Source organism: Pseudomonas frederiksbergensis (assembly GCF_017114915.1).
Lineage (GTDB): Bacteria > Pseudomonadota > Gammaproteobacteria > Pseudomonadales > Pseudomonadaceae > Aquipseudomonas > Aquipseudomonas frederiksbergensis_I.
Map to the genome: position 1 here is coordinate 55,891 of NZ_JAAUOE010000023.1, position 42,089 is coordinate 97,979.

47 protein-coding genes, 1 tRNA gene and 1 pseudogene (1 of these 49 running past the window's edge) are annotated in these 42,089 nt (G+C 59.2%); 31 read left to right on the forward strand and 18 right to left on the reverse strand.

Annotation, left to right across the window (positions count from 1 at the left end):
* From HCU66_RS17175 to HCU66_RS17185, 3 genes are all read right to left on the reverse strand, one after another.
* Positions 1-234, reverse strand: partial view of a LysE family translocator gene (locus HCU66_RS17175; RefSeq protein WP_205889600.1) — the beginning only. The gene continues 396 nt to the left of window position 1, outside the view; the window shows 234 of its 630 coding nt (coding positions 1-234); it begins with the start codon at positions 232-234; the stop codon falls past the left edge of the window.
* Positions 235-306: 72 nt separating this feature from the next.
* Positions 307-1,656, reverse strand: coding sequence for an NCS2 family permease (locus HCU66_RS17180; RefSeq protein ID WP_205889601.1), 1,350 nt, complete (start codon positions 1,654-1,656; stop codon positions 307-309).
* 249 nt (positions 1,657-1,905) lie between these two features.
* Positions 1,906-2,352, reverse strand: a complete 447-nt coding sequence (locus HCU66_RS17185; RefSeq protein WP_205889602.1) for a MarR family winged helix-turn-helix transcriptional regulator — start codon at positions 2,350-2,352, stop codon at positions 1,906-1,908.
* Positions 2,353-2,434: 82 nt separating this feature from the next.
* On the opposite strand from HCU66_RS17185, the gene HCU66_RS17190 reads away from it, so the two are divergent.
* Positions 2,435-3,601, forward strand: a complete 1,167-nt coding sequence (locus HCU66_RS17190; RefSeq protein WP_205889603.1) for an aminotransferase-like domain-containing protein — start codon at positions 2,435-2,437, stop codon at positions 3,599-3,601.
* A 207-nt stretch (positions 3,602-3,808) separates the two neighbouring features.
* Here HCU66_RS17190 and HCU66_RS17195 read toward each other — a convergent pair whose 3' ends face one another.
* The 5 genes from HCU66_RS17195 to HCU66_RS17215 all read right to left on the reverse strand — a co-directional run bounded on the left by HCU66_RS17195 (position 3,809) and on the right by HCU66_RS17215 (position 6,590).
* The gene (locus tag HCU66_RS17195; RefSeq protein WP_205889604.1) at positions 3,809-4,180 is read right to left on the reverse strand and encodes a glutathione S-transferase N-terminal domain-containing protein; all 372 of its coding nucleotides are present in this window, start codon (positions 4,178-4,180) and stop codon (positions 3,809-3,811) included.
* Between the two features lie 100 nt (positions 4,181-4,280).
* Positions 4,281-4,826, reverse strand: a complete 546-nt coding sequence (gene folE / locus HCU66_RS17200; RefSeq protein ID WP_205889605.1) for a GTP cyclohydrolase I FolE — start codon at positions 4,824-4,826, stop codon at positions 4,281-4,283.
* Positions 4,827-4,903: 77 nt separating this feature from the next.
* On the reverse strand, positions 4,904-5,461 hold the full coding sequence (locus tag HCU66_RS17205) for a Smr/MutS family protein (RefSeq protein ID WP_183683957.1): 558 nt from the start codon (positions 5,459-5,461) through the stop codon (positions 4,904-4,906).
* 86 nt (positions 5,462-5,547) lie between these two features.
* Positions 5,548-5,868, reverse strand: a complete 321-nt coding sequence (locus HCU66_RS17210) for a hypothetical protein (protein ID WP_205889606.1) — start codon at positions 5,866-5,868, stop codon at positions 5,548-5,550.
* 131 nt (positions 5,869-5,999) lie between these two features.
* Positions 6,000-6,590 carry a cysteine hydrolase family protein gene (locus HCU66_RS17215; RefSeq protein ID WP_205889607.1) on the reverse strand — a complete coding sequence of 197 codons (591 nt, stop codon included), beginning with the start codon at positions 6,588-6,590 and terminating at the stop codon, positions 6,000-6,002.
* 239 nt (positions 6,591-6,829) lie between these two features.
* Between HCU66_RS17215 and prmB the strand changes: the two genes are divergently transcribed.
* Positions 6,830-7,738 carry a 50S ribosomal protein L3 N(5)-glutamine methyltransferase gene (gene prmB / locus HCU66_RS17220; protein ID WP_205889608.1) on the forward strand — a complete coding sequence of 303 codons (909 nt, stop codon included), beginning with the start codon at positions 6,830-6,832 and terminating at the stop codon, positions 7,736-7,738.
* Between the two features lie 45 nt (positions 7,739-7,783).
* On the opposite strand, the gene HCU66_RS17225 is transcribed toward prmB, so the two are convergent.
* A complete protein-coding gene (locus tag HCU66_RS17225) occupies positions 7,784-8,575 on the reverse strand; it encodes a hypothetical protein (RefSeq protein WP_205889609.1) in 792 nt (263 codons plus the stop codon).
* 88 nt (positions 8,576-8,663) lie between these two features.
* Positions 8,664-9,662: an alpha/beta hydrolase gene (locus HCU66_RS17230; protein ID WP_205889610.1), complete on the reverse strand. Its 999-nt coding sequence runs from the start codon at positions 9,660-9,662 to the stop codon at positions 8,664-8,666.
* Between the two features lie 85 nt (positions 9,663-9,747).
* Here HCU66_RS17230 and aroC point away from each other — a divergent pair, with 85 nt between their 5' ends.
* The 5 genes from aroC to mtnC are packed head-to-tail and all read left to right on the forward strand — an operon-like array spanning position 9,748 to position 13,894.
* Positions 9,748-10,839, forward strand: coding sequence for a chorismate synthase (gene aroC / locus HCU66_RS17235; protein ID WP_205889611.1), 1,092 nt, complete (start codon positions 9,748-9,750; stop codon positions 10,837-10,839).
* 28 nt (positions 10,840-10,867) lie between these two features.
* Entirely contained in the window at positions 10,868-12,019 is a 1,152-nt protein-coding gene (locus tag HCU66_RS17240; RefSeq protein WP_205889612.1) for an MFS transporter, read from the forward strand.
* The gene (locus HCU66_RS17245) at positions 12,016-12,642 is read left to right on the forward strand and encodes a methylthioribulose 1-phosphate dehydratase (RefSeq protein WP_205889613.1); all 627 of its coding nucleotides are present in this window, start codon (positions 12,016-12,018) and stop codon (positions 12,640-12,642) included. Before HCU66_RS17240 ends, HCU66_RS17245 begins: the two co-directional genes overlap by 4 nt.
* 18 nt (positions 12,643-12,660) lie before the next feature.
* The gene (locus tag HCU66_RS17250) at positions 12,661-13,206 is read left to right on the forward strand and encodes a 1,2-dihydroxy-3-keto-5-methylthiopentene dioxygenase (RefSeq protein ID WP_205889614.1); all 546 of its coding nucleotides are present in this window, start codon (positions 12,661-12,663) and stop codon (positions 13,204-13,206) included.
* Positions 13,207-13,210: 4 nt separating this feature from the next.
* Positions 13,211-13,894 (forward strand): acireductone synthase, encoded by a 684-nt coding sequence (gene mtnC / locus HCU66_RS17255; protein WP_205889615.1) that lies wholly within the window; start codon positions 13,211-13,213, stop codon positions 13,892-13,894.
* Positions 13,895-14,014: 120 nt separating this feature from the next.
* On the opposite strand, the gene HCU66_RS17260 is transcribed toward mtnC, so the two are convergent.
* Positions 14,015-14,293, reverse strand: a complete 279-nt coding sequence (locus tag HCU66_RS17260; RefSeq protein ID WP_205889616.1) for a DUF3509 domain-containing protein — start codon at positions 14,291-14,293, stop codon at positions 14,015-14,017.
* 141 nt (positions 14,294-14,434) lie between these two features.
* On the opposite strand from HCU66_RS17260, the gene HCU66_RS17265 reads away from it, so the two are divergent.
* The 11 genes from HCU66_RS17265 to HCU66_RS17315 all read left to right on the forward strand — a co-directional run bounded on the left by HCU66_RS17265 (position 14,435) and on the right by HCU66_RS17315 (position 23,671).
* Entirely contained in the window at positions 14,435-14,590 is a 156-nt protein-coding gene (locus tag HCU66_RS17265) for a hypothetical protein (protein ID WP_205889617.1), read from the forward strand.
* A 58-nt stretch (positions 14,591-14,648) separates the two neighbouring features.
* The gene (locus HCU66_RS17270) at positions 14,649-16,487 is read left to right on the forward strand and encodes a long-chain-acyl-CoA synthetase (RefSeq protein ID WP_205889618.1); all 1,839 of its coding nucleotides are present in this window, start codon (positions 14,649-14,651) and stop codon (positions 16,485-16,487) included.
* A 111-nt stretch (positions 16,488-16,598) separates the two neighbouring features.
* Positions 16,599-17,117 carry an ankyrin repeat domain-containing protein gene (locus HCU66_RS17275; protein WP_205889619.1) on the forward strand — a complete coding sequence of 173 codons (519 nt, stop codon included), beginning with the start codon at positions 16,599-16,601 and terminating at the stop codon, positions 17,115-17,117.
* Between the two features lie 153 nt (positions 17,118-17,270).
* On the forward strand, positions 17,271-17,801 hold the full coding sequence (locus tag HCU66_RS17280) for a hypothetical protein (protein ID WP_205889620.1): 531 nt from the start codon (positions 17,271-17,273) through the stop codon (positions 17,799-17,801).
* An 83-nt stretch (positions 17,802-17,884) separates the two neighbouring features.
* Complete coding sequence (locus tag HCU66_RS17285; protein WP_205889621.1) at positions 17,885-18,076, forward strand: PLDc N-terminal domain-containing protein; 192 nt, start codon at positions 17,885-17,887, stop codon at positions 18,074-18,076.
* 184 nt (positions 18,077-18,260) lie between these two features.
* Positions 18,261-19,136: a polyamine aminopropyltransferase gene (gene speE, locus HCU66_RS17290; RefSeq protein ID WP_205889622.1), complete on the forward strand. Its 876-nt coding sequence runs from the start codon at positions 18,261-18,263 to the stop codon at positions 19,134-19,136.
* Positions 19,137-19,292: 156 nt separating this feature from the next.
* On the forward strand, positions 19,293-19,526 hold the full coding sequence (locus HCU66_RS17295; RefSeq protein ID WP_205889623.1) for a hypothetical protein: 234 nt from the start codon (positions 19,293-19,295) through the stop codon (positions 19,524-19,526).
* 215 nt (positions 19,527-19,741) lie between these two features.
* Positions 19,742-20,083 (forward strand): ribonuclease E inhibitor RraB, encoded by a 342-nt coding sequence (locus HCU66_RS17300; RefSeq protein WP_105339691.1) that lies wholly within the window; start codon positions 19,742-19,744, stop codon positions 20,081-20,083.
* A gap of 409 nt (positions 20,084-20,492) precedes the next feature.
* Entirely contained in the window at positions 20,493-21,902 is a 1,410-nt protein-coding gene (locus HCU66_RS17305) for a circularly permuted type 2 ATP-grasp protein (protein WP_205889624.1), read from the forward strand.
* A 12-nt stretch (positions 21,903-21,914) separates the two neighbouring features.
* Positions 21,915-22,865 carry an alpha-E domain-containing protein gene (locus tag HCU66_RS17310; RefSeq protein ID WP_205889625.1) on the forward strand — a complete coding sequence of 317 codons (951 nt, stop codon included), beginning with the start codon at positions 21,915-21,917 and terminating at the stop codon, positions 22,863-22,865.
* Positions 22,862-23,671: a transglutaminase family protein gene (locus HCU66_RS17315; RefSeq protein WP_205889626.1), complete on the forward strand. Its 810-nt coding sequence runs from the start codon at positions 22,862-22,864 to the stop codon at positions 23,669-23,671. Before HCU66_RS17310 ends, HCU66_RS17315 begins: the two co-directional genes overlap by 4 nt.
* Positions 23,672-23,807: 136 nt before the next feature.
* On the opposite strand, the gene HCU66_RS17320 is transcribed toward HCU66_RS17315, so the two are convergent.
* Entirely contained in the window at positions 23,808-24,635 is an 828-nt protein-coding gene (locus HCU66_RS17320) for a c-type cytochrome (RefSeq protein WP_205889627.1), read from the reverse strand.
* Positions 24,636-25,213: 578 nt separating this feature from the next.
* Here HCU66_RS17320 and HCU66_RS17325 point away from each other — a divergent pair.
* From HCU66_RS17325 to HCU66_RS17335, 3 genes are all read left to right on the forward strand, one after another.
* Positions 25,214-26,419 (forward strand): acetyl-CoA C-acetyltransferase, encoded by a 1,206-nt coding sequence (locus tag HCU66_RS17325; RefSeq protein ID WP_205889628.1) that lies wholly within the window; start codon positions 25,214-25,216, stop codon positions 26,417-26,419.
* A gap of 38 nt (positions 26,420-26,457) precedes the next feature.
* Positions 26,458-28,602 carry a 3-hydroxyacyl-CoA dehydrogenase NAD-binding domain-containing protein gene (locus HCU66_RS17330; RefSeq protein WP_205889629.1) on the forward strand — a complete coding sequence of 715 codons (2,145 nt, stop codon included), beginning with the start codon at positions 26,458-26,460 and terminating at the stop codon, positions 28,600-28,602.
* A gap of 108 nt (positions 28,603-28,710) precedes the next feature.
* The gene (locus HCU66_RS17335) at positions 28,711-29,424 is read left to right on the forward strand and encodes an amidotransferase (protein WP_205889630.1); all 714 of its coding nucleotides are present in this window, start codon (positions 28,711-28,713) and stop codon (positions 29,422-29,424) included.
* 103 nt (positions 29,425-29,527) lie between these two features.
* On the opposite strand, the gene HCU66_RS17340 is transcribed toward HCU66_RS17335, so the two are convergent.
* The 3 genes from HCU66_RS17340 to HCU66_RS17350 all read right to left on the reverse strand — a co-directional run bounded on the left by HCU66_RS17340 (position 29,528) and on the right by HCU66_RS17350 (position 32,273).
* On the reverse strand, positions 29,528-30,499 hold the full coding sequence (locus HCU66_RS17340; protein ID WP_205889631.1) for a magnesium and cobalt transport protein CorA: 972 nt from the start codon (positions 30,497-30,499) through the stop codon (positions 29,528-29,530).
* 149 nt (positions 30,500-30,648) lie between these two features.
* Positions 30,649-31,371, reverse strand: a complete 723-nt coding sequence (locus HCU66_RS17345) for a lysophospholipid acyltransferase family protein (protein ID WP_205889632.1) — start codon at positions 31,369-31,371, stop codon at positions 30,649-30,651.
* 212 nt (positions 31,372-31,583) lie between these two features.
* Positions 31,584-32,273, reverse strand: coding sequence for a crotonase/enoyl-CoA hydratase family protein (locus HCU66_RS17350; protein WP_205889633.1), 690 nt, complete (start codon positions 32,271-32,273; stop codon positions 31,584-31,586).
* Between the two features lie 308 nt (positions 32,274-32,581).
* Between HCU66_RS17350 and HCU66_RS17355 the strand changes: the two genes are divergently transcribed.
* Positions 32,582-32,671, forward strand: a tRNA-Ser gene (locus HCU66_RS17355).
* A gap of 115 nt (positions 32,672-32,786) precedes the next feature.
* On the opposite strand, the gene HCU66_RS17360 is transcribed toward HCU66_RS17355, so the two are convergent.
* Positions 32,787-33,743: a cupin domain-containing protein gene (locus HCU66_RS17360; protein ID WP_205889634.1), complete on the reverse strand. Its 957-nt coding sequence runs from the start codon at positions 33,741-33,743 to the stop codon at positions 32,787-32,789.
* A gap of 199 nt (positions 33,744-33,942) precedes the next feature.
* Here HCU66_RS17360 and HCU66_RS17365 point away from each other — a divergent pair, with 199 nt between their 5' ends.
* From HCU66_RS17365 to HCU66_RS17400, 9 genes are all read left to right on the forward strand, one after another.
* Entirely contained in the window at positions 33,943-34,896 is a 954-nt protein-coding gene (locus HCU66_RS17365; RefSeq protein ID WP_205889635.1) for a diiron oxygenase, read from the forward strand.
* 222 nt (positions 34,897-35,118) lie between these two features.
* On the forward strand, positions 35,119-35,742 hold the full coding sequence (locus tag HCU66_RS17370) for an eCIS core domain-containing protein (RefSeq protein ID WP_241015539.1): 624 nt from the start codon (positions 35,119-35,121) through the stop codon (positions 35,740-35,742).
* A gap of 56 nt (positions 35,743-35,798) precedes the next feature.
* Positions 35,799-36,119, forward strand: coding sequence for a YbjQ family protein (locus HCU66_RS17375; RefSeq protein WP_007902143.1), 321 nt, complete (start codon positions 35,799-35,801; stop codon positions 36,117-36,119).
* 167 nt (positions 36,120-36,286) lie between these two features.
* On the forward strand, positions 36,287-36,481 hold the full coding sequence (locus tag HCU66_RS27105) for a hypothetical protein (protein WP_241015540.1): 195 nt from the start codon (positions 36,287-36,289) through the stop codon (positions 36,479-36,481).
* A gap of 348 nt (positions 36,482-36,829) precedes the next feature.
* Positions 36,830-37,195, forward strand: a complete 366-nt coding sequence (locus HCU66_RS17380) for a glycine zipper domain-containing protein (protein WP_007940778.1) — start codon at positions 36,830-36,832, stop codon at positions 37,193-37,195.
* A 184-nt stretch (positions 37,196-37,379) separates the two neighbouring features.
* The gene (locus tag HCU66_RS17385; RefSeq protein ID WP_205889636.1) at positions 37,380-37,805 is read left to right on the forward strand and encodes a glycine zipper domain-containing protein; all 426 of its coding nucleotides are present in this window, start codon (positions 37,380-37,382) and stop codon (positions 37,803-37,805) included.
* Between the two features lie 129 nt (positions 37,806-37,934).
* Complete coding sequence (locus HCU66_RS17390; protein ID WP_205889637.1) at positions 37,935-38,105, forward strand: hypothetical protein; 171 nt, start codon at positions 37,935-37,937, stop codon at positions 38,103-38,105.
* 102 nt (positions 38,106-38,207) lie between these two features.
* On the forward strand, positions 38,208-38,423 hold the full coding sequence (locus tag HCU66_RS17395; protein ID WP_205889638.1) for a hypothetical protein: 216 nt from the start codon (positions 38,208-38,210) through the stop codon (positions 38,421-38,423).
* A gap of 101 nt (positions 38,424-38,524) precedes the next feature.
* Positions 38,525-38,875, forward strand: coding sequence for a hypothetical protein (locus HCU66_RS17400; RefSeq protein WP_205889639.1), 351 nt, complete (start codon positions 38,525-38,527; stop codon positions 38,873-38,875).
* Between the two features lie 93 nt (positions 38,876-38,968).
* Here the strand turns inward: HCU66_RS17400 and HCU66_RS17405 are convergent, their stop codons facing one another.
* Both HCU66_RS17405 and HCU66_RS27385 read right to left on the reverse strand, forming a co-directional pair.
* Positions 38,969-39,367, reverse strand: a complete 399-nt coding sequence (locus tag HCU66_RS17405) for a hypothetical protein (RefSeq protein ID WP_205889640.1) — start codon at positions 39,365-39,367, stop codon at positions 38,969-38,971.
* 3 nt (positions 39,368-39,370) lie between these two features.
* A pseudogene (locus HCU66_RS27385) lies at positions 39,371-42,089 on the reverse strand (RHS repeat-associated core domain-containing protein); the annotation flags it as partial.

Here is a 42,089-nt window from a genome sequence, read left to right on the forward strand (position 1 = left end):
AACGATTTTCAGCGCGCTGAACAGCTGTTCCGACGCCAGCAGCAATGCACCCAAGCCAAGCGCCGAAGCACTGAGCAGGCAGATCGAGGCAAACACGCCCCCCAGAAACGCCGGGTAAGAACGGCGCAAACCGTAATTCAGGCTGTTGCTGATCATCAGCAACGACAGTGGCCCCGGTATCAGGATCACCACCAGCGCAGCGCCGCTGAACAGCAGCCAGGTTTCCAGACTCATCACTTTCCTCCCTATGCACAAAAGCCTCACCCGACGGGGTGAGGCTGGTTTGAAACGCGTACCGCGTGACGCTTACAAGAAGATGAACTTGGCGATGAAGATCGCGCAGAGCACCCACAGGCTGACGGAAATTTCCTTGTACTTGCCAGTGCCGGCCTTCAGCGCCACGTAGGTGATGAAGCCCAGCGCGATGCCGTCGGCGACCGAGAAGGTCAGCGGCATCATGATCGCGGTAACGATCGCCGGAATGCTGTCGGTCGCTTCGTCCCATTCGATGTGCGCCATGCCGCCCATCATCAGCATCGCTACATAAATCAGCGCACCAGCGGTTGCATAAGCGGGGATCATGCCAGCCAGCGGTGCGAAAAACATCGCGGCAATAAATAGCACACCTACGGTCACGGCGGTAAGACCAGTCCGACCACCCGCCGCTACGCCAGCGGCACTTTCCACATAGCTTGTTACTGGAGGGACACCGACCACCGCACCAAATACGCTGGAAGCACTGTCGGCTTTCATGGCGCGGGACAGGTTTTCGATCCGGCCGTCAGCGTTCACCAGGTTGGCGCGCTGGGCGACGCCCATCAAGGTGCCGGCGGTGTCGAACATGTGCACGAAGAGGAAGGCCAGTACCACGCTGATCATGCTGACGTTGAACACGCCGGCGACGTTCATGGCCATCCAGGTCGGCGCCAGGCTCGGCGGGGCAGACATGATGCCCTCATAGTGCACCAGGCCCAGACCCCAACCGGCCAGGGTCACGGTGATGATGCTGATGAGGATCGCGCCAAAGACTTTGTGGTAGCTGAGCACGGCGATCATCAGGAAGCAGATGGCCGCCAGCAGCGGGCCGGGCTCGCGCAGGGAGCCGAGCTTGATCAGGGTGGCCGGGCTATCGACGACGATGCCCGCGGTTTTCAGGCCGATCAGCCCCAAAAACAGGCCCACACCAGCGCCCATGGCAAAGCGAAGGCTCACCGGAATGCTATTGAGCAGCCATTCGCGAATCCGGGAGAAGGTCAGGATCATGAACAACACACCGGAAACGAATACCGCACCGAGGGCGGTTTCCCAGTTGTAGCCCATGGTGCCGACCACGGTGTAGGTGAAGAACGCGTTCAGACCCATGCCCGGCGCCAGGCCCACCGGCCAGTTGGCGTACAGGCCCATCAACAGGCAGCCCAGTGCGGCGGCGATGCAGGTGGCCACGAACGCGGCACCGTGATCGATCCCGGCGTCAGCCATGATGTTGGGGTTGACGAAGATGATGTAGGCCATGGTGATGAAGGTTGTCAGACCGGCGATCAGCTCGGTCTTCACCGTGGTGCCATGCAAGCTGAGTTTGAAGATGCGCTCCAGCCAGCCATTGCGTAATGGCGGCGAGAGTTCCAGCGTCGAGGCTTCGGATTTGCGGCTTTCCACAGCGAGTACTCCTCAAGAGTTTTATTGTTATTTCCAGGGCCGGACCCATGAGGGTGGCAGCGACCCTTTGAGGTACTTGCGAATTTGTTGACCTGATGGTCAGGAACTCGCACGAAGCGAATTATGCTTTTGTATACAAATAAAGCAAATAATGTTTTTGATTTTGTAGACGAAAAGTTTGGCAATAGGGATATATCGCCAGGAAGGGCGGTAGATGATCGTTCCCACGCTCTACGTGGGAATGCTCGGTTACTCGGTCGCTGTTTGGGTTTTTCCTAACGCCAGATTCACCGCCAACCACCCATTCACCGCCGTCTCCCCAGCCTCGGCAAACACCCGCTCCAGCAATTTCACCTGCTCGCGCCGCAGCGATTGCTCGAACCGCGCGCCTTCGACGGTCAGTTCCAGCAGCCGCTTACGCTTGTCGGTCTCGGACGCGACGCTGTTCACCAGGTGCATTTCCACCAACTGACGCAGCGGAATGTTCAGCGCCTGCTTGCTCACGCCAAGCAACGCCAGCAATTCCTTGACGCTGAGGGCAGGGTAGCGGGCGATGAAAAACACGATGCGCTGATGCACCCGGCTCAAGCCGCGACGCTCGAGCATTTCATCAGCCTTGGCGGTGAAGGCCTGGTAGCCGAAGAAAAACGCTTCCATGGCTTGTTGCTGAGTGCTGGGGTTTTTAAGGTCAAGCATGTTGACGTATTCGCTCGGTCTGTCGTAATTTCGGTCAACCAGTTTGACTCATTTTCCTCAGGCCTCGCTACCGGTGACCCCCATGGCTTTTTCCGAACGTGTCTCGCGCCTTAAAAGTTCTTTGATCCGTGAAATCCTCGCCGCCGCCCAGCGCCCGGAAGTGATGTCGTTCGCCGGCGGCTTGCCGGCCGAAGCCATGCTGCCGAAGGTCGAGTGGGCGGACATGCCGCTGTCCATGGGCCAATACGGCATGAGCGAAGGCGAACCTGCGCTGCGTGAAGCGTTGGCGGCCGAGGCCCGGGCGTTGGGCGTGCCGTGCGAGGCGGGTCAGGTGCTGGTGGTCAGCGGTTCGCAACAAACCCTCGATCTGGCGGCCAAGCTCCACATCGACAAAGGCACCGAGATCCTGCTCGAAGCGCCGACCTACCTGGCGGCGTTGCAGATTTTTCAGCTGTTTGGCGCTGATTGCATCACCGTCCCGCTGGAAGCCGATGGCCCGAACCTTGAGCAACTGCGCAGCCGTCTGGAACAGCACAAGCCAGCATTTATCTACCTGATTCCGACGTTTCAGAATCCTTCGGCGGTGCGCTACAGCGAAGCCAAGCGCGATGCGGTGGCGGCGTTGCTCGACGAGTTCGGCGTGACCTTGATCGAAGACGAACCCTACCGCGAACTGACCTTCGACGGCGGCAGTGCCACGCCGATCGTCAGCCGCTTGACCACGGCCAGTTGGATCTACACCGGTACCGTGTCGAAAACCCTGTTGCCGGGCCTGCGGGTCGGTTACCTGATCGCCAGTCCGGACCTGTTTCCGCATTTGCTGCGGCTCAAGCAATCGGCCGATCTGCACACCAACCGCATCGGGCAGTGGCAAGCGCTGCAATGGATCGGCACCGAGAAATACCGGCAGCACCTGGGCGAGTTGCGGGACTTCTACCGGGTTCGTCGGGATGCGTTCCAGTCGGCACTTGAAAGGCATTTTTGCGATCTGGCGGATTGGAATGTGCCGCAGGGTGGGCTGTTTTTCTGGCTGACATTGAAGCAGCCGCTGGATACTCGAACGCTGCTCAAGGCTGCACTGGCGGCGGATGTGGCGTTCATGCCGGGCGAACCGTTTTTCCCCGAGCCGGACAACAACCCCGGCCATTTGCGGCTGAATTTCAGCCACATCGACCCGGCGCGGCTGGACGAAGGGCTCAAGCGGTTGGCGGTGGTGGTGCGTCAGGCCCAGGCGGCGCAAGCGGCCTGAGGCTGTTGGTGGGAGAGGGTGTAGAAACGAATAAACCGGCCAGTCGCCGGTTTATTTTTGTTCGGGTTTTGCGGTGACTGTGCCGACGCCTTCGCGGGCAAGCCTCGCTCCTACAGGTTTGGTGTCGTTCGCCGACAATGCGAACGACTTAAATCCGTAGGAGCGAGGCTTGCCCGCGAAGAGGCCACCCATCACACCACAAAAGCGTCAGACCGCAGCAAACCGCTTATCCAGATATTCAATGATCACCTTGGACTCATACATCCAGGTGGTCTGGCCATTCTCTTCGATGCGCAGGCACGGCACCTTGATCTTGCCGCCTTGCTCCAGCAGGGCCTGGCGATCCTGTTCGTTGTTCTTGGCATCGCGCAAGGCCACCGGAACGTTCAGGCGACGCAGGGTGCGACGGGTTTTCACGCAGAACGGGCAGGCGTGGAACTGATACAGGGTCAGGTCCTTGGCGGCTGCTTCGACCTGGGCCTGAGCGGCGGCGGGGCGCTGCTTCTTGCCTGGACGGGTGATGAAGTCGATGAAGATGATCAGTTGGCCGAGGCCGACACGAAGCGCTTTGACGAACACGGTATAAGTCTCTCAGGGCAAACAGAAGGCGCGCAGCTTACCTGATTTTTCGCAGGCGAAAAAAAACCGGCGATCAGTGCCGGTTTTTTCGTGCTGCGCGTTACTTGATCAGGCTGAGAAACTCGCTGCGGGTGGCCGCGTTTTCGCGGAACTCGCCGAGCATCACCGAGGTGATCATGGTCGAATTCTGTTTCTCCACACCGCGCATCATCATGCACATGTGCTTGGCCTCGATCACCACCGCCACGCCCAGGGCGCCGGTGACTTCCTGGACCGCATCGGCGATCTGACGGCTGAGGTTTTCCTGGATCTGCAGGCGGCGGGCGTACATATCGACGATCCGCGCGACTTTCGACAACCCCAAAACCTTGCCGCTCGGGATGTAGGCAACGTGGGCCTTGCCGATGAACGGCAGCATGTGGTGCTCGCACAACGAGTAGAGCTCGATGTCCTTGACCAGCACCATCTCGCTGTTGTCGGAGCTGAACAAGGCACCGTTGGTGACCTCCTCCAGCGTCTGTTCATAACCGCGGCAGAGGTACTGCATGGCTTTGGCGGCACGTTTTGGCGTGTCGAGCAGGCCCTCGCGGGAGGCATCCTCGCCCAATTGGCCGAGAATCTCGGTGTAATTCTGTTCCAGGGACATGAAACTACCTGTGGGATTTTACGCAAAGGGCAAGGGTACGGTGGCGGACACGGCGCTGCAAGCGTGAAGCGACAGCATTACTCGTCGCGACCTTCCATCATGGTGCGTTTGAGCATTACATAAACCGCCCCGGCGCCGCCATGTTTCGGTTGGCACGAGGTGAAGCCGAGCACCTGTGGATGCTGACGCAGCCAGGTGTTGACGTGGCTTTTGATCATCGGCCGCTTGCCGTCCAGACGCACGGCTTTGCCGTGGGTGACGCGCACGCAGCGGATTTCGAATCGGGTTGCTTCGGCCAGAAACGCCCAAAGGGTTTCACGGGCCTTTTCCACGTTCATGCCATGCAGGTCGAGGCTGCCTTCGAACGGTATCTGTCCGATCTTGAGCTTGCGCATCTGGCTTTCCTGCACACCATCGCGCGCCCACATCAACTCGTCTTCCGGGCCGACATCAATGACAAACTGATCGGACAGCCCGTCTACGGTGGTGGCATCGGTGCGCACGGTGGCAGCCTGGCGCAGCTTGGCGATTTGCGCGCGGTCGGCCTTGGGTTTGCCGGTTTCGGCGCGATCGTGCTTGATTGGCTTGACGCCTTGGATCGCGCTTTTGAACAGGGAAAAATCGTCGTCTTGCATGTCAGCCTCCGCGAAGGGGGGCAGTTTACCCAAGTCGGAGCGCTATCCATAACAATTGAGGCCCGTCAAAACGCCGGGCCTTTGATTCAGTCGTGTTTTTTCATCAGGTGCGGGGCTATGTTCAGCTCTCGCGACTGGCGCGAACGGCGACGGCAGCGGCGCCACAGCAACACGCCGAGGTACAGCACGAACAGGCCCACCGCCAGAATGATCGACGAGCCTAGCGGGCTGGCATTCAACTCGCCCAGCGCCGGCGGCCGCCCCAGCAGGCTGGCCGCGCCGGCCATCGCCAACAACACACCGCAGGTCGCCAGCAGGGCCGCGAACGCTGCGCCGAAGCGAAACCGCCAGTTTCTTTGGCCCTTGGGCCGCAAGCGGCGTGCATCAAAACCATCGGATAACTTCATTCCGACCTTCCTCAATGGGTATCGGCCCTTCGACCGGGAGTTGACCGGGATGTTCCTGAGGCTAGGGCAATTACGGCAAATGAGAGGCTTTTGCGGATGAGCGGCGGTATGGGCCGCTCTTCGACGGTCGATCAGATCAGATCGTGGGTCAGGGCGAGGGTGGCGAAGTTGTCCGCCATGATCGCCATTTCGGTCTGCTGAACGTGTTCGGCGCTGAGGATCCCGCCCTTGCAAGGCAAATCCCGCGTTGCGCAGGCGTCTTCGACCAGAGTGCAGCGAAAGCCCAGGTTCTTCGCTGCGCGCACGGTGGTGCTGACGCTGGAGTGACTCATGAAGCCGCAGACGATCAGGTCAAGCGAGCCCAGTTGCTGCAGGCGGTCGTACAGCTCGGTGCCGTGAAACGCGCTCGGCAGCAACTTGCCGATGACGGTTTCGTCGCCCTGTGGCTCCAGGCCCGGGATGAACTCACCGCGCTCGCCTTGTGGGTCGAACAGCCCACCGACGGTGCCGAGGTGGCGCACATGCACGATCGGCCGACCGGCTGCACGGGCAGCGGCCAGCAGCTGTTTGATGTTCGCGACGGCAGCATCCATGCCGCTCAGGGCCAGCGGACCACTGAGGTATTCTTTCTGGGCATCGATGATGACAAGGGTCGCATGACCCAGATTGGCCGCTGCGTAACCACGGCCGCTGAGTTGAAACATCGTTTTTGGAACGGACATTCTGGGGCTCCTTCGGGTGGGGCTTTTGCGACATTGTCCTCTGGCTGAGCGCTTCTGTGAATCGCTACCATCGTAGGCGCCGCCGTTACTGGCTCGCAGCCTTGTCAAGATACTCGTTCTGTTCAATAGCTCGCTGAAAAAATAGAAGAGTCCTACATCTGATCCAGTGTTTTTCCTGCGTCGTCGTGGCGCCTTTTGGCTGTTAGAATCGTCAGTCGTTTTTTCTGGAGTTTGCCCCCGTGACCACTTCCCGACTTCGTACCCTGCGTGACCATATCCGTTGGGCCGTCAGCCGCTTCCATGGGGAGGATCTGTTTTTCGGCCATGGGACCGACAACGCCTGGGACGAAGCCCGTCAACTGGTGTTGGGTGCGCTGCACCTGCCGTGGGAAATCGCCGACAGCTATCTGGACTGCCGTCTGGAAGACGACGAGCTGCTCCATCTGCAAAGCTTGCTCAAACGCCGTATCGAAGAGCGCATTCCGACCGCTTACCTGCTGGGTGAAGCCTGGTTCTGTGGCTTGTCGTTCATCGTCGACGAACGCGTGCTGATCCCGCGTTCGCCGATTGGTGAGCTGATCGAAAAGCGTTTCGAGCCGTGGCTGGGCGCCGAACCTGCGCGCATCCTCGACTTGTGCACCGGTTCCGGTTGCATCGGCATCGCCTGTGCCTACGAGTTCCAGAACGCAGAAGTGGTACTGGCCGACCTGTCGTTCGAAGCGCTGGAAGTGGCCAATCAGAACATCGAGCGCCACGGTGTCGACGAGCGGGTGTTCACCGTTCAGGGCGATGGTTTCGATGGCTTGCCGGGGCAACGTTTCGATCTGATCGTGTCGAACCCGCCTTACGTCGATGCGGAAGATTTCGCCGACATGCCGGACGAATATCAACACGAGCCTGAGCTGGGCCTGGCCTGTGGCGACGACGGCTTGAACCTGGTGCGCCGCATGCTCGCCGAGGCGGCGGATCATCTGACCGAGAAGGGCTTGCTGATCGTCGAGGTGGGCAACAGTCAGGTTCACGTCGAGGCGCTGTACCCGGAAGTCGACTTCGCCTGGCTGGAGTTCGAGCGCGGTGGGCATGGGGTGTTCATGCTGACAGCGCAGCAGTGCCGCGATCATCAGGCGCTGTTCGCGTCCCGCGTCTGACCAGTCGATCGTTCCCACGCAGAGCGTGGGAACGATCGATTCCGCTTACCGGTGCGTGGCAATCCAGATCAACAACCCCGCCTGAAACACCGCAAACGCCACCAGGCAAGTAATGGTAAAACGCAGCCCGGCGTCTTCGCGTTTGTACTTACTGACCTTTTCTTCGTGCTTCTTCAGTTTGACTTCCTGTTCCGCCAGGTTCTGCTCGGCTTGCTGGAGCATTTGCGCGGCTTCGAGGATTTCCACCTGCTGCAGCTTTTCGCTGTTCCAGTCGCCCAGCAAATCACCGACCTGCACCTCTTTGACGCTGCCCTTCAGATGCTGGGCGTCGGCGTAGGCCACGTCAAAACCGTGCACCCGCAGAAAGTGATCGCGGCGCAGGCGAGTGTCTTCGTTCAGCGCATCCTTGTTGTTCAGGTCGGTGCCGTCGACGGTGTAGGCGGGCCATCGCTTCTTCGCCCAGGTGATGCCTTGAGCCGCCATGTAGCGCCCGATACCGCGGTTCAGCGGTTCGATCTGCAAGCCGCTGTCCGGCGCGAAATGCACGCGTTTGGCGGCGTGATCGACCCACACGTCCAGATGATTCTGTTCTTTGCGCACCCGCTGGCCTGGCAGCTTGATGGCCATGCGCAGCAGGCTGTGTTCCTTGCTGTTGCGTTCGGCGTAACCGAACTCGACAAAGCGCAACGGCCGGCCGCCGGTGTTGCGGTCGGTCTGCAGCGGCGCCAGGCGGAGCATTTTGTGGTGCTCGACGTGGACGTCCGCCCACGGCAGCTCGACCGCTGGCGGTGCGTCTTTTTCAGCGGTGGTGTCGGGTGAAGTCTGGGTATCAGTCATAACGGCGAGATCCTGTCCAAGCGCTGCTTGCCGCCAGTCATAGCGCTGGCGACAAAGGCTTATCGGCCGTTTTTTTCAGGACTGGAGCTTAACGGGTGCGAAGTCCGTCAATAAACCCGAGGATTCGCGCGCCGAGTTCCGCTGCCAGGGGCAATTGCGGATCCTTATAGGAGGCCAATTGCCGCTTCACGTCGTTGGGCACGATGCGCATCACGTGGTTCATGCCTTCGATCAGCGCCAGTTCGGCGTCCGGTTTGGCGGCTTTGAGCGCCCTGGCGTCGCCCACGCCGACCTGGATGTCATTGCTGCCCTGAATGATCAGCGCCGGCATCTTCAGTTTGGCGAAAGCGGCTGCCGGGTCCTGGCGAAACAGCGAAATCAGATACGGCTGCACGCTGGGGCGGAAAATCACCTGCAACTGTGGCGGCACGTTGTCGTCGGTGTGGCCGGCCTTGAGGCTGTCGAGCAGTTCATTGCTGCGCAGCATCAACGGCGGTGGCAGGCGATTGCCCAACTGCTGGCGCAGCACCTGATCGATCGGTCGGGCGCTGCCGGACAGGGAAATCACTGCCGCGGCGTCGATATTCGGCGCCGCCAGGCTGGCGATCAATGCACCTTCGCTGTGCCCCAGCAAAATCAATTGGCCCAGGCGCGGATCGGCCTTTAGCTTTTGCCCCCAGGCCACGGCATCGGCCACATAGGCTTCCACCGACAAATTGCGCTCATCCGGCGTGGCCGCAAGGCTGGCTGCCACGCCGCGCTTGTCGTAACGCACGCTGGCGATGTTGTGTTTGGCCAGCACCCAGGCCAGCCGTTTGAGGCTGTCGTTGCGTCCGCCGTCGGGGTTGTTGCCGTCACGATCCGTAGGACCGGAGCCGGAAATGATCAGGACAACCGGTACCGGCGTGTCGGACTTGGGCAGCAACAGCGAACCGAAAAGCTCGCCACTGCCGGTGTCCAAGGTGATCGGGCGTTGCAGGACGGAGGCCTGTACAAAACCGGTAAACAGGGTAAGGCTCAAGGCTAGAACTCGCAGCATCATCACGCCATCATCCACAAGGTGCCGGTTGGACTCGCAGGCACCCATAAGGTTCGAGGATGAACTACTTGGGTAGCCTGCGTATACTGGCGCGCATTACGTATTTTAGGTTCGATTTCACGGAGCGTCCTGCATGTCCGGCAATACCTACGGCAAGCTGTTCACTGTCACCACCGCGGGCGAAAGCCATGGTCCGGCGTTGGTCGCCATTGTCGATGGCTGCCCGCCGGGCCTGGAGATCTCCCTTGAGGACCTGCAGCGCGACCTGGACCGGCGCAAGCCCGGCACCAGCCGCCACACCACCCAGCGCCAGGAAGCCGACGAAGTCGAAATCCTTTCCGGCGTGTTCGAAGGCCGCACCACCGGTTGCGCCATTGGCCTGTTGATCCGCAACACCGACCAGAAGTCCAAGGACTACTCGGCAATCAAGGATCTGTTCCGCCCGGCGCACGCCGACTACACCTACCACCACAAATATGGTGAGCGCGATTACCGTGGCGGCGGTCGCAGCTCGGCGCGGGAAACCGCCATGCGCGTGGCGGCCGGCGCGATTGCGAAGAAATACCTGGCCACCCAGGGCATCGTCATTCGTGGCTACATGAGCCAGCTCGGCCCGATCGAAATCCCGTTCAAGACCTGGGATTCGGTGGAAGAGAACGCCTTCTTCAGCCCCGACCCGGACAAAGTGCCGGAGCTGGAAGCCTATATGGACCAGTTGCGTCGCGACCAGGATTCGGTCGGCGCGAAGATCACCGTGGTTGCCGAGGGCGTGATGCCGGGCCTCGGCGAACCGATTTTCGACCGCCTCGACGCCGAACTGGCCCACGCGCTGATGAGCATCAACGCGGTCAAAGGCGTGGAAATCGGTGCAGGTTTTGCCAGCATCGCCCAGCGCGGCACCGAACACCGCGATGAAATGACCCCGCAAGGGTTCCTCAGCAATAACGCCGGCGGCATTCTTGGCGGCATCTCGTCCGGTCAGCCGATCGTTGCGCACCTGGCACTCAAGCCAACGTCGAGTATTACCACGCCGGGCCGTTCCATCGACATCCATGGCAACCCGGTGGAAGTCGTCACCAAGGGCCGTCACGATCCGTGCGTCGGCATCCGCGCCACGCCGATTGCCGAAGCGATGATGGCCATCGTGCTGATGGACCACTTGCTGCGTCACCGCGGGCAGAACGCCGATGTGCGCGTGAGCACTCCGGTGTTGGGGCAGCTTTAATGGCTGATCTGATAGCCGCTGCAGTCTGATGGCAGCGGCGGCGCTCCCGTACTGGCGGCTCTCCAGTTTCTATCTGTTCTATTTCGCCTTGCTCGGTTCGACAGCGCCGTTTCTGGCGCTGTACTTCGATCATCTGGGCTTCAGCGCCGCGCGCATTGGCGAACTGGTGGCGATTCCGATGCTGATACGCTGCGTGGCACCGAACATCTGGGGCTGGCTCGGTGACTACACCGGGCGACGGCTGGCCATCGTGCGTTTCGGCGCGGTCTGTACCTTGCTGACCTTCTCGCTGATTTTCGTCAGCAAAAGTTACGCGTGGTTGGCGATGGTCATGGCCTTGCACGCGTTCTTCTGGCACGCGGTGTTGCCGCAGTTCGAAGTCATCACCCTGGCGCACTTGCAGGGGCAGACCTCGCGCTACAGTCAGATCCGCCTGTGGGGTTCCATCGGTTTCATCATCACCGTGGTTGCGCTGGGCCGATTGTTCGAATGGCTCAGCCTGGACATTTACCCGGTGGCGCTGGTGCTGATCCTGGCCGGGATCGTGGTCAGCAGCTTGTGGGTGCCCAACGCGCAACCGGTTCAGAGTGAACGGTTGGCGGGGGAGGGATTTCTCCAGCAACTGCGCAGCCCCGGGGTGTTGGCGTTCTACGGTTGCGTAGCGCTGATGCAAATGAGTCACGGGCCGTATTACACCTTTCTGACCTTGCACCTTGAGCGACTCGGTTACAGTCGCGGGCTGATCGGCATGCTCTGGGCGGTCGGCGTGGTGGCCGAAGTCTTGATGTTTCTGGTCATGAGCAAGATCCTTACGCGCTTCTCGGTGCGCCGGGTGCTGCTGGCGAGTTTCCTGCTGGCGGCCCTGCGTTGGTTGTTGCTCGGCTCGTTTGCCGAATTCCTCTGGGTATTACTGTTCGCCCAGGTGCTGCACGCCGCCACCTTCGGCAGCTTTCACGCGGCTGCCATTCAGTTCGTGCAACGTAGCTTCGGCGCGCGTCAGCAAGGTCAGGGCCAGGCGTTGTATGCCGCGCTGGCCGGCACCGGCGGCGCATTGGGCGCGTTGTATTCCGGCTATAGCTGGAATGCCCTCGGTGCCACATTGACCTTTAGTATTGCCAGTCTCGCAGCCTTCGCCGCTGCCGTTATCATTGCCACACGTATGCAAGAGGACAGGCCATGAGCCTTACCCGTGAACACCTCGCCCAGGAAATCATCGACGCCGGGCGCTTTCTGTATGGTCGCGGCTGGTCGCCGGCCACCAGCAGCAATTACTCGACCCGCCTGTCGCCGACCGAAGCCTTGCTGACGGTGTCTGGCAAGCACAAAGGTCAGCTGGGCCTTGATGATGTGCTGGCCACTGACCTGTCGGGCAACAGCCTGGAACCGGGCAAGAAGCCGTCCGCCGAAACCCTGCTGCACACTCAGCTCTATAGCTGGCGCGCTGAGATCGGTGCGGTGCTGCACACCCATTCGGTGAACGCGACGGTGCTGTCGCGCCTGACGCTGGAAGATTTCATCGAGTTTGAAGATTACGAGCTGCAAAAGGCCTTCAGCGGTGTGTCGACCCACGAATCCCGGGTGCGCGTGCCGATATTCGACAACGACCAGGACATTGCGCGGCTGGCCGCCAAGGTGCAGCCTTGGCTCGACGCCCATCCCGATTGCGTCGGCTACCTGATCCGCGGTCATGGCCTGTACACCTGGGGCGCGCGCATGAGCGACGCGCTGCGGCAGATCGAGGCATTTGAATTTTTGTTCGAGTGCGAGTTGAAGACGCGCTCGCTCTTTAACCGTAATGCATGAACCGTTAAGGAGTTGCCCATGAGCAGCCTGTCCGTCTATCACGTCTCAAGTCCTGACATTCCGAACAAGGTGCTGACTCACTTCGAAGACATCGCCTCGACCCTGGCTGAACAGGGCGTGCGCTTCGACCGTTGGCAAGCCGCGGCGAAAATCCAGCCCGGCGCCAGCCAGGAAGAAGTGATCGCCGCGTATCAGGAGCAAATCGACAAGCTGATGACCGAGCGCGGTTACATCACCGTCGATGTGGTCAGCCTGAACAGCGATCACCCGCAAAAAGCCGAGTTGCGTGCCAAGTTCCTCGATGAGCACCGTCATGGCGAAGACGAAGTGCGATTTTTCGTCGCCGGCCGTGGCTTGTTCACCCTGCATATCGGTGATTACGTTTACGCCGTGCTTTGCGAGAAGAACGACCTGATCTCGGTACCTGCCGGCACGCCGCACTGGTTCGACATGGGTGAAAACCCGCATTTCGTCGCGATCCGCCTGTTCAACAACCCCGAAGGCTGGGTGGCCAATTTCACCGGCGATGACATCGCCAGCCACTTCCCGCGTCTTGAGGACTGAGCCGATGCCGATCAAAGCGATTCTCACCGACATCGAAGGCACCACCAGCGCGGTGAGTTTTGTGTTCGACGTGTTGTTTCCGTACGCGGCTAAACACCTGCCGGACTTCGTTCGCCAGAACGCCGAACGCGCCGATGTTGCCGAGCAGCTTGCTGCTGTTCGTCGTGACAGTGGTGAGCCGCAGGCCGACGTCGAACGGGTCATCGACATCCTCTTGGGCTGGATCGCCGAAGACCGCAAGGCCACGCCGCTCAAGGCGTTGCAAGGCATGGTCTGGGAGCAGGGCTATCAGGCCGGGCAGTTGAAAGGCCACGTTTACCCGGACGCCGTTGAAGCGCTCAAGCGCTGGCATCAGGAAGGCTATCAATTGTTTGTTTATTCCTCGGGTTCGATTCAGGCGCAAAAACTGATTTTCGGTTGCTCGCAGGCGGGGGATTTGTCGCCACTGTTCAGTGGCTATTTCGACACTACTTCGGGACCCAAGCGCGAAGCGCAGTCCTACGAGCGCATCACCCAGGCGATTGGCCTCGAGGCTTCGCAGATTCTGTTTCTGTCCGACATCGTTCAGGAACTGGACGCGGCGCGCACGGCTGGCATGGCAACCTGTGGCCTGGCCCGTGAGGGCGGGGAATTGGCAGGGCATGTGACGGTGGACAGTTTTGCCCGGATCAGTCCTTCTGCCCTGTAAACCCCAGAACCTGTAGGAGCAGAGCTTGCTCGCGAAGGCGGCAGGTCAGTCAACATTAATGTCGCCTGACACACCGCTTTCGCGAGCAAGCTCTGCTCCTACAGGGGATTGCGTGACGATTTACGCCGAGTGATAGGTCGGCAGGGCGAACCGTTGCTGGCTTTGCAGCATGGAGATTTGCGGCAGTTCGCTGGCCTGTTCGGCGACGTCACGGCGGATTGCGCTGATCACCCACGACAGCTGATCGCCGGCGTGCAATTGCTGGTAGGAAATCGAACGTTTGAAGACTTTGCCTTCCTGACTGCGCAGGGTCAGCAGAATGCCGCCGTCAGGCCGTGGCTGGGTGGTCACTTCGAAGTTGGAGAACAGCGACGAAAATTTTTCCTGAATCAGGCTCATGTCTATCGGCTCCGTGATTGCTTGAAGGGCAACATGGAGAGGTAGTTGCAGTGATTGTGCCAGCACGTCTATTTTAAAAAATGCATATAAATCAATAAATTATCTTTTAAGGTGTTTTTGGTCTTCGTGCATTTTGCATGAATGGCCATCGTGCATCCTGCATTTTGCGGGGTCGCCGACAACGGGACGGAACCTGGCGCAACGCCAGAGTTCGGCTTTTTGAATCCGGCGGCCGAACGCTTCGGTTGCGGATACAAAACATTGCAAAAACTGCGTGTACAGCTCAAGAACCGCTGACGTATTTTCGGCCTCAATCAACGCCACCCGACAATAAGAAGATCGAACGGGAGCAACCATGAGCCGCACGCTGCACGACACGATTACCTGGGGCATGATGCTCCGCAAGCTGCCTTCCATTGCCAAAGCCATTCCCCGCGTGGTGAAGGGCATGAAAGTCGCCAACGTCAAGGACCCGACCCAACCGTGTGGCCTCGGCTGGAGCTTCGAGCAAGCGACGTTGCGCAATCCCGATGGCCCGGCATTGCTGCAGGGCGACGTGACGCTCACTTATACGCAGGTCAATCAGTGGGCCAACCGCATTGCCCATCACTTGATCGCCCAAGGCATCGGCAAGGGTGACGTGGTGGCGATCTTTATCGAGAACCGTGTGGAGCTGCTGGTGACGATATTGGCGGTGGCCAAGGTCGGCGCGATCAGCGCCTTGCTCAATACTTCCCAGACCCGCGACACCCTGGCTCACAGTTTGAACCTGGTGGCGCCCGTGGCGATTGTGGTCGGAGAAGAGCTGGTATGCGCCTTCAATGCGGTCCGCGAGCGGGTGTCCATCGACGCGGCGCGCAGCTGGTTTGTCGCCGATCAGGACACTTACCGCGATCCGGGCAATGCGCCCGACGGTTTCATCAACCTGATGACGGCCAGCTGCGACGCGTCCAGCGACAACCCCACCAGCAGCCGGCGGGTGTTTCTCGACGACCCTTGTTTCTATATCTACACCTCGGGCACCACCGGGTTGCCCAAGGCCGGTGTGTTCAAGCATGGCCGCTGGATGCGCAGCTCCGCCAGCTTCGGGCTGATCGCCCTGGACATGCAACCGCAGGACGTCGTCTATTGCACCTTGCCGCTGTACCACGCCACCGGGCTCTGCGTGTGCTGGGGCTCGGCGATCAGCGGGGCGTCGGGGTTTGCCATTCGCCGCAAGTTCAGCGCCAGCCAGTTCTGGAGCGACGTGCGCAAATACCGCGCGACCACCCTCGGTTACGTCGGCGAATTGTGTCGCTATCTGGTGGATCAGCCGCGCAGCCCGGACGACAATCGGCACAGCGTGACGAAGATGATCGGCAATGGCTTGCGCCCCGGGGCGTGGAGCGAGTTCAAGACGCGTTTTGCCGTCGACCATATCTGCGAGTTGTACGCCGCCAGCGACGGCAATATCGGCTTCACCAACATCCTCAACTTTGACAACACCATCGGTTTTTCCCTGATGGCCTGGGAACTGGTGGCGTACGACCACGACAGCGGCGCACCTACGCGGGACGCCAAGGGCTTCATGCGCAAAGTGGCCAAGGGCGAGCAGGGGCTGTTGCTGGCGAGGATCGACGACAAGGCGCCGCTGGACGGTTACACCGATCCGCAGAAAACCGCCAAAGTCGTGCTCCACGACGTGTTCGTAAAGGGCGACCGTTACTTCAATACCGGTGACCTGCTGCGCAACATCGGTTTTGGCCACGCGCAGTTTGTCGATCGCCTGGGCGACACTTATCGCTGGAAAGGTGAAAACGTCTCCACCACCGAGGTCGAGAATATTCTCCTGCAACACCCGCACATCGCCGAAGCCGTGGCCTATGGCGTGGAGATCCACAACACCAACGGGCGGGCGGGGATGGCGGCCATCACCCCGGCCGAATCCCTGGCGACCCTGGATTTCTGTGAGTTGCTGGCGTTCGCCAGGCAGCAAATGCCGGCCTATGCGGTGCCACTGTTCTTGCGGGTGAAAGTGAAAATGGAGACCACAGGGACCTTCAAGTACCAGAAGACCCGGCTCAAGGACGAAGCCTTCGACCCGAACAGAACTGGCGGCGATCCGATCTACGCCTGGCTGCCGGGCACCGAGACTTACGTGCAAGTCACCGAGCAGGTGCTGGCGGATATTCAGGGTGGCAAGCATCGCTATTGAACGTGTCGCTATTGAATCTGGCTATGACCGTCCATGAGAAAAAACAAGTGACAGGTTGCGGGCCGCTCGGGAAACTGTCGGCTTTCCGATTGACCGAATGTGGAGTCCCCAATGTCAGACAAAAGCCGCCAGATGACCCCCGAAGAGGCTGCTGAATTTGCCGAACAGGTGTTCAACAAAGCGCGCGATGGTGATGCGGTGATGCTGGACCGGTTGATCAGCGCCGGATTGCCGGTGAATCTGCGTAACAGCAAGGGCGATACCTTGCTGATGCTCGCCAGTTACTACGGGCATGTAGAGGCGGTGCAGGTGCTGCTCAAGCACAAGGCCGATCCCGAGTTGCGCAACGGCAACGGTCAGAGCCCGATTGCCGGCGCCGCATTCAAGGGCAACCTGGCGGTGGTCAAGGCGTTGGTTGAGGGGGGCGCTGAAGTGGAAGGTTCGTCCTTCGACGGACGCACTGCGTTGATGATGGCGGCGATGTTCAACCGCGTCGAAATCATCGACTACCTGATCAGCAAAGGCGCTGATCCGAAAGCCAAGGACGCCAACGGTGTGTCTGCGCTGGACGCGGCCAAGACCATGGGGGCGGCGGATACCACGGCTCAGCTGCAAGAACTCCTGGCCTGACCTCAAATGTGTAGGAGCGAGGCTTGCCCGCGAAGAACGATCACTCGGTTTCCCTGTTAAACCGCATTATCTTCTTCGCGGGCAAGCCTCGCTCCTACACGTAATGCGTTATCCTTCGCGCCCTCAAAACTCCCTCGCCACAGGATCCGCCTCATGAAAGCCGCACTCGTCGAACTCATCAGCAAAATCAGCTCCGGGTGCATGGGCGAGGACGAAATCCTGAAAATCGCTGACGAAGCGGCTCAGGCCTACGCCGATCCCGAGGCTTTTCTGACGGCCAATCCGGACATCAACTACGACGACACCTTCCCGATCCCGTTGGGCGAGTGGGTCGTCGTCGGCAGTCTGCCGGACACCGTGCTGTTCCAGGCCGACACCTACATGGACCTGTTCGCGCAGATCGTCGCCTCATTCGGCCCCGGCGTTGAATTCAACATCAAACCCAAGCAACTGGCCAAGACTGAAGCCCTGACGGCTCTCAATCGCATTCAGGTGCAGATGAGCAGCCTGAACAAGGAAAACGGTGGCTACGTGCTAATGAACTTCAGCCAGTTGCTCGACGACGCGCTGCAAGTGGTGCTGGTCTACGGTAACGACGTGCCACGGGTGCTGGAGTTGTGCGCCGAAGTCGGCATCGCCGCCGCGCCCTCCCTGGAAGCCCTGAAAGTGGCGATCCACGTCTGAAGCCGTCGATGACGGTAATAAAGCGGAACCCTCGTCAGACCCGACTATCCTAAGAGGGCCTACCACTTTTCGGGAGTATCGCCATGGGTTCCACGTTCAACACTCTGATCGGCCTGATTATTTTTGCCCTGGACATCTGGGCCATCATCAACGTGCTTAAAAGTGGCGCCGACACCGGGATGAAAATCCTCTGGGTGCTGTTGATCCTCTTGCTGCCGGTCCTGGGTCTGATCATCTGGGCCATCGCCGGGCCAAGGGGCGACGTGCGGATCTGACCGGTTTCCCGCAAGCAACACCGAACCTGCGGGACAGAGGATTGGGTCGAGCCATAACGTGAGGTTCGACCTGTCATGTTCCGCGACGTAGAATGCGCGCCTTTCCCGGCCAAGCGAACGGATCGATTGGCCATCATGGGCGGGTAACCGTCCGTTGCCACCCGCATTCATCGGAGCACTTCCCATGAGCAATACCCCAACCAGCGAGTACCTGGAAACCCTCTACGAAGGCTATGGCCAGCGTTTTCGCATGGAAAAACTGCTGCACGAAGTGCGCACCGAACACCAGCACCTGGTGATCTTCGAAAACCCGCGCATGGGCCGGGTGATGGCGCTGGACGGCGTGATCCAGACCACCGAAGCCGACGAATTCATCTACCACGAGATGCTCACCCACGTGCCGATCCTCGCCCATGGCACCGCCAAGCGCGTGCTGATCATCGGCGGCGGCGACGGCGGCATGCTGCGTGAAGTGGCCAAGCACCGCAGCGTCGAACACATCACCATGGTCGAGATCGACGGCACCGTGGTCGACATGTGCAAGGAATTCCTGCCGAACCACTCCAAGGGTGCGTTCGATGATCCACGCCTGAACCTGGTCATCGACGACGGTATGCGCTTTGTCGCCACCACCACTGAAAAGTTCGACGTGATCATTTCCGACTCCACCGACCCGATCGGTCCGGGCGAAGTGCTGTTCTCCGAAAACTTCTACCAGGCGTGCCGCCGCTGCCTGAACGAAGGCGGCATTCTGGTGACCCAGAACGGCACCCCGTTCATGCAAATCGAAGAAGTCAAAACCACCGCCGGCCGCCTGCGCAGCCTGTTCCCGGACTGGCACTTCTATCAGGCGGCAGTGCCGACCTACATCGGCGGCGCGATGACCTTTGCCTGGGGCGCGACCGATACCGCCTATCGCAAATTGTCCCGCGAAACCCTGCAACAGCGCTTCGCCGGCAGCGGCATTATCACCCGCTACTACAACCCGGAAATCCACATTGGTGCCTTCGCCTTGCCGCAGTACGTGCTGCAAGCGGTGAACAAACCCAGCAACGACTGATGCTTTGTCGATAAGAAAGGCCGTCGCCGGTGTGTGAAAACACGCAGGTGACGGCCTTTTTTCATGTCGCGCTTTTAGGATCCCTTGGAACGATCGGCCAATGCACGAGTCGAGATAGATGTAAGCCCATCCATGGGTTTAATCGAGGAGGCACCGATGCAAAAGTGGAAAATCACTTTCGTGGATGAACACGGTGAATCAGTCGACGAACTCTTCGAGTGCGAGGAGTGCCCGAGCAACGAACAAGCCGCCCAACTCATTCTCGACCGACGTCTGCCGGTGGCTGCGCAACTTGACCTCAATGATCTGGAGGGGCGTACCAATGATCCGACCCTCAAAAGTCTGAAATCCCAGAACAGCATTGAAATCCTCAGCATTACCCCGATCTGATACACCTTTTGTCACATTCTCGACCGGGCCTTGGCAGCGGCTCTGTCTTGGGGCTACTCTGCAACCGAGATCAGCGAATGACTCGCTAAGGTCTGGTCTTGTCAGCTACATGCTTGTTTCCCGGCGGCAACCGTTGTTGCCGTATCGTTTTCATCAATCGGTTGAAAGTGCAGGGAAAACGGAAAGTCTATCCATCAGTCTGAGGGGGACGTTTCATGAGCACAGCCTATCAAGAAGACATCAGCAGCAGCGTGCTGCGCCGCATGAAAGAAGGCGGTTTCGACTTTTCACGATTCCATCCCATCGAGTTCTACGCCATTTTCCCGGACGAGGAGCGGGCACGCAGGGCGGCAGGTCATTTTTGTGGTGAATCGTTGAATGCCCAGATCAGCGTGCGCGACGACGGCGCATGGTCCCTGGAACTGAGCAAAGTGATGTATGCCACCTACGACGGGATTGGCGACTTTGAGCAGGACTTCGAGGCGGTGGTCGAGCCTTTGGGCGGCATCATCGAAGGATGGGGCGTCAAGCAGGAGGTACGAGGGCTACTCGCATAAGCTTATGAACAGTGACAACACTCAGCAACGGCTGACCTTCGGGTTGGCCGTTTTTGTTTGTGGGTTTGGAAAAAGATCTTTTGATCTTGTTTTTATTTCACAACATTTCAGGCAAGCAAAAAAAAGCCACCTGAACAGGCGGCCAAAAGGGAAGAACGATAAGTTTTGCAACGAATGCGTGGATTATCCGCATCGTCCCCCCGAGCAGTGAAATCAACTCTGACTATGCTGCTGATAGGCGACAGCATTGCTTCGCCATGAAGCGGGGGGCCATCAGGGTAGGGCATTTACCGCACAGGATTGGTGCGGTGCGTGCAGCGACATTATCCAACTAGTTGATATCAAAGCGTTTCTGCCGATGGCACGGGCCTTGCGAAGGCCTGGGTGTCCGGGTGACAAGGAGTACGGCATGATCCGCACCTATTTTGATGAGATGTACGATGCCGGCGGCCAGGTCCGACCGCATTATCGGGAGTTTGCCCGTTGGCTGGCCGAAACGCCTGACGAACTTTTGGCACAACGGCGACGCGAGGCCGATCTGTTATTTCATCGCGCCGGGATTACCTTCACGCTCTATGGTGATGAGCAGGGGACAGAGCGCCTGATTCCCTTCGACACCATTCCCCGCAGCATCCCCGCCAGCGAATGGCGGGTCGTCGAGCGCGGCTGCATTCAGCGGGTCAAGGCATTGAACATGTTCCTGGCCGACCTCTATCACGAGCAGCGCATCATCAAGGCCGGCATCATCCCGGCCGAACAAGTGCTGGCCAACGAGCAATACCAGTTGGCGATGCAAGGGCTGGATCTGCACCGCGATATCTATTCGCACATTTCTGGCGTCGACCTGGTGCGCGATGGCGACGGCACGTACTACGTGCTCGAAGACAATCTTCGTACACCCAGCGGCGTGAGCTACATGCTCGAAGACCGCAAGATGATGATGCGCCTGTTCCCGGAGTTGTTCTCGGCCCAGCGCATCGCCCCGATCGACCACTACCCGAACCTGTTGCTCGACACCCTGAAAAGCTCAAGCCCCATCGACAATCCGAGCGTGGTGGTGCTGACGCCGGGGCGTTTCAACAGTGCGTTTTTCGAGCATGCGTTTCTGGCCCGGGAAATGGGCGTTGAACTGGTGGAGGGCGCTGACCTGTTCGTGCGCGACGACAAGGTGTTCATGCGCACCACGGACGGGCCGAAAGCCGTCGACGTGATCTACCGTCGCCTCGACGATGCCTTCCTCGATCCGCTGGCGTTCAACCCGGACTCGATGCTCGGCGTTCCAGGGCTGCTGTCGTCCTACCGCTCCGGCAATGTGGTGCTGGCGAATGCCATCGGCACCGGGGTCGCGGACGACAAGTCGGTGTATCCCTTCGTCACGGACATGATCCGGTTCTACCTGGATGAAGAGCCGATCCTGAAGAACGTGCCGACGTGGCAGTGTCGTAATCCCTCTGAACTGTCCCACGTGCTGGCCAACCTTCCGGAGCTGGTGGTCAAGGAAACCCAAGGCTCCGGCGGTTACGGAATGCTGGTGGGGCCGGCGGCGACGGCGGCGCAAATCGAATCTTTCCGCGAGCGGATCAAAGCCAAGCCCCATGCGTACATCGCCCAACCGACGTTATCGCTGTCGACCTGTCCGACCTTTGTCGAAAACGGCATCGCTCCACGCCACATCGACCTGCGTCCGTTTGTATTGTCCGGCCGCGAAACCCGGGTGGTGCCCGGCGGTTTGACCCGTGTCGCCTTGCGCGAAGGCTCCCTGGTGGTGAACTCCTCCCAGGGCGGCGGAACCAAGGACACCTGGGTGGTCGAGGATTGAAGGAAGCCTGCCATGTTAAGTAGAACTGCCTCGGATCTGTATTGGATGTCGCGTTACCTGGAGCGCGCGGAAAACCTCGCCCGGATGCTCGACATCAGTTATTCGCTGTCACTGATGCCCCAGGACGGTCGTGGCGACGGCTTGCACGAACTCGCCATGCCGTTGCTGATCACCGGCACCCTGGACGATTACCTGGAGCGCCACGGTGAGCTGCACGCCGAACGGCTGCTGCATTTCTTCGCCCTGGATGCGGCCAACCCGGCGAGCATCTACAGTTGCCTCGGCGCTGCGCGGGTCAGCGCCCATGCGGTGCGTGGGCGAATCACCGCCGACATGTGGGAAAACATCAACGCCACCTGGCTGGAAATTCGCGGAATCGCCGAGCAGGGCTTGAGCCGCTACGGGATGAGCCGTTTCTGTGAGTGGATCAAGGAACGTTCCCACCTGTTCCGTGGCGCATCCTACGGCACGATCATGCGTAACGACGCGTTTCGGTTCATTCGTCTGGGCACCTTTATCGAAAGGGCGGACAACACGCTGCGCCTGCTCGATGCCCGTTATGAAATGGCCGGCGATCAAGCCGAAGCGGTCAGCGATGGCACGGCTCACGCGTATTACCAGTGGAGCGCCTTGTTGCGGGCCTTGTCCTCGTTCGAGGCCTATACCGAGATCTATCGCGACGCCCCCGGCGCCCGGCATGTGGCCGAGCTGTTGCTGTTGCGCGCCGACGTGCCGCGATCCCTGCGCGCCTGCACCGAAGAAATCGATCAGATCCTCGCGCAACTATCGGGGACCAACGGTCGTCCTGCCCAGCGTTTGGCGGCAGAGATGGACGCACGCCTGCGCTACACCGGCATCAACGAAATCCTCGACGAAGGCCTGCACGCCTGGCTGACCGAGTTCATCCCGCTGGTGCGCCAGTTGGGCAACGCCATACACAGTTCCTATCTGGAGGCTGCATGAGACTTTCCATTAGCCACGAAACCACCTATCACTACGAAGATCAGGTGCGGGCGAGCATCCAGTACTTGCGACTGACCCCCCACGACAGCGAGCGCCAGCACGTGCTCAGTTGGCAGCTCGACCTGCCGCGCCCGGTGCGCGCGCAACTCGATCCGTTCGGCAACATACTGCATGTGCTGACCCTGGACGAACCTCACGAGGCGATCATCATCGGCGCCCGTGGCCAGGTGGACATTGATGAATTGCGCGAAGCCGAGCATGAAAGCCAGTCGGCGCTGCCGTTCCTGCGCTTCACGCGCCTGACCGAAGCCGACGAGGCCCTGCGTGCGTTTGCTGCGAAGGCGTGCAGACAACGCCGGGATCGCACGGCGCTGATCGATTTGATGCATGGCCTGAACCAGCACATGACCTACACGCCGGGTTCCACCGAAGTGGACACCAGCGCCGCTCAGGCCTTCGCCGGGCGTTCCGGGGTCTGCCAGGATCACACCCATGCGTTTCTCGCCTGCGCCCGCAGCCTGGGCATTCCTTCGCGTTATGTATCGGGGTATTTGTACAGCGAGAACAGCGAACACCTGGCCAGTCACGCCTGGGCTGAAGCCTGGCTGGATGACGCCTGGTACAGCTTCGACGTAACCAATGAGCTGGCCCGTCCTGAGCGTCACCTGAAACTGGCCGTGGGCCTGGACTATCTCGACGCCTGCCCGGTGCGCGGCATGCGCCGTGGCGGTGGGGGCGAGCAGATGCATGCCAAGGTGTTGGTTTCGCCGACGCCTGCGCCGGTGATCTCGGTGCAGCAGCAGTAACCCCTCACCTGATCGTTCCCACGCTCCGCGTGGGAATGCCTCCACGGACGCTCCGCGTTCGGCTTTGGATGTGTGACGCGGAGCGTCACGGGCTGCATTCCCACGCAGAGCGTGGGAACGATCATCAGGTGGGTGTTTACTTGGCCGAAGACACCTTACGCCCCGCCATGTGCTTCAAATACCCCACCAACATCTCCAGATCCCCCTCCGGCAACACCGTCGTCGAGAACGCCGGCATCTTCGCCTGCGGCCACTGGCGCAAACTCTGTGGATCACGGATGTAACGCTTGAGGAAATCCGCGCCGAAATACTCGGTCGGGTTGAACGGAATATTCAGGTCCGGTCCGAACTGCGCATCCCCCGCGCCATTGAGTCGATGACAGGCCAGGCAGTTCTTCTGAAACAGCGCAAAACCCTTGTTCACCGGATGGTCCGCCTTCAGCGCAGGATCGGGCAACAGGGCAGGGAAACGCTCGGCCACCGGAGCCATGCGCTTGATACTCGCCACTTCGAATGGCCATTGCTCGGGGCTGATATTGCCCGCCTGTGGATCGGTCCAGACCAGATAGAACGGCCCTGCACTGTGCTTGCCCTCGGACAGCGGCGGCCACGGCTTGGCCGGGTCTTCAATCGCCAGCCACGCCCGAGCGCCCTGGGTATTGAGCAACGGTGCGGCGGCCAGTTCGGCGGCAAAACCGTCCAGGGCAATGGCTTGCAGGTGATCGTCAGGCTTGATGCCCGTCAACAACGCCGCCAACGGCACGGCGCGATAGCTCATGTCCCGTTTGTAGGAAACGTCGTTAGTGATCGTGATGGTCTGAACCTGAGGATGCTTGAGCAATTGCTCGGTCTGCCAGGTGCGAGGGCTCGCGCCCAGCTCAAGATTCAGCTGCGCGGCAGACAGAGGCATGCTGAACAGCAAGGCCCCAAACAGAGTGAGCGCTTTCAAGTGATCGTCGTCCATGTCGTGCAAGTGCCACAAAGATTGGCACAGCCATGCTGGCTCGGATAGCGAGCCAATCACTTTTTTAATCTGACGAAATGAACACCCGATGTTCGATCAGCCAAGCACCTTGGTCAGGTTCGGCAAAATCAACAACAGCGTAGTGGCAAATAGAATGAGACCGGCTTGACGTACTTTCGATTGCTTGAACATGGCTTGACCGCCTTTTTGTTATTTCCTGATGCCTGCCTGCCTATCTCCATGACGGCAGCGCACTGCACTTCCTTGTAGAACGAGTGCCTCGGCAAAACCCGACGACAACTTCGTACAGCTTTACATTAGGGCCAGCGTCACCCTTGTCTTAGATCCATTTCGTATGGTCTAAGTACTTATCGCTGTTAAAAAGGCATGAGGCCTATGGCCAGCTTGTTGGGCGCCCGTTTGCTAGACAGCTTGGTGACATGAATCGATTTATCCGATAGCTGACTACCGTTCGTCTGAGCGTGAGCGTCAACGCCAATGAGCACTGTGGTCATTGTATCCCCGGCTGCTCGGCATAAGGTGAGGGCATAAAGATCACCATCAGGTTCGAGGCCGTCATGACCCAAGCTTTGATATTCGACGCGTTACGCACGCCCCGTGGCAAAGGCAAGGCCAATGGCGCGTTGCACAGCGTCAAGCCCGTTCACCTGGTGGCCGGGTTGTTGACGGCGCTGCAGCGGCGCACGTCCCTGGACACCAGTCAAGTCGATGACGTGGTGCTCGGCTGCGTCACACCCATTGGCGATCAGGGCGCCGACATCGCCAAGACCGCCACTCAGGTGGCTGATTGGGATGTCAGCGTGGCCGGCATGCAGCTCAACCGCTTCTGCGCCTCGGGCCTGGAAGCGGTGAACCTGGGCGCGATGAAAGTGCGTTCCGGTTTCGAAGATCTGGTGGTGGTCGGTGGCGTCGAGTCGATGTCCCGCGTGCCCATGGGCAGCGACGGCGGGGCCTGGGCGCTGGACCCGGAAACCAACTTGCACAACCATTTCACGCCCCAGGGCGTGGGCGCCGACCTGATTGCCACCATCGAAGGCTTCAGCCGCCAGGACGTCGATGCCTTCGCCTTGCACTCCCAGCAGAAGGCTGCACGGGCGCGGGCGAACGGTTCGTTCAACAAGTCGCTGGTGCCGGTGCAGGACCAGAACGGCATCATCCTGCTCGATCACGATGAGTTCATTCGCGCCGAATCGACGATGGAAGGTCTGGGCACGCTCAAGCCGAGCTTCGAAATGATCGGGCAAATGGGCTTCGACGCCACGGCACTGCGGGTGTACAGCCAGGTGGAGCGGATCAACCACGTTCATACGCCGGGTAACAGCTCCGGGATCGTCGATGGCGCGGCGCTGATGCTGATCGGCTCCGAGGCCCGCGGCCGGGCGCTGGGTTTGCATCCGCGAGCGCGGATCGTTGCCACGGCGGTCACCAGCACCGACCCGACCATCATGCTCACCGGCCCCGCGCCGGCCACCCGCAAGGCGCTGGCCAAGGCCGGGCTGCGGGTCGAAGACATCGACCTGTTCGAAGTCAACGAAGCGTTCGCCTCGGTGGTGCTCAAGTTCATCAAAGACATGGCCATCGATCCGGACAAGGTCAACGTCAACGGCGGTTCCATTGCCATGGGCCACCCGCTCGGCGCCACCGGCTGCGCGATTCTCGGCACGCTGCTCGATGAACTGGAAACCCGGCGCCTGCGCTATGGCCTGGCGACATTGTGTGTCGGCGGCGGCATGGGCATTGCCACCATCATCGAACGCCTCTGAGCCTGCCTTTAAGAAAATCCGACTCAAGGAAAATTGCCATGACCCAAGCCATTCGTTACGAAAAGGGCCAGGACCGGATCGTCGTTCTGACCATCGACATGCCGGGCCAGAGCGCCAACACCATGAACGCGGTCTACCGTGAGGCCATGGCCGCCTGCGTCGAGCGCCTCGTCGCCGACAAGGATGCGATTGCCGGCGTGATCATCACCTCGGCCAAGAAAACCTTCTTCGCCGGCGGCGACCTCAACGAACTGATCAAGGTCAGCAAGCCCGAAGCCAAAGCCTTTTACGACATGGTGCTGACCCTCAAGGGCCAGTTGCGCACCCTGGAAACCCTCGGCAAACCGGTGGTCGCCGCCATTAACGGCGCGGCGCTCGGCGGCGGCTGGGAAATCTGCCTGGCGTGCCATCATCGTGTGGCGCTGGACAATCCGTCAGTGTTGCTCGGCCTGCCGGAAGTCACCCTCGGCCTGTTGCCAGGCGGCGGTGGAGTGGTGCGCATGGTGCGCATGCTGGGCATTGAAAAAGCCCTGCCCTATCTGCTTGAAGGCAAAAAAATCCGGCCGCAACAGGCGTTGCAGGCACGATTGATCGACGAGTTGGCAGCCGATCACGATGAGCTAATGGCCAAGGCTCGGGCGTGGATTGTCGCGCACCCGACTGCGATACAGCGCTGGGACGTGAAGGGTTATCAGATCCCCGGTGGCACGCCGTCGGATCCCAAAGTCATGCAGATGCTGGCCATCACACCGTCGATCCTGCGCAGCAAAACCCAGGGCTGTCTGCCCGCGCCGGAGAAAATCCTCTGCGCCGCGGTGGAGGGCGCCCAGGTGGATTTCGACACGGCGCATCTGATCGAAACCCGCTACTTCACCGAACTGACCACCGGCCAGGTGTCGAAAAACCTCATCGGCACGTTCTGGTTCCAGCTCAATGAGATCAATGCCGGCGGTTCGCGGCCTCAGGGCATCGCACCTTATGTGACGAAGAAAGTCGGCGTGCTTGGCGCCGGGATGATGGGCGCGGGCATCGCGTTTGTCAGCGCCTCGGCCGGCATCGACGTGGTGCTCAAAGACATCAACCTCGCCGCGGCAGAGAAGGGCAAGGCCCACTCGGCGGCGTTGCTCGACAAGAAGGTTGCGCGCGGTCAACTGAGTCGGGAGCAACGCGAGGCGATTCTGACGCGAATCCAGACCACCGAAAACGATGCGGACCTGGCCGGTTGCGATTTGATCATCGAAGCGGTGTTTGAAGATCGCGAACTGAAAGCCAGGGTCTCATCGGCGGCACAAACCGTCGTCGGCCCGGATGCGGTCATCGCTTCCAACACCTCGACCTTGCCGATCAGCGGCCTGGCCACCGCCGTGCCGGACCAGAGCAAATTCATCGGCCTGCATTTCTTCAGCCCCGTGGAGAAAATGCCGTTGGTGGAAATCATCAAAGGTGCCCGTACCAGCAACGAAACCCTGGCTCGCGGTTTCGATTTCGTTTTGCAAATCAAGAAAACCCCGATTGTGGTCAACGACAGTCGCGGCTTCTTTACCTCGCGGGTGTTCGGCACCTTCACCAACGAAGGCATCGCCATGCTTGGCGAAGGCGTGAGCGCGCCGATGATCGAGACCGAGGCGCGCAAGGCCGGCATGCCCGTCGGGCCTCTGGCGATCTCCGACGAAGTTTCCCTCAGCCTCATGAGCCATATCCGCCAGCAAACCGCCAAAGACTTGCAAGCGGAAGGGAAAACGCTGATTGAGCACCCGGCGTTCGCCGTGATTGACTTGCTGCTCAAGGAATTCAAGCGTCCGGGCAAGGCCGCTGGAGGGGGGTTCTACGATTACCCGACCGCAGGTCAGAAGCATTTGTGGCCGGAGCTGAAAACCCGCTTCGAGAAAACCGATGGGCAGATTTCACCGAAGGACGTGCGCGATCGACTGCTGTTCATCCAAGCCATCGAAACCGTGCGCTGTGTGGAGGAGGGCGTGCTGACCTCAACGGCGGATGCCAACGTCGGCTCGATCTTCGGCATCGGCTTCGCGGCCTGGACCGGCGGTGCGCTGCAATTCATCAACCAGTACGGCGTGAAAGACTTCGTCGCCCGCGCCCAGTACCTGGCCGAACAGTATGGCGAGCGCTTCACACCGCCTGCGCTGTTGCTGGAGAAAGCCGCCAAGGACGCGCTGTTCTAAGGGGACGTTCTAAGGGACCGATGACACATCCCAGGGCTTGCCTTGCTACCGTGTTTCAAGGCAGGCTCTGGGGTGTGCATTATCCCCATCACGTGTCAGGTATTTTTTATGTCGTTACGCATCTGCATTCTGGAAACCGACATCCTGCGTCCGGAACTGGTCGATCAATATCAGGGTTACGGGCAGATGTTCCAGCGTCTGTTTTCGCAGCAACCCATCGCGGCCGAATTCACCGTGTACAACGTGATGCAGGGCGATTATCCCAGTGATGATGAGATCTTCGATGCGTATCTGGTTACCGGCAGCAAGGCCGATTCCTTCGGCACCGACCCGTGGATTCAAACCCTCAAGACGTACCTGCTGAAACGCTACGAGCGCGGTGACAAGCTGCTGGGCGTGTGCTTCGGCCATCAACTGCTGGCACTGTTGTTGGGCGGCAAGAGCGAACGGGCGACCCAGGGCTGGGGCGTCGGCACCCACAAATACAAACTCGCGGCCAAGGCGCCGTGGATGAGCCCGGTGAGGGAAGAACTGACGCTGCTGATCAGCCATCAGGATCAGGTCACCGCGCTGCCGGAAAACGCTACGGTGATTGCCTCGAGCGATTTCTGCCCGTTCGCCGCGTATCACATCAACGATCAGGTGCTGTGCTTCCAGGGGCATCCGGAGTTCATTCACGATTACTCTAAGGCGCTGCTGGATATCCGTCAGGAGCATTTGGGCGAGCAGGTTTATCAGAAGGGCGTGGAGAGCCTGGAGCATCCACACCATGGCACGACCGTTGCGGAATGGATGATGCGGTTTGTGGCGCATAAGCCGTAGGAGCGAGGCTTGCCCGCGAATTTCGCAGACGCCTCGGTCCTTGTTGATCGTTCCCACGCGCAGCAAAGGAATGCATCCCGTGACGCTCTGCGTCACACCATACTCACAACCACCCCGACCGCTTGAAACTCGCCCACAAACCGACGCACCCAACGGTGATAAAACCCAGCACCGCAAAATACCCGTAATGCCAAGTCAACTCCGGCATGTCCTCGAAGTTCATCCCGTAGATCCCGGCCACCGCCGTCGGAAACGCCAGAATCGCCGCCCACGCCGCAAACTTGCGTTGCACCACGCTCTGGCGCGACGCCTCCAGCAACACCCCGACCTCGATAGTCTGACTGGCAATGTCCGCCAGGGTCGTGAGATCTTCCATCTGCCGCGTGACATGAATCTGCACATCGCGGAAGTACGGTTTCATGTTCTTGTCGATGAACGGAAAGCTCAGATTTTGCAGTTCCTCACCGATCTCCACCATCGGCGCCGCAAACCGGCGCAAGCGCAATACATCGCGACGCAGGCCGTGGAGTTTCTGGATATCGCGTTCGTTCAGGGAACCGCAGAGGACATTGGTCTCCAGCTCATCGATCTCGGCATGAATTGCTTCGCCCATCGGCTGGTAGTTTTCAATCACGAAATCGAGGATGGCATAGAGTACGAAATCTTCCCCATGCTCCAGCAATAGCGGCCGCGCCTCACAACGCTGTCGGACATGGGCGTAGGACGCCGAATGACCGTTACGTGCGGTAATGATGTAGCCCTTGCCGGCGAAGATATGAGTCTCGATGAACTGCAGTTTGCCTTCATTGCGGATCGGCGAATACGTGACGATAAACAGCGCGTCGCCAAACGTTTCCAGCTTCGGCCGACTGTGTTTTTCCAACGCGTCTTCGATGGCCAGTTCGTGCAGGTTGAACTGGCGTTGCAAATTGAACAGCTCCTCGGCGTTCGGCTCTTCCAGACCAATCCACACAAAGTGACCGGGTTTGGCAGCCCAGGCAGCGCCTTCGTCGAGGGTGATATTGGTGACTTTCTTACCGGCGCTGTAAACCGCAGCAGCAACGACTCTACCCATGATGGTGATTCACTTCTTATTGGCCGTTTTCTATTGGTAACGACTGGCGATGCCAGGCAGGATTGAGCTTAACCTTGTCTACTGTTTGAGAGTCAGCTAAATCTGCAGAGTTCGCAGGCAAAAGAAAACCCGCGCAGGGCGGGTTTCTTTCAGGCGGCTTGCAGTTGCCGATCCATCGAGTCGATGCACTCACGCATCTGCTCACGGCACTGGGCGATCAGCATCGGCATGTCATCCAGGCTCAATCCAGCCGTAGGAATCGCCGGCAGCGAACGGATCAGAATCTTCCCACTGCGCCAGCGGTTCAATCGCATGTGTTTGACGTAACTGCTGACACACACCGGCACGATTGGCACGCCGGCGGCAATCGCCATCTGGAAGGCGCCTTTCTTGAACGGCAACAGCTCTTCACCCAGGTTGCGCGTGCCCTCGGGGAAGACCCAGATCGAAGTGTCTTCATTCTGCAAGGTGTGAGTGGTGGCCAGCATCGACTGACGTGCCTTGTGCGCATTGCCGCGGTCGATCAGCACATTGCCCGCCAGCCAGAACAACTGCCCGAACAGCGGCACCCACTTCAAGCTCTTCTTGCCAATGCACACGGTGCGGCGGGGCACCACGTTGCCGAACACAAACAGATCGTAGTTGGACTGGTGGTTGGCGACGATCACGCAGCTGTCGGGTTTATCCATCAACGGTCCGACATCGGCCTTCACCCGCAAACGCAAAATACACATCGCCGGCCATGCATACAGACGCGCACATAAACGACTGTTGTCCGGATTGAACGGGCGGCACAGCCCGAGAATCACTCCGAGCACACCGGCCAGAATAAAGTGCAGGCCCATCAACAACATACGAAACACAAACAGCATTTAAAGGCCCACCAGGACAAAAGGTGGCGCAGTGTACGGATGTGCACTGTTTTCGGCAATTACCGCTATAGAAGAGGGGGATGGCCGATGTTTGCGCGCATATTTCGACTTATTGGTCAGATGCGGCCTAGAGCGGTTGTAAGGTTTTAAACCCGACACGCAAGAAAAAGCCCGACACGACGGTCGGGCTTTTCGGTACAACGCACGAGGGCTTAACCCATATGCTCCTGATCCAGGATGATCGCGTTGTCCAGCGTCTCCAGCAGCGCCTTGCGCACTTTGAGCTTGGTGTTCTTGTGGGCGATCATGTTGAGCTTCTTCAACTGACGAGCCGCCGCCAGCGCCGCGCCTTGCAGCTCTTCGGCCGACACCACCACATCAAGGAAACCGGCATCCACGGCACTCGGCGGATTGAACATCTCGGCATTGATCACCGCGCGATGGAACGCCGACTTGCGCAGACGATCACGGGCCAGCTCGATACCGGCGTGGTGCATGGTCATGCCGATCTGCACTTCGTTCAGCCCAATGCTGAACGGGCCGTCGACACCAATGCGGTAGTCAGCCGACAACAGAATGAACGCACCCTTGGCCACTGCGTGCCCAGGGCAGGCCACGACCACCGGGAACGGGTGCGACAGCAGACGACGAGCCAGGGTCGAACCGGCGGCCACCAGCGCCATGGCTTCGTTAGGGCCGGCCGTCATCACCTTCAGGTCATAACCACCCGACAAAATCCCCGGCTGACCGGTAATGATCACCACCGCCCGATCCGCCACCGCCCGATCCAGCGCCGCGTTAAACGCAACAATCACGTCCGGAGAGATGGCATTGACCTTGCCATTGCTCAAGGTCAGGGTCGCGATACCGTCTTCGAGATGGTAGGAAATCAACTCACTCATGACGCCAATCCTTCTAATAAAGTAGGGCAGACGTTACCCACCGCTGTAGGCCAGGTAAAGCGCCGTGACTGACCCGCCAGTCACCCTTTCCCCACCCACCAGGCGTCGCCCGCCATGTCCGCCGCGCATTGGCCTCTATATAGAAGAGGATGCGAAGCCGGAGATTGGCGGGTTTGCCATGCCCTTCAGCGCCAAGAAAGCGTTAATTGCGTTAACCGCATGAAAATTCTGAAAAAAACCTTTGCCATCGGAAAAGCTTTCGACTACATTAGCGCGCCTCGACAGACTGAATGCGTTTGACGAGATACGGTGAAGTGTCCGAGTGGCTTAAGGAGCACGCCTGGAAAGTGTGTATACAGGAAACTGTATCGAGAGTTCGAATCTCTCCTTCACCGCCACATTCGATGTACACAAAACCCCTGATTTCGAGAGAAGTCAGGGGTTTTGTGGTTTCTGGCGTCTGAAAAAGGGCGATAGGGGACCACGCTGGGAATCCATCGACACCGCAACTTCTCAGGCTGATTGTCTGCGCCAGGTGCCGGGTGATGTGCCGAACTGGCGTTTGAATGCGCGACTGAATGCGGCTTCGGACTCGTAGCCAACTGCAAAGCCAATTTGCGCCACATTGCCGCGACCTTCGCGCAGGTGTTGAGCCGCCACGTGCATGCGCCAGAGCGTCAGGTATTGCATCGGTGGCTGTCCGACCAATGCGGTGAATCGCTCCGCGAATACCGAGCGTGACATGCCCACTTCAACCGCCAGGGCTTCTGCTGTCCAGCCCTCGGTTGGACGAGCATGGAGCAGCGCCAGTGCGCGCCCGATATGCGGATCTCGCAAACCCGCCAGCCATCCGCGTCGCTCAGCGGGGAGGCTGGCGACATACTGGCTGACGGCTTCGACGAATAGCAATTCGGACAGCTTGGCGATGACCGTTGCCGAGCCGACGCGTCCCGCCGCGATTTCACTGACAGCGAAGCGGAATGAGCTTTCGATCCAGGTGCCCGAAGCCGTCGCGCGCAGGTCCAGTTTCAATAAGGGTGGCAGCGACGAAAGCAACGGACTGAAGGGCGTTTCGGAGCCGAGGAATCCGCACAATAACTGCGTGGTCTCGCCGCCCCCACCGTACTTGATTCGTGAAATGCCGCCGACGTCTGGCGGCTGGATGACTTCCCTCGCCGGCATGGGCGCAATGCTCAGGTCACTGCCAAACGAATGAGCGTCATTGCAAGGAAGCAGAACGAGTTCGCCTGCCCCCACGTCGAGGGTGGCACCACCGTCTATTCGTATTTGCATGTGCCCCGCGGCGACAAAATGCGACGCAATGATATGTCGGGGTGCCGCCAGGAACGGTTTGCAATCATCCGCCGAGATTCTGCCGTTGATGCACCAGGGCGCAGTGAGTTCCGCCTCGAGGAAGACCCCTCCAGACAGCCGAATCACACGCAAGACATCAGAAAGCGCATCCAACACTGGCCCGTCCTCTTTTCCGGACTCCGGAGCAGGTATTCAGGCGCACCAGTCATTCACCGCCTGAACTGCGAGCCCTAGATTAGCACCAACGCGGACTCAGAGATCGAGGCTGTCCCCAGAGCCTTCCCCCATGGTCATTGGCTCCGACGTCAACCGTAATTGCCCCATTCCAACTCAACCAGGGCAGCAGGAGATCTATATGAACACCGTCGTTACCATACCCGGCCCAGAGTCGGGCAACGCCGCCCGATATGCTCAAATGGTCAGATCATCGAAAAAAACCGAATGGCAGATCGATCGCGATTTGCTGCAGGACCGGGGTTTCGACTTCTCGCGCAAATTCTTGCCCGATGGGCTCTCGCAGATCGACCGCCTGACCTTTCTCGCCGAGGCCGAGGCACGCCTGCTCAGTCAGATTCAGGGCCGAACCTATGCGTATATCTTTGGCCTGGTCGAGCGTTTCATCAGTGCCAAAATGCTCGATCAAGGTCGGGCCCATGTATTTGACAATCAGCTCGCACTCGAAGCGCTGGTGCGCTTTTCCAACGACGAGATCAAGCACCAGGAGTTGTTCCGGCGCATGGAGACGATGATGGGTTCGCAATTGCCGGCGGGATATCGTCAAGTTGCCGATCCAAACGATGTGGCGCGTGCGGTACTTGCGGCCAGCACTTGGTCGGTGCTGGCGCTGACCTGTCATATCGAGCTGTTTGTTCAGGCGCACTACGTACAGAGCATCGCGCCGCGCGAGGAGTTGTGCCCCCTGTTCAAGGATGTCTTCAAATTTCACTGGAAGGATGAAAGCCGGCACGTCGTACTCGATGAACTGGAGTGGATGGCTGAGCACGCGAAACTCTCGCCAGCCGAGTGCGACCAGGCAGTGAGTGATCTGATTGCGCTGGTGGCGGCCGTCGACGCAATCCTGCAGGCACAATCGGCAGCCGATGCCGGCTACTTTATTCGAAATGTCTCACGACCGTTCAGTGTCGATGAGACAGCGCAAATCAATGCCTGCGTGCTGAGCGCCTACCGTTGGCAATACATTATCTCGGGTGTGCAGCATCCTCACTTTGGCCGGCTGCTTACTGGCATGACAACGCCAGCACAGATGTCCAGGATTCAGGCCGCACTGGCACCCATCATGAGCCATTGATCGACAGCGCGCGACCGGCTGCTCGTCGGTCGCGCGGCTGTGAACGCGACGGGTAGAAACGGCCAAGCACGGCCTTTCAGGTAATGTGGGAAATGGCCTGAAAAAGCTGTGGGCTCTGAAGGCAACAAACGGTGGCCGCTACGGTCATACGCGTGGTTGGACACCGGGTGCGAGAAGCCAAAAGCATCACCTGCCGACTGCCATTACCTCTGGGAGAACCAATTGTCAGCTGTCTTTACGCGTCAAGTTTTCCGGTTAGCAGCATTGCTCTTTTCCGTTGGCACTTCGTCTTCTATCTACGCCTGCCCAAAAGGGCAGTACGAAGTCTGCGTGGTCGCTTGTTTTTGTGCTCCAGGCTCCAAAGAGGAAAACGGGGCGATCTTTGAAAGCATGAACCAAATGGCTTCCACTGGATTACAGAATTGGATTGTGCAATCGCGCAACGCCGCGGCAACTGGTGATATTCGGACGATCCCGCTGAATATCCGAGCCCAGCTCGAACCCTACTATGACATTCAAGTGCTTGATTCGGCTCGCTACAAGGTAGGTGATGATGTGGAGCTCAACGCCGCAAACACCATGCTGCAGAATCCCGATGTCACTGCAGTCACCCTGATCGACATCATCGTCTTTCGCAATCCCGATGATGCACTTAACAATGTCGCGCTGTGGGCGCATGAATTGAAGCACGTGCAGCAGTACCTGCAATGGGGTGTTGGGGAGTTCTCTACTCGCTATACCCGTGATTACACAGCCGTCGAGGCGCCTGCTTACCAGATTCAAACCCAGGTAGCCAAAGCGCTAAGAGCCAGCGTGGTCCAGTCAGAGCCTTCTCGATATCCTTGAGTTCAAAGCTTCCCGTTGTTTCAGCCAATCGATGCAGTTCTAAACAAGGACATCTCATGATCACCACCACTACTCACACCATCGAAGGCCGGCAAATCACCGCCTACCTGGACATCGTCAGCGCCGAATCGGTGCAGGGCGTTAATGTGATCCGCGATTTGTTCGCCGGAATGCGGGACTTTTTCGGTGGGCGTTCTCAGACGTTGGAGCGGGCATTGAAGGATGCGCGGATTCAGGCGACCGATGAGATCAAGGAGCGAGCGCGGGCGCTTCAGGCGGATGCGGTGGTGGGGCTCGATTATGAGATCAGCATGCCGGCCGGCAAGGGTGGCATGGTGGTGGTGTTTGTGACCGGGACGGCGGTCAAGCTGAGGTAGGTCGCTGTAAGCCGATCCTGGGGCGCGGTGCTGGCCATTCGTCGGGCATGTAACGATCTGAATCACAAGTCCGGGAATGACCGGCTAGTCTCAAAAACCAGGGTGGTCGATATTTTTCAGGCAAAAAGGGCTTGCCGGTATCGACCCGTTTTGAGAGGAGCGAAGATATGGCTGAGCCGTATATCGAAGACGACGGGGCAGAGTTTCCGATCAATAATTGCGTACAGTGTGGTCAGACGGACTATGTGCCGAGCTTCGGTGAAGACCGTATCCAAATCAACAAAATCAAATCTGCAGTGCCTCGAACCCGAGGGCCGAAATCGAAATTCATGCCCAAGCTGGGGGCGCCCTCCAGGAAGTAACAGTGAACAGCACGAACCCCGCCATTGAGCGGGGTTTCTTGTTTTTGAAGGGTGGAAAGCGTGGCTCGGTGGCCGAGCTGAGAAATGTCCTACAACTTTGCGAGCATTGGTGACTATTTTCACAAACTTTTCACACCTGCCTGCGTAGGCTCAACTCATCCGTTAGAAAGCAGTACCCTGGCCCGTCTCCCCAGCGGGCTTTTTTTTGCCTGTCATAAAACCTTTTGCATAAACGCTGTCCAACCGTCGCCAATGGTGAGGTTGTTCCGGTTTTGTGTCTGGACTTTGCCTCCTCTAAAGCATTCAATCTCCAGCCTTTCCGTTTCCCCTTTTTTTGAGGTTCTTGTCATGCGTTTAACACTGCCTGCTCTGGTTCTGGGCCTTTTGGTTGCTCAAGGTGCGATGGCTGCCGGTGACGGTACGGCCGCGCTGGGTGGTGGTCTGGGTGGCGCGCTGGGTAATGTGGTTGGCCAGAAAATGGGCGGCAGCACCGGTGCAGCGATCGGTGCTGGCGTAGCGGGCGCAGCCGGCAGCGCTGTTGCAGCGCGCAAAGGCAGCCGCACCAAAGCGGCCATCGGCGGCGGTGTTGGCGCGGCGGGCGGTTCGATAATCGGCAACAGCCTGGGCGGCAAGACCGGTTCCACCATCGGCGCCGGCCTGGGCGGTGCATTGGGCGGCGGCGTGGGCAGCAATCTGTCCAAAAAGGGTCACTGATCCTGAAGGTCAGCTGAAAAAGCCCGGCTCGATGCCGGGCTTTTTCGTTTTGGAACGTTTCTCCAGCATGTGGCTCAAATCTCGTACAGTCGGTATTTGATTTGCTGTTCAACAGACGCAAATGCCAGGCTGAGGCCTATCCGCGGCACGTTCCTCCCCAATGCGGAAATTAGAGGTGCATATCATGCGTTTGACATTGTCTACGGTGTTTTTGGGACTTTTGATCGCTCAGGGTGCAATGGCGGCCGGGGACGGCGACGCTGCAGTCGGTGGTGGTCTTGGCGGTGTGTTGGGCAACGTAGTCGGCGGCCAACTGGGCGGCAGCACCGGAGCAGCGGTGGGCGCTGGCGTCGGCGGTGCGGCAGGCAGTGCGGTCGGTGCGCACAAGGGCAGTCGTACAGAAGCGGCCGTTGGCGGTGGTCTCGGCGCGGCGAGCGGTTCGGTGATCGGCAACAGCCTGGGCGGCGCCACGGGTTCGGCCATTGGCGCAGGCGTGGGCGGTGCAGCTGGTGGCGCGGTGGGCAGCAGCCTGGGTGATGACCGCGGTAGTTCGCATTCCGGTGGCGGCTACTACAAACACAAGCATAAAAATAAGTACAAGCATCGCTAACTCGATATCGAGTGACAGTAAAAACCCGGTCGAGTGCCGGGTTTTTCGTTTCTGTCGATCGGACTCTGGAACGTTTGGCGGTAGGATGTTTCGAATTGCATATACACCCCGAACGTTGCGAGGCTTGCCATGACCCCGGAAACCGAAGACAAGGACGAAGAAGGCCCGATCAACGATCCCGGCAACGAAGATCCGGGGTCTCTGATGGACGACGCCACGGTGCCGCTCAACGATGCCGATGATGCAGGCGACGTGGGTAACTTAGAGAATGATGAGTATGACGAGGAAGACGACGAGTGATTTTGCGGTAGGACCGACCTCGATCCTTTTGATCGATCCGCATCTATCGTGTTGTCCTCGAACGTCAAGGATCTGCATTTCAGGTCCATTGAGAGGTGCGTTATGAACGCTGACCCGAAAGACTCCGATATCGACGATACCCCCGAATATCCGCTGCCTTCCCCGACTAACCCCCTAAGTCGCGACCAGCGCCCGCCCGACGATGACGACACTGCTGTGGAGCAGGTGCCCACCGATAAAGTGAAGCGCACTAGTGTGGAAACCGACCCGGAAGACCCGGACATTACCGGTGATGATGCCTCGGGCGAACCGAGCTGAAACCTGCGTGGTGGTGCATCGCCGCTTGTCGATTGCGCGGCACCTTTAGAAAGCGATCACTGCCACAGATCAGGTGAAGCACTCTTTAAAGGAGATGCACCATGATCAGGTCAAAACTGACGGCGCTGACGGTGGTCGGCTTATTGTCGATCAGTTCGTTGGCGGCGTTTGCACAATCTTCAGGCCGCGATGCGCCGGTCGACAAGGGCGGGATGCCGCCCTATTCGGAAATGAATGCGGGTACCTCGGATGGGAAAGTACCACTACCGGACACCATTGGTGGTGGGAATGGTGGCGATGCTAATGGGAGTAGCACTAACCCGGGGGAGGGAAGCGGGTTGATGAAAGGTGGAGGTTCGATGGGGAGTGGTTCTGGAAGTGGGTCTGGAGAGTCAGGTGGTTCTGGGGCGAGTGGAGAGGGGACAGGTAAAGCCGGTAGTTCGGGCGGCTAAGTCGGATTCTGTACCGTAGAACTGAGCCCAGCGTCTAGCTGGGCTTCGGTGTTTTTCACAGTCCCAGATATCCTGACCTCTTTTCTCGACTCGCTACTCCTCTGCAATATCTGATTCAAACCAGCGTATAAAGAAGTCTCTCTGAACCTCTGGATCGTTCGTAAGATTATTTTCTTCATAGTCAAAAATATTTACCAGATCATTCCTTGTTGCATACTTGCCTAGTGTGAGTTCATATGCTTTTACCCCGAGCGACATCTGTGAGGACATGCTGGAAGGGTGTACGTTTATTTTTGCTCCTTTGCACAGGAAAACTACATTGCAGTGCTCTTTTCTGATATTGCCAAGGCACTCGTAAAAATCTCCCCCTGCATAAGTTTTGCTATATCCATCCTCCAACACAAAATTAATAGTCAGCGCTTCCGAATCGCAGAAAAGTTTCGCGATTTGGCGTCTGCCGTTTTTGATTATCACAATTTCTACGCTATCCACTTTCTATTTCCTGTTCGGATTTAAGGTGGTGTAACTAGTAGGGCGACCATCAGCGCCAATAGGCGTAACACCGAGAATATCTTCCCTTTTTATTCCACCTTGAATTGCTATCTCCCTTTCATTACTAAATTTGTATTTTTTTCCAAGTTCCTTTACTAGATCTCTACCTGGAATCATTCGCATGGTGTACAAAAAACCACTTCTCATATTGAACTTTGTCGCGAAATCAATTCCAACTTCTATTTTCGGAGAAGTACTAACAAAATTGCTCGGTGGATTTTTGCTGTCAAGTGAGTGAAGCAGCAAATCATTGCTGTCGCCCTTGGTTTTAAAGCCCTGATAAAAAATTTCATCTGGATGGCGACTATCTCCACGGTATAAATACTTTTCTTCCGGATATGAGGGAAGTTGAGCATCCCCCTCATCAACCCCACCTTACCCGCCGGATCCTCATCCCCAAACGACGGCTTCCTGCACCCATCCGCCCCAGGACAATCACTCAACCCCAGCGGATCAACCCAGCCCGCCGGATTACGCGTGTACTGATACCCGTTTAACCCTCCCGCCAACTTGCTCGGATCCGGGGTCAAGTACCGTCCGATATCCGGATTGTAGTAGCGATGCCGGTTGTAATGCAGGCCGGTTTCGGCGTCGAAATACTGCCCTTGATAGCGCAGCGGCTGGTCGAGGACCTGGTGGGTGTCGCGGTTGAGGCGGGTGAGGCGGCCATAGGCGGTGTATCGGGCAGCCCAGATGATGTCGCCGCCGTAGTCGGTGAGTTCCTGCGGGGTGCCGAGGTGGTCAAGTTGATAGTAGAACGGGCAGGCCTGGCGCGGGCCTTTGCCGTCGAGCATGGCCAGCGGGCGGAAGCTGCCCGGCTCATAAACGTAACTGCGGTAATGCTCGCGGCTGCTTTCGGCGACAAGATGGTCGCCCTGCCAGAAGAACTCGGTGGTTTTGCCATCGACGGTTTTGGCGATGCGGCGACCGAAGGCGTCGTAGCGGTAGCTGGAGCAGCGGCCATCCGGGGTGGTGACGCCGATCAGCCGGTGTTGGCAGTCGTAGCGGTACTCGGTGACGAGTTTTTGTCCGGTACCGCGGCGTTCGCGGATCAGGTTGCCGAAGGCGTCGTAGTCGTAATGGCGGTCGCCCTGCATCAATAGGCGATTGCCTTTGACGGTGACGGGGCCAGGCCGGTCCTGCATCAGCAGGTTGCCGGCCGGGTCGTGGGCGTAGCTTTCCGGCTGTTGGTCGCGAGAGTGGCGGACGCGGATCAGTCGATTGAGGGGGTCGTACTGATAGCTGCGCTGACCATGGCGGGTGTCGGCGATGCTGTAGAGATTGCCATTGAGGCTGTAGGCATAGTCGCGACGGTAGAGAGGATGTTGGTGCTGGCCGACAGCGTGGGCCTTCAAGCGGCCCTGTTCGTCGTAGGCATATTCGCTGAGCAGCAAACCCTGTTGGCGGTTTTGTTCGCGGCCGGCGAGGAAGGTATGCGACGTCAACCGCGTGCCATTGAGGTCGATGGCCGTCAGCGCGCCACCCTTGGCATGGTGATAATCGAGTTTGCTGCCGTCCGGCAGCCGAAGGCGGTTGAGCTGGCCGCAGGCGTCGTAGCCATAGCGCAAGGTGCCCCAGCCCTGGTGTTCGGTAATCAGGCGGTCCTGCTGGTCGTACTCGAATTCCAGCGGATGATCGTGACCGTCGTCGACGCTGGTCAGTCGGCCCAGCGAGTCGTAGCGGTATTCGACCTGGACTCCGTCGGGCAGGGTCTTGGTCAAGAGGCGTCCGGCGGCATCCCGCTCATAAGCCGTCACCAACTGCGAGCCGTCATCGCCGAACTCGGTTTTCTCCAGCAGGTGGCCGTTGAGGTCGTAGGCGTAGGCGGTGCGGCGGCCGTCGAAGCCGGTTTCCTGGCGGATCAGGCCGCTGGGCGTGTAGTCCAGCCGATAGTGTTCGCCGGATTCGTTTTCGATTTCCGTGAGCAGCAATTGCGCGTTGTCGTAGCGATAACGCAACTGCGTGCCGTCGGGATTGATCCGGCGACTGACCAAATGCAAATCGTCGGCATACTCGTAGCGCGTGACGCGACCCAGTTCATCGCGCTCGGCGGTGAGCTTGCCGTAGGCGTTGTAGCTGAACCCGCGCACGGCCCCAGTGGGCAGCGCGGTCTGGATCAGTCGACCAACGGCATCCCATTGGTACTGGGTGATCGCACCGTGTTCGTCCTGGCGGGTCGTCTGTCGCCCCAGCGCATCGTAGGAAAAATGCCGCTGACCACCGTCCGGCAAGGTCTCTTCGAGCAACTGCCCCAAGGCATTCCAGACGAACAGATGCCGACTGGTGTCCGGGTAGCGGATCGACAGCAAGCGGCCTTGTTCGTCGTAGTGGTAATGGGTGACGTGGCCGTGGGGATCGGTGGCCTCGGTGACATCCCCCTGGGCATTGCGCTGGTATTTCCACACCGCCTTCCCGTGATAGCGCGCATGCAGGAAACCGTTGCGGTATTCGTAGGCCGTTGGTTCGTCTGCCGGTGGAATCAGCGCCACCAAGCGTCCGACGTCGTCGTAGCGGTATTCGGTGACGGCCCCCAGCGGATCCTGTTCGGCAATCAGCCGTCCGCTGTCGTCGTAGGTCTTGAGCTGCTCGCCACCATCTGGCGTGACCCGGCGCACCAGCCGCGCCCGATCATCGTGGACGTAAACCTCTTCGCTGCCATCGA

Excerpts from the sequence above, each read along its gene's own strand:
- HCU66_RS17265 (WP_205889617.1), top strand. The coding sequence starts at position 14,435 with ATGGCCATCGTGCATCCTGCATTTTGCGGGGTCGCCGACAACGGGACG.
- HCU66_RS27105 (WP_241015540.1), top strand. The coding sequence starts at position 36,287 with ATGGCTGAGCCGTATATCGAAGACGACGGGGCAGAGTTTCCGATCAAT.
- HCU66_RS17225 (WP_205889609.1), bottom strand. The coding sequence starts at position 8,575 with ATGACTGATACCCAGACTTCACCCGACACCACCGCTGAAAAAGACGCA.
- HCU66_RS17310 (WP_205889625.1), top strand. The coding sequence starts at position 21,915 with ATGTTAAGTAGAACTGCCTCGGATCTGTATTGGATGTCGCGTTACCTG.
- HCU66_RS17250 (WP_205889614.1), top strand. The coding sequence starts at position 12,661 with ATGAGCAGCCTGTCCGTCTATCACGTCTCAAGTCCTGACATTCCGAAC.
- HCU66_RS17325 (WP_205889628.1), top strand. The coding sequence starts at position 25,214 with ATGACCCAAGCTTTGATATTCGACGCGTTACGCACGCCCCGTGGCAAA.
- HCU66_RS17395 (WP_205889638.1), top strand. The coding sequence starts at position 38,208 with ATGAACGCTGACCCGAAAGACTCCGATATCGACGATACCCCCGAATAT.
- HCU66_RS17380 (WP_007940778.1), top strand. The coding sequence starts at position 36,830 with ATGCGTTTAACACTGCCTGCTCTGGTTCTGGGCCTTTTGGTTGCTCAA.
- HCU66_RS17400 (WP_205889639.1), top strand. The coding sequence starts at position 38,525 with ATGATCAGGTCAAAACTGACGGCGCTGACGGTGGTCGGCTTATTGTCG.
- HCU66_RS17260 (WP_205889616.1), bottom strand. The coding sequence starts at position 14,293 with ATGAGCCTGATTCAGGAAAAATTTTCGTCGCTGTTCTCCAACTTCGAA.
- HCU66_RS17215 (WP_205889607.1), bottom strand. The coding sequence starts at position 6,590 with ATGTCCGTTCCAAAAACGATGTTTCAACTCAGCGGCCGTGGTTACGCA.
- HCU66_RS17390 (WP_205889637.1), top strand. The coding sequence starts at position 37,935 with ATGACCCCGGAAACCGAAGACAAGGACGAAGAAGGCCCGATCAACGAT.
- HCU66_RS17385 (WP_205889636.1), top strand. The coding sequence starts at position 37,380 with ATGCGTTTGACATTGTCTACGGTGTTTTTGGGACTTTTGATCGCTCAG.
- HCU66_RS17285 (WP_205889621.1), top strand. The coding sequence starts at position 17,885 with ATGGGTTCCACGTTCAACACTCTGATCGGCCTGATTATTTTTGCCCTG.
- HCU66_RS17190 (WP_205889603.1), top strand. The coding sequence starts at position 2,435 with ATGGCTTTTTCCGAACGTGTCTCGCGCCTTAAAAGTTCTTTGATCCGT.
- HCU66_RS17300 (WP_105339691.1), top strand. The coding sequence starts at position 19,742 with ATGAGCACAGCCTATCAAGAAGACATCAGCAGCAGCGTGCTGCGCCGC.
- HCU66_RS17340 (WP_205889631.1), bottom strand. The coding sequence starts at position 30,499 with ATGGGTAGAGTCGTTGCTGCTGCGGTTTACAGCGCCGGTAAGAAAGTC.
- HCU66_RS17230 (WP_205889610.1), bottom strand. The coding sequence starts at position 9,662 with ATGGGTGCCTGCGAGTCCAACCGGCACCTTGTGGATGATGGCGTGATG.
- HCU66_RS17305 (WP_205889624.1), top strand. The coding sequence starts at position 20,493 with ATGATCCGCACCTATTTTGATGAGATGTACGATGCCGGCGGCCAGGTC.
- mtnC (WP_205889615.1), top strand. The coding sequence starts at position 13,211 with ATGCCGATCAAAGCGATTCTCACCGACATCGAAGGCACCACCAGCGCG.
- aroC (WP_205889611.1), top strand. The coding sequence starts at position 9,748 with ATGTCCGGCAATACCTACGGCAAGCTGTTCACTGTCACCACCGCGGGC.
- HCU66_RS17280 (WP_205889620.1), top strand. The coding sequence starts at position 17,271 with ATGAAAGCCGCACTCGTCGAACTCATCAGCAAAATCAGCTCCGGGTGC.
- HCU66_RS17205 (WP_183683957.1), bottom strand. The coding sequence starts at position 5,461 with ATGCAAGACGACGATTTTTCCCTGTTCAAAAGCGCGATCCAAGGCGTC.
- HCU66_RS17210 (WP_205889606.1), bottom strand. The coding sequence starts at position 5,868 with ATGAAGTTATCCGATGGTTTTGATGCACGCCGCTTGCGGCCCAAGGGC.
- HCU66_RS17330 (WP_205889629.1), top strand. The coding sequence starts at position 26,458 with ATGACCCAAGCCATTCGTTACGAAAAGGGCCAGGACCGGATCGTCGTT.
- HCU66_RS17365 (WP_205889635.1), top strand. The coding sequence starts at position 33,943 with ATGAACACCGTCGTTACCATACCCGGCCCAGAGTCGGGCAACGCCGCC.
- HCU66_RS17315 (WP_205889626.1), top strand. The coding sequence starts at position 22,862 with ATGAGACTTTCCATTAGCCACGAAACCACCTATCACTACGAAGATCAG.
- HCU66_RS17350 (WP_205889633.1), bottom strand. The coding sequence starts at position 32,273 with ATGAGTGAGTTGATTTCCTACCATCTCGAAGACGGTATCGCGACCCTG.
- HCU66_RS17335 (WP_205889630.1), top strand. The coding sequence starts at position 28,711 with ATGTCGTTACGCATCTGCATTCTGGAAACCGACATCCTGCGTCCGGAA.
- HCU66_RS17275 (WP_205889619.1), top strand. The coding sequence starts at position 16,599 with ATGTCAGACAAAAGCCGCCAGATGACCCCCGAAGAGGCTGCTGAATTT.
- HCU66_RS17375 (WP_007902143.1), top strand. The coding sequence starts at position 35,799 with ATGATCACCACCACTACTCACACCATCGAAGGCCGGCAAATCACCGCC.
- HCU66_RS17185 (WP_205889602.1), bottom strand. The coding sequence starts at position 2,352 with ATGCTTGACCTTAAAAACCCCAGCACTCAGCAACAAGCCATGGAAGCG.
- speE (WP_205889622.1), top strand. The coding sequence starts at position 18,261 with ATGAGCAATACCCCAACCAGCGAGTACCTGGAAACCCTCTACGAAGGC.
- HCU66_RS17295 (WP_205889623.1), top strand. The coding sequence starts at position 19,293 with ATGCAAAAGTGGAAAATCACTTTCGTGGATGAACACGGTGAATCAGTC.
- HCU66_RS17245 (WP_205889613.1), top strand. The coding sequence starts at position 12,016 with ATGAGCCTTACCCGTGAACACCTCGCCCAGGAAATCATCGACGCCGGG.
- HCU66_RS17270 (WP_205889618.1), top strand. The coding sequence starts at position 14,649 with ATGAGCCGCACGCTGCACGACACGATTACCTGGGGCATGATGCTCCGC.
- HCU66_RS17320 (WP_205889627.1), bottom strand. The coding sequence starts at position 24,635 with ATGGACGACGATCACTTGAAAGCGCTCACTCTGTTTGGGGCCTTGCTG.
- folE (WP_205889605.1), bottom strand. The coding sequence starts at position 4,826 with ATGTCCCTGGAACAGAATTACACCGAGATTCTCGGCCAATTGGGCGAG.
- HCU66_RS17345 (WP_205889632.1), bottom strand. The coding sequence starts at position 31,371 with ATGCTGTTTGTGTTTCGTATGTTGTTGATGGGCCTGCACTTTATTCTG.
- HCU66_RS17240 (WP_205889612.1), top strand. The coding sequence starts at position 10,868 with ATGGCAGCGGCGGCGCTCCCGTACTGGCGGCTCTCCAGTTTCTATCTG.